Source organism: Streptococcus sp. ELY_90 (assembly GCF_058314475.1).
The window spans coordinates 1-57,671 of the sequence record NZ_JBZFUJ010000001.1 but is presented as its reverse complement, the minus strand read 5'-3'; the positions used below and the strand labels follow the sequence as shown (position 1 = coordinate 57,671).

Here is a 57,671-nt window from a genome sequence, read left to right as displayed (position 1 = left end):
CAGAAAAGCACAGGCCTGTGCAGAACGACCGCCCATTTGACAGATGATATGATAGGGCTTATCTGCCGCCAACTCTTGATAACGGCTGGCTAATTCGCTCAGAGGCAGATTGACGGCACCCGGAACATGGCCTGCTGCAAACTCATCTGTCTCGCGCACGTCAATCAGATTAAAAGCTTTTGCTTCTAAATCTTTTTCAATGGCTTTAATATCAGCAACTTTAATCATGAATTATCTCCTTTGGTCTAACCATATTGTACAGTGAATACGCTCCGTCCAGATTTTGTACTTTGAAACCATTTTGTTTCAAAATCCGCTCTGCAAGGTAAGAACGCAGGCCGCTGTGGCAGCTTACAATATAGGCTTTGTCTTTATCCAGCTCACCTAAGCGCTCCCGCAGCTCATCAAGCGGAATCGTTACGGCATCAGGAAAACGCCCGTTAGCAATTTCAGAAGCTGTCCGAACATCAAGCAGAACTTTCCCTGCGGCTAATGCATCCTTGAGTTCATGCCATTGAACATTGTCGCTCGTCCCTTCAGCCAAATTACTTGCCGCATAGCCAATCATATTGACCGGATCCTTGGCAGAACCAAATGGCGGAGCGTAGGTGAACTCCAACTCGGGCAGATCAAAAACAGTCAAGCCGGCCTTTATAGCTGTTGACAAAATATCAATCCGCTTGTCAACTCCCTTTTGTCCGACAGCCTGTGCCCCATAAATAGCACCCGTTTTGGGATTGAAAACCAATTTTAGGGTAATAGATGTTGCTCCGGGGTAATAACCTGCATGATCGTTGCCGGTTGTATGGACAACTGCCACATCCTCAAAATGCTTATGAGCCATTCGTTCACTCAAGCCGGCAGAAGCTGCTGTCATATCAAAGACACGGACAATAGCAGTTCCGATACTTCCCTTATTTTGACGCGGCAAACCAGCGATACTGTCAGCCACTTGCCGACCCTGACGATTGGCCGGACTGGCTAAGGAAATTAAGGCATCTTCTCCCGTAATCTGCTGTTTCACAACAATAGCATCACCGACGGCATAGATATCCGGCTGATTGGTTTGGTAATGCTCATCTACCAAGATACCTCCGCGCAGGCCTAAAGCAATCCCTGCTGACTTAGCCAAGTCATTTTCGGGCTGTACACCGACAGAAAGAATGGTTACATCAGACTGCAGTTCTGTACCATCTTCTAAGACAATGACCTGACCCTTATCAGAAAAGGCCTGTGCGGATTGATTGGTATAAACAGCAACGCCTTTTTTAAGCAATTCATCTTCTACAAAAGCGGCCATTTCTTCGTCCAATGGCGGTAAAACATGCGGCGCCTTTTCAACGATGGTTACTTTTAAGCCCTTTTTAGCCAGACTTTCGGCCATTTCAAGACCGATAAAGCCAGCCCCAATAACAGTTGCCTTGCGGGCAGCAAGGCCATCCAGACGAGCCATAATTTTATCCAAATCAGGAATATTGCGAAGTACAAAGACATTTTCTGCCTCATCTAAACCTGTCATCGGCGGAACAAAAGGTTTTGCCCCGGGTGACAGGATTAGTTTGTCATAGCTTTCCGTGTATTTTCGGTCATTTGACATTGCTGTCACTTCTTTTTTAACCGGATCAATGGAGAGGACTTCTGTTTCAGGACGCACATCCAATTCGAAACGAGCTTTCAGCTGTTCCGGTGTTTGCACCAGCAAACTTGAGCGCTCTGCTATTTCTCCGGAAACGTGAAAGGGTAAGCCGCAATTGGCAAAGGAGACATAAGGTCCCTTATCAAAAACGATGATTTCTGCATCTTCCATCAAGCGGCGCAAACGGGTTGCCGCTGACATCCCTCCGGCTACTCCGCCAACAATAACGATTTTCATAGATTTAGCCTCCATTTATATGATTTTTCCTTTGTATGACATCATACCGCCTTTGACATTGATGACATCATAACCTTCTTTGCTTAATAAATTTGCTGCCCGCTTGCTTCGCATCCCGGACTGGCAAATAACATAAACCGGTTCAGATTTTTTTCCTCGATAGGTAGGAATAGCCTGCAGCGGAAAGTTTCGCGCTCCCTTGATATGCCCATCCCGGTATTCTTGGGGTTCCCGAACATCTAACAAAGTAATTTTTTTCTCGCTTAAAATACTCTCTAACTCAGCAGCAGTAATACTTTTCCCTGAATAGGAAAATAATTTTTTGAACAATTGAAGCATGACTTCTCCTTTTAAATTTATATACCCCACAGGGTATATTTAGATATTAACATAAGCTCCAAACACTTGTCAACTATTTCACTTCTTGCTTTCATATTTGACAAAAATACCCCCAGTCAGTATAATAAAGCCATGAAAAAAGAGCAAAAAGATATTATCAATCGTCTAAAACGAGCCGAAGGACAGTTACGAGGCATCCAAAAAATGATGGCAGAAGACCAAGAATGCATTGACATTATTACACAACTCTCTGCCGTCCGTTCCAGCATCAACCGCACGATGGGACTGGTCATTGCCAGCAAAATTACCCAGATTATCGAAGAGCCCAGTGATAATCCTGCTTTGCAGGAAAAACGTATTCAAGAGGCTGTCAATCTTATTGTAAAGAAATAGCAAAAACTCTGAAAGCTTTACAGACTTTGGCTTTGCCTCTTTGATCAAGACACAAAAACACTTCTGCCGGCATCTTGTGTACCGGAGCACAGAAGTGTTTTTACTATGGTCAAAAAGCATGCATCATCCACTGCAGTTGACAATGAGCTAATAAAAAAGACCTGCCTTCTGCAAAAAGCAGAAAAACAAGTCTCGTTATGCTTTACTTTTGTCCTACTAACTAAAAAGATAATGCCTTATTTCACCTTGTTAACTCTTGCACACAGTTACTGCAATTTTTGACCATTGACCAATTCATAGTAGCGCGCAATAGCCGAATGGTCGTCTGAACCGTAATCATGAGCTTTGAGCACTTGCAGAATTTCCATAGCCTGTGCGGTAAACGGCGTTGACACATTGTAAGAGTGTGATGCGTCCAGAGCATTTTGCAAGTCCTTGATATGCAAATCAATACGGAAGCCCGGAGCAAAATCGCCGTCAAAGATCTTTTGTGATTTTTGATCCATGACAGTCGAGCCGGCCAAACCGCCGCGAATGGCTTCATAAACGCGGGATGGATCAACTCCGGCTTTCTTAGCCAAAGAGTAGGCTTCTGACACCGCCGCAATATTGACTGCAACAATCATTTGATTGGCTAATTTCGTCAAATTACCAGCACCGACTTCCCCGACGAGCGTTACACTGCTGGCCATAGCCTGTAAAACATCCTTATATTGTTCAAAGACTTTTTCGTCACCGCCGACCATAACAGCAATAGTACCGTCAATAGCCTTAGGTTCACCGCCGGATACCGGAGCATCTAGGAAGGAAACTGACAGTTTTTTTAATTTATCATAAAATTCTTTGCTGGCTACCGGTGAAATAGAGCTCATGTCGATAACAGTCTGACCGGCACTTAAGCCTTCAGCAATCCCGTTTTCATTAAACAGAGCTGCTTTTACATGCGGTGAATTTGGCAGCATGGTGATCACAATATCACCTTTTTGAGCAGCATCTTTACCACTCTCTGCAGCTTGGCCTCCGGCTGCTACCAAGGCATCAATACTGGCTTGATTAAAGTCAAAACCATAGACCTCATGACCAGCCTTTACCAAATTGATAGCCATTGGTTTTCCCATAATACCTAATCCGACAAATCCAATTTTCATTTTTACTTACATCCCTTTCTGAATTCTATACTTTACATTTTAACAGACCCTTATTTCAAGATAAATAGTCTGTATACCATAATTGCTAAGCGACAGCCTTTTTTATTTAGTCAGTGTACTAAATAATGTAATGAGGTTGCGGCTGGCTGATGCCACCAGAGTTTCGGTGTCAGCCATCGCTTCTTCCAAGGTCATCGGACGATTAACGATATCAAAAACACCTGCTATTCCTTGATGGTAGACTTCGTTCAACTCTAAAGAACGGCTGCCTACAATCGCTACTGTAGGAACATCGTATTTTTTAGCAATGGCTGCAATCCCGATAGGGGCTTTGCCGTTGATTGACTGGCCGTCCATGCGTCCTTCGCCGGTAATGACCAAGTCAGCTTTTTTAATATCCTCTTCAATGTGAATCATCTGAAGAATCTTATCAATGCCGCGCTGAGACTGGCCGTTTAAGAAAGCCATCAGACCTGCCCCCAGACCTCCTGCGGCTCCTGCGCCGGGAATATCCTTAATATCTTTGTGCAGAGTCTTCTTAATCACCTGTGCAAAATTAGCAAGCCCTTCATCCAAAACCTTTATCAAGTCCTCACTGGCTCCCTTTTGAGGGCCGTAAATTGCCGTTGCCCCATTGCTGCCGCAAAGCGGATTGGTTACATCAGACAAAATAATCAGCTCCACAGAATCAAAACGGCCTTCTGCAGCAGATGCGTCCAAACTGACTACCTGACTCAAATTCTCACCATTTGCAGTCAGTTCTTTTCCCTGTGCGTCAAAGAACTTCACACCGAGAGCTGCCGCCATTCCCATACCGCCATCATTGGTTGCTGAACCGCCGATACCAATATAGATCCGCTCAACGCCATGCTCTAAAGCACTCTTAATCATTTGGCCGGTACCGTAGGTTGACGCCTTCATGACATCTAAAGCTCCCGGTTCAACTAATGTTATACCGGATGCTGCTGCCATTTCTAAAACAGCTGTTTTCCCACCATCAATAATAGCATAGGAAGCATTGACAGGGGAACCAAGCGGCCCTTGGACACAAACTGTAACTTTCTCACCCTGATTGACATCAAGGATAGCATCAACAGTTCCCTCACCGCCGTCAGCAATGGAAAAAATCTTTGTTTCATAATCAGGATACAAGCTATGGATGCCCTCAGAAATATAGGTCCCAACTTCTTTAGAACTGGCACTGCCTTTAAAAGAATCCGATGCAATGACAATTCTTTTCCCCATACTCATACCTCCTGCTAATTCTTTACTCACCAGATGGAAGAAAACCGCCCTTACGCATTTCTTCTTTCATCTTTTCCAATACCGGTCCGGTCGTTGCTTCCGTCGGCAGAACAGACTTGCCCATGTCCATACCCATCAGATTTGCCATATCCTTGGTTGCTGCCGGGAAGCTTGCTGCATCCTGAGACAGACGAATCGGATTTAGTTTAAACTGAGCTTCCAGCGATTTGTCAAAATCACCGGCAGCATAATAATCATAGATGCTGCTGACCAGCTGCGTGTACATATTGGCTGTAGAGCAGACGCTGCCGACAGCGCCGACACAAAGACCAGGAAATACAACGGTATCTTTACCTGTCATCACTCGAAAATTGACATCCTGAGTCTGACGGACAAGTTCACTGCAAAAGGTGATATCCCCGCTTGATTCCTTGATACCGATAATATTTGGCACATCATGAGCCAAACGGACAATGATGTCCAGCGGAATCGTATAGCCGGAGCGCCCCGGGTTATTATAAAGCAGCATAGCCGTATCAGGGACACTGTCAGCAATAGCTTTAAAATGATGATACAGGGCTTCAGGAGTTGGCTTAATGAACATAGGATTCAGCACTGAAACAGCGGCAATATCCCGTTTGGCAGCTTCCTGAGCGAGCTCAATACATTTGCGAGTGCGAATGGCTCCGATACCGAAATAAATTGGAACACGGCCGGCAGCCTCTTCCAGCATGACATCCAAAGCACGGAACATCTCGTTCGGCTCAAACATATAAAACTCTGAATTGCTGCCAAAGGCTAAGATGCCATGCACCCCGTTTTCAATGACATGATTGACGATTTTCCGCAGTCTGCTATCGTCAATATTTTCATTATCATCAACAGGGGTAATAATCGGAACGACAATTCCTTTTACATTTTCTCTCTTAAACACTGAGTTTCTCCTATCTTACTAAACTTGGCTTTTTATTGTCAAATTTCCAGCCCGGAATCAAATACTGCATAGCAGCCGCATCATCACGCGTACCAAGATCCTTATCAACATAGAGCTGATGTGCTTTTTTGATAGCATCCAAGTCAGGTTTGATGCCTAGACCGACAGAATCTTTGGCAATATGAATGACACCATCTCTGATAATATGAGGATTTTCGGTCAGAGCCTGACCGTCCTGCCAGATATAATGCGTGTCACAGGCATTGATTTCGCCCGGTGCAGCTGCAGCCGCATGAGCCACCATAGCCAGAGAAATATCAAAGTGGTTGTTGGAGTGAACGCCCCAAGTCATACCAAAGTCACGGCACATCTGAGCAACACGAACTGATCCCTGCATGGTCCAGAAATGCGGATCGGCAAGCGGAATAGTCACCGAATGCAGGGCAACCGAATGCTGCATCTGCCGCCAGTCTGTCGCAACCATATTAGTAGCTGTCGGAATGCCAGTCGCCTTGACAAACTCAGCCATAACCTCGCGGCCGCTAAAGCCGTCTTCAGCTCCGCAAGGGTCTTCAATGTAAGCAGCAATGCCTTTTAAATCCTTACCGATTTCAATAGCTTCTTTCAAGGACCAAGCACCGTTTGGATCAAGAGTGATACGGGCATTCGGAAATTCTTTTTTCAAAGCCTTGATGGCCTGAGCTTCTTCCTTGCCTTCTAAAACGCCGCCTTTAAGCTTAAAGTCCTTGAAACCATAGCGCTTGTAGGCAGCCTTGGCCAGTTCAACAACAGCTTCAGGCGTCATGGCTTCCTTGCGGCGCAGACGGCCCCAATCATCAGAGTCATCATCTCCTTGCAAGTAAGGAAGGTCTGTTTTATTAGGATCGGCAACATAGAAGAGATAGCCTAAGAAAGGCACATCCTCGCGAACCTGTCCGTCTCCTAACAAAGCTGCTACCGGTACTTGCAGATGCTGACCTAATAGGTCAAGGAGAGGTGTTTCTACCGCTGTCTGAACATGGACGGTCGTCCGAAGGTCAAAGGTCTGGAGACCGCGGCCGCCTGAGTCAAGCTGACCAAATTGCCGGCCGATTTCTTTAACGATGTTTTTATATTCTCCGATGCTGCGTCCAACAACTAAGTCTTTAGCCTTTTCCAGAGTATCCGTAATTTTTTGGCCGCCCGGAACCTCACCGACACCCAGATTCCCCGAACTGTCTTCTAAAATGACAACATTGCGCGTGAAATAAGGGCCGTGAGCTCCGCTCAGGTTTAATAGCATGGAATCATATCCGGCAACCGGATAAACATCCATTTTAACAACTGTAGGCACTGACATTTTTTATCCTCCCAAATCATTTTTTCATTTATTCTTTATTGAAACAGCTGAGCATCTACTTGTAAATCCGGCAAAACATCCTGATTGAGCGTCAGACCCAGACCCAGACGTGTCGGTACTTTCATCTTGCCGTCGACCAATTCTACCTTTTCCTCAAAGAGACCGACGGTTTCAAACCACTCAAAATGTTCCACCCAGGCATCGCCGCTGTAGCAGGCTGTTAATGGCAAGTGGAGCTCCATGCTGTAGTGCGGCGCCAAGACTAAATGATTTTCTTCAGCCCGCTGGAGCACCTTTTGAAACTGCGTAATTCCGCCAATCCGCGGCGCATCGAGCTGGCAGACATCAAAGGCACGTTTTTCAAAGAAAGGAACCCCTTCTTCATAACTGGTCAGCATTTCTCCTGTTGCAATCGGCGTTCCCAGAGCTTGTGATAAGCGCAGGTGTCCTTCAACATCATGGCAGGTCACAGGTTCTTCAAACCAAACCAAATTGTAGTCGTCAAAATACTTGCCGGCCTTAAGGGCTGTTGAAACATCCCACTGCTGATTGGCATCAATCATAATGGGAACATCGTCCCCCAGAGCCTTTCTCAAAGCGGCGACACGTTTAACATCATCTTTGTAGTCGGGCTGACCGACCTTGATTTTTACACCTCCGACTCCCTGCTCGAGCACAGTCTGCGCATGGGCAATAACCTCTTCAATCGTGTCCTGCAGGAAACCGCCGGTTGTATTGTAGCAAGGAACGTATTCCTTATGCTGACCCAGAAGTTTACTCAAAGGCAAGCCGGCACGTTTAGCTTTGATATCCCACAGGGCAATATCAAAAGGCGTGATTCCCTGTACAGCAACTCCGGTATTACCGATTGAAATACTGGACCACAATAATTTATTCCACAGGCGGCTGATATCGTTAGGATCCTGTCCCAGCAGCAAAGGCGCATATTCTTTTGACAGAGCGTACTGAGCTGGGCCGCCGTTTCGTTTGCAGTAGGTATACCCCATTCCCGTGTAGCCACCTTCTGTCTCAATAATAGCTGCTGTGATCATCACTTCTTTCAGCGGTGTTTGCTTGCCTTGGATAACCTTGGCATCACTGACAGGCTTTTTAAGCGGAACACGAATTAATTTTACTTCAACTTTTGTAATCTTATCTATCATATAACTAGGCTCCCATATTTAGCGGTGGCAAAAGACCGGCCGGTTAGGGTCAAACTGCCAGCCCTCTTCCAGATACTGCATGGCAATGGTATCGTCGCGGTCTTTAAAATCCATTTGATGGTAGAGTTCGTTTTGGTTTCTTAGCTTGTCCAAATCAATATCAACACCTAAGCCGGGTTTATCCGGAAGCTTGATTTTCCCATCAATAAAGCTGAGCGGTTCTTTAAGCAGAGATTCACCGTCCTGCCAGATCCAGTGGGTATCAACCGGAGCAATGTTTCCCGGCGCCGCTGCTGCAACCTGAACAAAGGTCGCAAGCGTAATGTCAAAATGATTATTGGAATGCGATCCCCAAGTCAGACCCCATTCATTTAAGAGATAGGCCATGCGAACACTGCCGTTTAGCGTCCAAAAATGCGGATCGGCTAAAACAATATTGACGCTGCGCAGAGCCGCAGCATGGTGAAATTGACGCCAGTTGGTCGCAATCATATTGGTAGCCACAGGAATTCCTGTGGCATCGCGGTATTCCGCCATGATTTCACGGCTGGAGAAGCCCTGTTCCGGACCGCAGGGATCCTCAATGTAAGTCAGCACATTTTTACGGTCTTGTGTCAGAGCAACCGCTTCTTCCAGCGTCCAGGCTCCGTTAGGATCAATGTTGATGCGAGCATCCGGAAAAGCCGCTTTTAAAGCGTCAACCGCCTTCATTTCTTCTTCGCCAGATAAAACGCCGCCCTTTAGTTTAAAATTGTTAAAACCATATTTGTCTTTGAGCGCGCGCGCTTGTTTGACAATCGCCTCAGGCGTCATCATTTCGGTTCGGCGCAGCGATTTCCAGCTGTCACTGCCATCGCTTTTTTCATAAGGCAGATCAATTTTGGCAGAATCTGCCGAATAAAAGAGATAGCCCAAAAATTCAACCTCTTCACGCTGAATACCGCCTTCGCCCAAAAGAGCAGCAACAGGCAGCTCTAAGAACTTCCCAAGCAGATCCAGCATGGCACATTCAATAGCTGCTTCAGACTGAACCACAAATTTTAAATTGGAAATATTTAACTGCTGCAGGCCTTCACCAGTATCCTGTGCCGCTCTTTCACGGCTCCTGCGAATATTGGTCAGAACCTTGCGGTATTCACTGACACGCTCACCGATGACAAAAGGCTTATAACTTTCAAGCTGTTTGGTGATGTGCTCTCCGCCGTGAATTTCTCCGATACCAAGATTGCCGCTGTCATCTTTTAAAACAACAACATTTCTCGTAAAATAGGGAGCATGACAGCCGCTCAGCGTTAGAAGCGGGCTGTCATGACCAGCTACCGGATAAACAGTCATCTCAATGACTTTTGGTGCTTTACCCATATCTTTCTCCTTTATTTAAGATACTAAGGGCGTGAAGAAATCCGTATAAAAATAGGAAACGGACGCTGTGTCGTCAAGACACAAGGACGTTTATCTTTTTTACTAGGATTTTAGCCCGTGTTCAATTACCAAGATACAAAGAGCGTCAGCGACACACAGCAAAATAGGAAAGCTGACGAAGATGCCTAGCATCTAGGAAGTCTTTATCTTTTTGCACAGTGTCGTAGCCGTGTTCAATTATTACATAAGATACGGCAGAGGATTGTTATCTAAGTGCTTTGCACTTGATAACAAACGAGGCTGGACAAAAACTTGTCCAATATCCTGTTTTGGAATAAGCTCTTGACGCAGTGGTTGGCTGGCTTTCCTTTTGCCACGAGGCCAAAGCGGAAAACCTAGCCAACTGTGCGGGGGTGGGAAGACGAACCAAAATTTTCAATTTTTGGGTTCTTTCCCACTCCCTACCTCTCCCGCTAACTTCGTTTGGTTAGTAAGATCGACTAACCAAACGAAGTGTCGCTAAGGGCGTTAAGAAAGCGAGAAGAAAATAGGAGGCTTGAAGCCATGCGCTGGCGCATAAGACAGGCTATCTTTTTCTCGATGCTTTTAGCCCGTGTTCAATTACCAAGATACAAAGAGCGTCAGCGACACAAAGCAAAATAGGAGGTTCGACGAAGCATCACAGGACGCTAGGAGAAACTATCTTTTTGCACAGTGTCGCAGCCGTGTTCAGTTACATAAGATACGGCAGAGGATTGTTATCGTTTTCTCAACGCTCCTTCAAATGCAATAATTGGCCTTAAACAACACCCATAGATGCAATAATGGCAATAAACACAGAGTTAAGCAGCGGGAAAGCAGCTCCCAGCCAGAATTCGTGGTAGTAGCCTTCTTTGTGTGTCAAATGCGTGTAGTTCAAACGGTTGATAACCGAACCGTTGTGCGGCAGGGAATCCAAACCGTAACAAGAGATATTAACCATACGGTGCAGGACATCTGCACTGATACCTTGTTTTAAGAAACGCGGAGCAAAGACATTGAGTGAGATCGCTTCACCGCCCGAAGCTGAACCGGTAATACCGGCAACCAAGTTAGTCGCAACGGCAAGCTGAATCAGCGGCGGACCAGGGATCTTATCCAAGTTGTCAACCAAGTATTCAAAGCCCGGCGCTGCTGCAACAATGCCGCCGAAACCTACAACAGCCGCAACATTCATAATAGATTTCATGGTTGAATTAACACCATCAGCCATGGTATTTTTGAAATTAGCAAATTTATTATAGTAGAACACAAAGCAAACCAAGCAGCCCATGGTCAAAGAAAGATAAGGAGCTACGTTAAAGACATTCATGGCAACAATCAAAGTGATAGACGGCAAAAGCGCTTTGACAAAGTCCCAGTTAGTCGTTTCTTTATCCATAGCTTTCAGTGCCAACACCTGTGAAGCTGCTTCCATCTTGTGACCGGTCTTTTCAAAACCTTCACCGCGTTTTTCATTGCGTTTGAGCATCCACCAGATATACCAGGCACCAAAAATGATAGATACTCCGGCAGCAATAATACCAAGCATTGGCGCTGCAGTCGGTTTTGTTCCCAGTGTTTCCATCGGAATCAAGTTTTGAATAGCCGGAGAACCCGGTAAAATAGCTGTCCACATCGAACCGCCGTAAACCGCAACAGCAATGATGAAATGCCAAGGAATATCCAATTCCTTAAAAATACGGAAACAGATTGGCGCAATGGTAAAGATAACAACGAAACCGCTTACACCGCCGAACGAAAGAATAGCCGTAATCAGCGAAAGTCCCATCAAAACCCAAAATTTGGCATTTTTATTGCCCATTTTCAGGGACCATTCGGCAATCTTATTGGCAATGTCCTGAGCAGCACCGCAATCCCCCAGCATAGAACCTAGAACGGTTGCCGGCAGGAAAATCAGAAAATTATCCTTAGCAAAGTCAGAAAAAGCCGGCGCATATTGTTCTGTCAGACTTTTTGTCAGCGGCAGGCCAGACAAGAGAATAACGATGATAGAGGCAGCGGGACCTAAAATAAGAATCGGAAACTGCTTATAAGATCCCCAAATCAAGAATCCCAGGGCAAGCAGGATGCCCAGTAAACTAATTAATCCACTGTCCATAATGAACTCCTTTTATAAAAATATAGTAGCATGAGAAAACACCAACTTGAGATGCTGAGCAGTTTGAAAATCAGCTGCCGTCAACTCAATGTTGTTATTAACTCCCATCAATGAGTGCTTGCTAAGAACGAGAAGTCCCGAAAAGCAGACTGACGCTGGCTCCAATCCCGCTTTCGGATCTATCAGAAATTCTTTTTTCTGCCCGTCTTAGTATCGGCTGTTTCATAATAGCATATTCGTATTCTTATGTTCAACGTTTCACAAGCTATAGTTTGAGCCACTTTTAGCCGTCCTTTTATGGTATGTGTAACATATCACTGTATTTTACGGCATTTGTCCCTGCCATAAGATTAAAAGCGTCTGCCGATTCTTGCCTAGACCAATAATCTAAATACCAGAGAAAACTTTCTTATTGCTGAAGCCATCAGTTTCCTGCCTTCTTTAAAATCGGTCTAGTAAAAAACATCTTCTCCGCCCTAAAACAGGCAATTCGGTATTTTAATTTAAAACAAATATTTTTTATTACAAAAACCAAAGGAAAAAATAGTATAATGACTTTAGTGCTTACAGTTTAAGGGGGAAAGCTTTATGATTGAAGCAAGCGTCGTTCAGGACATTCTGACGCGAATGAAAGAAATTATTAATCAGGAATTAAATTTCTTTTCTACAGACGGCATTATCATTGCCAGCACTGATCCCAGCCGAATCGGACAGGTCAATCACGAAGGCGCTCAATTTGTTCTTGAAAATAATCAGCCTATCGTTATCGAATTTGATAATCAGTACGAGGGAGCCAAGCAAGGGATTAATCTGCCGGTTGACATTGACAAGCAGATTGTCGGTGTCATCGGGATTACCGGCAAAAAAGAGGAGGTTTCTCAATACGGCCAAATCATTAAGGAAATGACAAAAATCCTCATTCTTAACAATGCTGCTAAAGAATTGGTTTACAACAGACGTAATTCCCATAAAAACATTCTGGATTATATCCAGAGCGATGACAGTCCCAATGATAATTTTTCAGTTGAAATGCTTTACGGTATCAATCTCTCCTCAAAGGAATACACGGCTATTGTCGGTTTGCCCGAGGATAATCTGACGGAGCAGTATTTTGACGATATATCCAATGTCTACCTTGATTTGGAGCTCTTGTTAGGAGACGGCAAGACCATCTTTGAGGTTCGCGGCAATATGATTTTAGCCCTCCTGCAGGACAAGCGCCCGCAGGCTGTTTCTAAGATTATCCGGCAAATCACCCAAATTATTGAGAAAAAATACAATACAACTCTCTTATTTGGCGTCGGCACCCCGGGACGGGGCAAAGAGGAGCTCAAGCAAAGCATCAATCAGGCAAAGACTGCGCTGAGCTGGAACAAGACCTTCCGCCAAAAAAGAGAACTGCTCTTTACAGACATGGAATACGGTCTGATTCTGCACAATGTCGCCGATATCAACAAAAACTATTTTCTGGATAAAATATTCGACCGCCTTTCCCAAAAAGAAATTGATGAGATGATCCCGCTTTTAGATACCTACGAAGCCTGCAACGGCAGCATCAAAAAATGCGCCGAAGCTCTGTTCATCCACAAAAACACGGTCCAATACAAACTCAATAAAATCACTGAAAAAACCGGACATGATCCAAGAAACCTTTCTGACTTTTTTGTTCTGAAGCTCGCCTCTATCCTTTATAAAATTCAAAAATAATTTTTAGTCTCTATACCATGCCCTTTGCAGAAAGAATGTGCTAGACTTGAGACATACCTATTAAATCGGCCCTAAAGTTTCCCAACATTTAAGCAATCATGCAGAAACTGACGGATAAAACAGCATTTCCCACAGGAAAAATCCTTATGTCTATTGAAGAGAGTGGGACTTTTGTCCCAGACACACTGATTGGAGGAATTCATCATGCCAAACAAATTATTATTGCAGCCAACCTTGGGAGTTGGTACTTGGTTTTTAGGAGAAAACCCTGCTGCTGAAAAAGAAGAGCTGGCAGCTCTGCAGTATGCTCTGGATAAGGGCATAACCATTATTGATACCGCAGAAATGTACGGCCATGGTCTGGCTGAGAAGCTGGTGGGCAAGGCTATCAAACCTTTTGATCGCGAGAAACTCTACCTCATTTCCAAAGTGCTGCCGACAAACGCCAACAAAAAACGAATGGAAGCAAGCCTTGATGCCTCTCTAAAAGCTCTGCAAACAGACTACTTAGACCTCTACCTCTACCACTGGCGCGGCGGTACACCGCTGGCCGAAACGGTTGAAGAATTAGAACGGCTGAAGGCTAAGGGGAAAATTCAAGCCTGGGGAGTGTCTAATTTTGATTTAGAAGACATGGAAGAACTGCTGGCCCTACCGGGCGGAGAAAATTGTCAGGCCAATGAAGTGCTCTATCATTTAGGCTCCCGCGGTATTGAATATTGCCTGAAACCTTTTCAGGATCAGCATAATATTCCCACGATTGCCTACTGCCCTTTAGCTCAGGCCGGAAGCCTGCAAAGAAAACTTCTTGATAACAAGGATCTGGCTGAACTGGCTGACGAACTAGGTATTAACATCTATCAGCTGCTGCTGGTCTTTACACTGGCTCAGCCCAATATGATTTCCATTCCAAGAACAGGACAGTTAAAACACATGAAAGAACTTGTCGCCTGCCGAGACATTCGCCTCAGCACCGAGCAGCTGGAGCGCCTTAATCAGCTGTTTCCGGCACCTAAACACCGAGTTCCTTTGGATATCGAATAAACGACTGATTGGCTTTAACTGCAAAAATGAGACCGGATGCATCCGGTCTCATTTAATAGGTGGGCTATTGCAGAGCTGTTAGGGCTCTGCTTTTTTACATACTCTCGCACAGAAAAAGCAAACAGATTTATCAGAATAAATCACCAAATAATCACGCGCTCAGATTGATCACGCCACATGCCGTCGCCTTCTTTGACATCAAAGGCTGCAAAGAAGTCATCAAAATTAGCCACCTGAACATTGGTTCTTAATTTACCCGGAGCATGGACATCAACTGTTGCCAGCATCTGCATGTATTCCGGACGGGCTTTCATCCGCCAGATGGTCGCAAAATTAACAAAGTAATCACGGGCTGAGAAGTCAGCCTCTTTTTTAGCCGCTTCCAAAGCACAGGCTAAACCGCCCAAGTCAGCAACATTTTCCGATACCGTCAGCTGCCCGTTTACCTTAGCACCATAGGAGTCAAGCCCGTCAAATTGTTCAACCACTTTGTCAGTACGCTCTTTAAAAGCTTTGTAATCTTCATCTGTCCACCAGTTATTAAGGCTGCCGTTTTCATCAAAGGAAGCCCCATTCGTATCAAAGGCATGGGAAATTTCATGAGCAATGACCGCGCCAATACCGCCGTAATTGGCAGATGAAGATTGTTCCAAGGAATAAAACGGTGCCTGTAAAATTGCCGCCGGAAAAACGATTTGATTTTGCTGCGGATCATAATAGGCATTGACCATGTGAGCAGGCATGTGCCATTCTTTGCGGTCCACAGGCTTGTTCCACTTGCTCCAGCTGTAAGCGATGGAAATCTTAGCTAAGTTTTGGGCATTTTCCACCAGGCTCAGCTTATCATCAATAATTTTCTGTGCATAAGTTTTAGGCAGCTCCTCTGGATAGCCAATATGCGGTGTGATGACATTGAGTTTGGTAATTGCCTTGTCACGCGTTTCAGGCGCAAGCCAGTCAGTTTTGCGCAGGCGTTCTTTATAAACGTCAATCATGGTCGCCACTTTTGCTTCCACATCAGCCTTAGCTTCCGGAGAGAATTTCTCACCGGCATACCAAAGCCCCAAGGCTTGATTGTAAGGTCCCTGTGCCAGATAAAAGGCTGCTTTTTTCTTGTCCATAGGCTGAGGCGTTCCCGACAGAGCCCGGCTGTAGCTGCCAGAGAGTATGCGAATATCGTCTGTCAGATAAGCATTCCAAGCTCCGGCTGCGCTGAGAACCAAGTTTGCTTTCAGCAGCTCCCAGTTGCTTTCAGAATAAAATTCTTTAGCAAAATTTGTCCAGAACCGCTCTTCAGGCACGATAACCTTGTCAGGTTTTTGCCCCAAAATCTGTTCAAAAACAGCATCCAAAGGCAATTCCGGAGCTAATTTTGTAAAGTCAGCCCAGTCATAGGGGTGGTAAAGCTTGACATATTCAGAAGACTCTTCGCTTGACAGCACATACTGAGCCAATTTGGCATCCAGCTCAATAACCTTATCTAAAAGGTCCTTGATTTCTGCTGTTTCAAAGCCAAATTTCGGCAAGAGTTCTTCCTGCATCGCCCGCCACTTAGCCAGCAGCTCTTTACCATTTTCATTATCCTTAGCATAATAAGTCGTATCCGGTAAAATCAAACTAGGCGCTTCTGCCCAAAGAACATTTACCTGTGCATTCATAAAATCCGGTGCCACACCAAACGGCAGCAGATTAGGTTTGCCGGCCATCTCATAATCAGCGATTTTAGAGGCAAATTCGGCAAAAGACGACAGATTTTGGTATTCTTCAATGAGCGGCAAAGCAGGCGCCACACCTACTGTTTCACGCTTATCATAATCCGCCACCTGGCGGTGAAACTTAACAAAGTTTTGCAAAATACTGTCTTCAGGCAGATTTTCTCCTGCCAGCCACTGATCCGTAGTCGCAAGCATCAAATCCTCAATCTCATCCGACAAATCCGAAAAGCCGCCGGTGCGCGGTTTATCATCCGGAATAACAGCGGTTTTTTCCCACTCACCATTGACAGCATCATAAAAATCATCTTGTAATCGTACCATAAACACTCTCCATTTCTATACGACTTCTATTGTAACAAAAAAGTCCGATTTAAGCAGAATCGGACCTTAGACTAGCAGACAAGCCAAGAGTTGTTATAGGCACAGCAATGCGATTGCAAACTTCAGCTCCTTTTAAAAAAGGGCTGGGGCTGCAATGGAACTGAACAAGAAAGGAGATACAGCAAGCAAAGCTGTTTTCAAACTACCATTCCTATGATAATTAATAGAAAACATAATGATAATAGAAATAAATGCTGTCAGCTTAAAGACACTTAAAAGATTGGACGTTGGATAAATTAAAAGCAGAAAACAGTCAATCAACAGCATGATAGTTCTAGACAGCAGTATATCAAAAAGAAAGATTTTCCCATCCTCAATAAATAAGATGATAAGAAATTTTGCAAGAAGATACCCAGCCACTGCACTAACAATATTACTAACAATTGAAATGACAAATACCAGCTTTTGAGGAGAAACCGTTATAACACTCTTTAATTCGTTTAATGCTGACAGTCTTTTGTCTAAAACCCCTGTTTTCAGCAATAAATCTACAAATAAAAACAAGATAAAAAGATGGCAAAGAAAGTTCCCCAACGAAAAAATAAGTGTTTTATACTTCACGAACTTTTCCTCCTTCTATATGAAGAGTGCGGCTGTTTTGTTCCAGCAATAGACAGGACAGATTGTGAAAAACATAAATAATTGTGGATGTTTTAGACAGTTTGACTAACTGTTTCGCCACTATTTTTAAGCTATCATTATCAATTGTAGATAAAGTTTCATCAATAAAAATATAATCCCACTCCTTAACCAGCAACAACGATAAACCTAACTTTAATTTGGTACCAACTGAAGCATGCAGGTAATCATCATTATAGGAATCGCCAAAAAAGGCCTCTACATCAGCTTCTAATTCTGGAGTCAGCTTAACCTGATAAGTCTTACACAATAAATAAAAGTTATCCTTAATAGAAAACGGTGCCAGACCAATTGGATTCAAATCAAGAAATAGTATATCTCCTTCAAGCTTTAATCTTTTCTCATTATCAAATGCAGACAGTCCTGATAATAAGCGAATGAGAGTACTCTTTCCACTGCCATTTTTACCTGTCAAACGATACAATCCCTTGTGAATCTGAAAGGAAATATCATCGAAAAGAACTTTATGACGAATTGTCTTTGACACATGTTCTAATTTCATCCTATATACCCTTCTAAAAAAGCTGCACAAATCAATAGAAAATATGATCCAAGATAATATTTCCAAAAAGACAGTTGCTTTTTCAATCCTTTCTTAAAACTTTTTTTCTTGATAGAGTAATACAAAAGATATTGACTTAAGCCTTGATAAAATAAAAAATTGGGCAATTCAATAACACCATGCGGCGTCAGCTTGCTTAGTGTATAACCTACTCCATTTAACTGTATTCCCATACTGATTTGAAAAGTAGTAGTCAAAAGATCAAAAAATTGTAATATGGGAGAAATAGCGAAAAACAAAATATAAACTACAAAATTACCCGTATTATTTATTAAAACAGTAACAAATAACTGGTGACTAACTGGCAGAATACTAGACTTAAAAAGCGAAGATTTAACTGCAAGACTCAGCATTACTCCTATAAAAATAGTACTAAAAATAAAGATAATATAATAACTTTTAAAAATTTTATCAGACACTGTTATCCTCCCAAACTCATACAAATGATGCAAATAAGATATAACAGAAGGAAAGAATATCTTAAAATATGATTCCTTTCTTCATATACCAGATAATCCAGTTTTCTGAAATAGGTAAAGGCAATCAAGAAATTTAAGAATAATAAAATAACCGCTTTAACAGTTACAATAAACGAAGAACTTACAACAAGTGCAGGCAAGGCAGTCAGATGTATAAAATTAGCATAAACTGTCCACAAATACAAACTGCTGACTTTAAATCTGTCATAAAGCGTTAAATGATTATTGAGAATCAGCAAACGATGCCGTGTTGAATCAATGTCTATATCTTGACTTTGATTGCCGACAAGAAGTTCCAGCAATGCCAAATAAATAGAAGTATACAAAAAAGTAAATGGAATTGGCACCGTCTTACTTATCTGATTTAAAAAAATTTGACCAAAGTAGGTTCCTAATAAATTCAGGATGAAGAATAAAAAGAGCAGAAAAAGATTATTTTTAAAAATAGTTAGCTGTAACTTTAACAAAGATGCATCGGAAAACGTACTCCTCTCATACTTGATAAAGCGAAATAAGAAATCGTCAATTCTAAAATGAAAAAGAATATAAGCTATAAGGACAAGCAAGGATGCTAATAAATTTAGAAGCAATAAAGCAGTATTTCCTTGACTCAGACAAAGTAAAGAAATTAAGAATAAAATTTGATTAACAACTGCTAAAACACCAGATAGCAAATGAGATAGAAGATTTATAACAATGATAACACAACTGAAAAAAGCCAACGTCAAACTAACAGAATGATTGCTGATTAAGTAACATAAAGCCGCTATAGTAAGGATAAACTGTACTCTGTAAATATAATAGACGGATAAAAAAATATGCCTTAAAATATAACGACGCTTGATAAAAAAAGTCCCCAACCTTTGCTGATGATAAGGGAAAAGAACACTTGAATGTTTCGTGGTCCCAAATAGACTAATGGATACAAGTAAAATTTGTTCTTGCATCCTCAAATTGATTGAATTATTGTTGGGGATTACTAAAATAACGATTAAGAATAAAAAGGTCATCCCTATTGTATTGAGATGACCTAAAAAATCAGAATCCACATGCAGAAACCTTTTTTTCATAACTACCTCTTAATACAGAGCCGCTGCTGCTTTTCCTTTTTTCTTTAGAATATAGAGAACTGCTGCCGCTACTCCTGAACCAATGGAGCCGACACCCGTTACAAAACCAACATAAAAATAATACCCTTCATTAGTCTTTAAAAAATGAATTTTGAATGCTTCTTTAATTGACCTCATTCCGATTGATAAACAGTTTCAATTAGACTTCTTTTCTTTTTATAAAACTCATAAACGGTATTATCACTGTTAGCAAGCAATCTTAATAATTCATTCGGCAAAGTCGATTGACTAAGATCAATTTCAAGATGATTCTCATCTACTATCCTTTTAGTGAACTTAATGGAAGCATCATTAAATAATTTTTGGCTATCCAAACAGTGAATAATGTAAACTTCTTTTTCTGTAGAGTCTGGATTTATTAAATCCTTAACTGTTCCGCTGTCAATAATTTCACCACTGTCAATAATATAGATATAATCTGATACACGTTCCAATTCGTCTATGTTATGTGATGTGAGTAAAATAGCTGCACCAGTAGTTTTTAAACGCTTTATAATATCCATCATGATTAGTGCAGACGGAACATCCACTCCTGAAGTGGGTTCATCAAAAATATAAGCATCAAAATCCCCAATGGCACATTGGATGAAAGAAAGCTTCTTTTTCATCCCAAAAGAATAACCAGAAATCTTACCTTTTAAGTTTTTGTAAAGACCTAATTCTTTAGACAGATTTATCGCATAGGATACATCTATCTTTTTTAGTCGAGCAATGAATTTCAAAAATTCTAAACCCGTCCAGTCAGAATACATGTTATCAGCATCAGGCATAACAGACACTGCTCCTTTTTTGACCTCTCCAGAATCACACCTGTAGTAGTCCATTATTAATCCAATTAAGGTCGACTTGCCTGCACCATTTCTGCCTATAAGAGATGTAACCTTCCTATTTGATATTTGTAAACTCACTCCTCTTATAACATCATTCTTCCCAAATGATTTGATTAAATTATGACATTGAATCATTCTATATCTCCCTTTTCTCAAATATGAGTTGCCCAGCAAAAACCAATACGGCAGATAAAAAGTATAAAATTATTATTTCCCAAGTCTTGGATAAATAATGATAAGGAAATAACCAGCGAAACGGTTCTAATATTGGCCAACTTTTAAGCAAAGAAGCTGTATAAAGTATTGGGAATAGAATACTGAGCATCAAATTTATCAAATTTGATAAACGTTCACTACCCGCAGATACCGAAACCAACATTACTAAACTCTGAATATAAAGGTAAAATCCCAAAATCGCTAATAAAGAATAAAAAGGAATATTAACGGTACCCTTAGTAATAAATAAGATAAGCAAAGAAATAAAGGTTAATACTAAAAAGTAGCTTGTTGATGCTAGGTATTTAAAAAGATAGATACTACGCCGAGACAGATAAGGTGTTAAAAATCTCATCGTCTGAGATTCAATTTCCCCAGCAAGCAAACCTGAAAATAAAACAGATGAAAAAAGATAACCCAAAAGGGCATAAAGAACGAATAATGAATTAGTCAGTTCACCATCTAATAAAGAGCTCATCGAAGATGAGTATCTGCCTATAAGATAAGAAGATATTAGAAAAAAAGCACTAACAAAAAGAGATTTTTTAGAAAAAATTTCTTTTTTAAGAGTTGTTAAAAATAATACCACTGGTTGCCTCCTAATCGAGTCATTTTATTTGTCACTTTACGACCTTCTCAAAAGTAAATTTCTAAAAAATAAACAGAGAAAATAAACGTAATATGGAAATAACAAGTGTTATGCACGACACCACACTTTTAAGCATATCTTTAAAAGTGATTATTCGCGAATCCTTTCTCTTCTCTATATTAATTGGAATTAAAGAATTAACAACATAAAATGATATTATTACTGTAAGATAATTAATCCCATAAACCAATATCTGATTCGTAATGACTCCTAAAACTACTATCATTGGTAAAAATACTAAAGAAAGTTTTAAGGTCGATTGTATTGCATAATATCTTAGTTCACTTAATGTTTGACTATTATAAAAAAAATGTATTTTTTTCCTTTGATTTTTAAGATATTCAAAATAAGCTAAATACATAAATCCTAATATGGTAAAGATTAAAGTTAATAAATAATCACGCTGATTATCTATTATAAAACTGGACAAAGCTAAAAAGTAAATAATAATCAAGTCATATAAAACACTTGTCCTAAGGATAAATAAAAAAAATCTTCCCTTCATTTCATCTTTCTTTTCTAGGATGCAGAATCCATAAATTAATAACACATAATACCAAATAAATTAACAACAATCCCCAATTACTTATACTGAGAAACAAAGAAAAAATATTAATAGATAGCATTCTACGAATACTGAGGGCAAGTAATCCACAATAAAGAATTTTCATCATTGTATAAATCATCTCTTTTTTACTATTTGACAAATATCTTGTACTCAACGAATTAATTAATGTCAAAAAAGAAAGTAAGTTAATAAAAATCAAGAAATATTTCAACCTATCATTTGTCACTTCTAATGGAACAAGTAGATAAAATATTAATAGAATTGATAATATAAATTTTCGATATCTATAATAACTTCTAGCCTTTTCAATTTCTATAACTGGGAAAAAGCCTCTTAGTAAACCTAATTTTTTAAATATCTTATCTTCTGGAATAGCCACATTACACAGGCCTATCAAGAGTAAAATTAAGGAAACAATAGGAGCTAGTTTAGGATAATTTCCTAGGGAAAAAATCAGGAATTTCCCTCCTATTAATAAAGAGAGAATAACTAATAATAAACTCAAAGTATTAAAGACACCATATATTTGGAATCTTTTTCTAATTAAATCAATTTCTACAAAAAATACTTTACTCAAATAACTCACGCTCTAACAAATCAACTTCGCCGCTGTTTTTAAATCGCTTTTTCACTTTTCCATCTTCTAAATAAATAAATTCATCACAAAGATCACTCAAAGTATCTAAAATATGGGATGAAACAATAATTATAGATTTCTTTTTTAACTCAGAAAGTAATTTCTTAAGTTGATAAATATATTTAATATCTACACTATTAAATGGCTCATCTAAAACAATTAATTTGTAATCATGCAAAAAGACATTAATTAATGACAGTTTTTTTCTCATTCCCTGAGATAACTCGCTAATCAAGACATTTCCCTTTCCTTCAAGATTCAATTTTTTTAGAATATCAAGATTAGTTTGAGAAACTTTTGAATATTTTCTAATAATATCAATAAACTCTATAACTGTCATATAGTCAAAAGGCTCTAGATCTGAAGGAATATACAAGATGCTACTACTATCTAAATCAGATACCTCAAAAGAGACATTAGATTTCTTGAGTCCAGACAGTAAATCCATGAATGTAGTCTTACCAGCACCATTTTCACCTATGAGACCAATAATATTGTTTTTCTTAATATCAAGAGTACTGATATTTAATTTAAAATTTGGATATTCATGAACAATTTTATTAATTTTCAAAGTCATCTAACCTCCTAAATAAGATTTGTGAAATCTAATTAGATTTCACAAACCAACAACTAACTAACCACCCCAAATGGAACGGATATAGTCAAACACAGACTCTCCTAATGAGAGGAGGAACCATTTGTTCTTCCAAGCCCATTGGATTGCTTTTGTACCGTATTTTGCAACAAATGCTAAAATTCTACCCCACATAATAAAGTTCTCCTTCCCATCAATTATTATAAAACTAAATATTAGCTAGCTTAACGCTTTATAAGTAATTGAACAAAATGTATTGTAGATATTTACGCAATGATTATAACATTGATTATTTCAACAATAACTTATTCGCAAATATGAAAATTATTGTTAATATTTTTTCTTATTTGAGAAAAACAGTGTTCTGATAAGTTGACTGTTATAATAAGTATAAAATACAGAAAGAGGTGCTTAATATGTTTGATTGGCTCGTTAAATTATTTACTGGTGGAGGCAGTGGCGGCGGAGGTGCTTTCTAATTTATTAAGATTCATAGGAGGTCTATTTATGTTAAAAAGATTGTTTACATTAGCTCTTATAATTCCATACTTTTTATTGCCACTTTTATAGATAAAAAGCAAAACTTTACACTTTATATAATAAGTCCAAAAAAGGTTATCAGGAAAAACATTGATAGCCTTTTTATTTGTTACTATCAAAATTCAGCAGCAACTGCTCCATATTCGCTCTGAGAAACATAGCCATTGTTGGGTTCCCTAGCTTCTCAACCATGTTAACATAATATTCTAATGCATCTTTATCAGTTATTTCTCCTTGCAGATATGCAATTATTTGTTTCAAAAAATTGAGTGATACTATAACAAACATATCTTGATAAGTTAGAAGTTTTTCTAAATGATTTATAAAATAGTCTGCATAGTAAAACTCCTTTCTCTCAATTAGAATCATAATTAAGTTTAAAAGAGCAATTTGGGCATTTTTCTTATTAGTGGGAATGGAAATATATAGCTTATTACGCTCAACAAAAGCTTTACCCAAGAAGATTAAATCCTCAACTGATAAGATAATCATCGCATTGCCAAAGAGATTGAGCTCATACTCAGTCCACTCTTCAATATTATAGAGATATGTCGCGAGGAACTCTTTATCCTCCTCTGATATTGTATAGCTATGATCCAAGGTATGAATAGCCACGCGGACAACTAATCTATTTAACCGGTTATAAGTGTCAAAACTTTCATAATCTCCATAAGTGTCTAAAATTTTCTTTAAGCCCTCAATATCACGCTTTGACTGAAATTCTACAATCTTATTTCCTATTTTGAAAAAATCATTTTCTTCATAATTATTTAAAGCATGAGCAAACTCAGAAAAATTCATATGAATGCCCTCAATAGCTAAGATCAGCTTGTCCGCTGCCAACATAGTCTGCCCATTTTCAAACTTTGATAATTGCGACACCGACAAATTATCTCGTGCTATATCCTTCAGTTTAAGTCCTCTTGCAATCCTGAGTTCGCGATAGAGTTCTCCCAATTCCATGGATTTTTTTGCTTCCAATATATTCCCTCTTTATCTCTTTTAGGCAGTTATTATAACTGTACTATTTGTCTTTACCTTAACAAAAACATATTACAGTTTTATTAACACATTTCCAATATAGGTATTCGTGTTTATAGACCACAGCACTCAGGCAAGCATAAAGGCAGCCGGCATAAGTACCAGTGCTTGTCGTCTTTGATTTCCTTTTTTCATTTTCAAACTTGATTTATTCCTTAAAAATATCTATCATCTCAAACAAGAGTAAAGTGCGGCGTAGCACCAGCGGCTGCAGATGCCAAACAAGCTCCCATGCCTCTGCCGTCAATTCTACCTTATCCATGATTTCAAATAGCTTAAATGCTTATGTTTTCATAATATTTAATGTTAGCTGCTTGACCAACCGACAATATTAATATAAACTGTGCACGTCTATATCGTGAACGGTCGTTATTTTGTTGTGAATGGTAAAAGGGGAGTTTTTTATAACCTAAATTGTACAAATACCTTAGGAAAATAAGATATATTAAAAGAAATTCTATTAATTTCTACCGTTCAAATAATTCCTCCAAAAAAGAGGACTCAAAAATTGGTCCTCTTAAACATTTTACGGCATTTGAGAATCAATCCAACCCGCATAAACTCCTGCACCCGCTGCACATGCTAATGTCACATACGGAGTAGCTGCCGCACAAGCTGATGCCCCCTCTACAGCACCAGCCATGCCCGCCATAACATGTCTGTACAATCTTTGATTTCCACCTTGGATAACTTCCAAATCTAGCATATCAAGATTATCAAATTTTTTAATACTTCGAAATTCATACATAATAACACCTAATCTTTCTTTATCTTAATGAAACTTAGTATAGCTAATATTGAGAAAAAAACTACTGTAAAATGGATATATAAATAAATTAAAATATCTGAATAACTTCCCTGACAAATATTAATAATGGGAGAGATACTGGTTATCGCGATAACAATCAATGTTTTCCTAGAAAACAAATAGCTAAGAAAATTAAGAGCAAAATCAATCCATCTCATATTTTCAACTTTATCTTTGATAAGAGTTAAAAATAACAGATAAATCATAAACTCGAATATAACACTTCCTATAATTAGAACTAAACTTTTTTCGATCTTAATATCAAGGAACAAGCCATTTAAAAAATTTAAAATCGTTGATATACAAATTACAGTAAGTAACTTAAAGATTTTTTTATTCTGCATAATCTTACTGCGCCAATGCCCAGAGCGTTGCTGCCCCACAATACTGAGCACCTAAAATAGCTCCAGGGAGGAAACCGGCACCACCAGTAGCAAATCCGCCAACAGCTGCACCTTGTATAGCACAGCCACCAATAGCTGTTGCTGCTTGCCCAAATGAAACTTTACTTCCTCCTTCAACAGCAGAAAGCACTTCCTTATCCATTGCTTCAAATTGTTCAAATGCTTGTGTATGCATAATAAATCTCCTTTTATCATATTTATTTTGTCTGGTTGGCCAACTGACGATATTAGTATACCCTAATTTTTAAACTGTGCACGTCTATGTCATAAATGGTCGTTATTTTGTCGTAAACGGTCATTTTTTGTTCCATTTACACAATTTTTAACCAGTCACGACAAAAATAAGTGTCTCATGCTTTGAGCACATCTAGCGGTTATTCCCTGTCACAATATTTCTAATCAGTCCCATGAAAGAAAATAATGTAGAACTAACTAATAATAAAAAGGTGCAGTCGCTGATATCCCCCAGCAGTCGCACCTTTTGTTATAAACTTACCCCATCTCTAAAATTTGCTGGAAGCGACCCGGTCTGGTACTTGTCTTGAGATTGGTATGAGGATAGCTACTCAGTATTTCTCTGACATTAGCCAGTCCCCACCCTCTGTCAAGTCCTTTAGAAGAATTGCCGCGCTCGTAAAGGCCGGACAGATTAATATCTTGATAACACATGCTGTTTTCAATGATGAGAACAGTTTTTCTCTGATGTTTAAAGTAGGACACCTGTAATTCTCTATCGTTGGATTCGACAGCTCCTTCTATGGCATTATCCAATAAAATAGAAAGCAGCCGGATAAAATCAAGGGGAGCTAGATTGGGCCTGCCAACTTCCTCCGGAATCTCTATTTTGACTTGAATAGCAGACTCAGCAGCCTGAGACAGTTTGGCGGAGAATATGCTCTTAATCGCATCATCTCTGATAAGTGAGAGGTTGCCAATTTCAAAATGATCCGACTGTAAGAAATTAGCAGACCCTGCTGTCACTTCTTCAAAGGTTTGACGGACACTGGCCATATCATTGTGCTCAATACCATAGCGAAAACTGGCTAAAACATTAGCATAATCATGCCGAAAAGAGCGGATATCCCTGTACAAGCGCTCTATCTCATGGCTGTAGTTTGTTAAATGCCTCAATTCTTTTTCTTTCTGCTTTAACAGAACCAGCTCCAGGTGACTGGTCATTTTTTGATTTAAAGAAGCTATAAAAACAGGTACCGAAACCATGAAAATTAAGCTAAGATATTTTCGGATATCCATTGCTGAATCTCTTGGAATTAAACTAAGGTAAGTGAGGTTGTAGGACAGCCACTGAATAAAGGAATATAAGCCCAGTGTAATGATTGTCGGTCTGATGATTGAGTGGATAACTGTTTGATCGGTAATCTCAAAAAGACGTTTAAAATCTACTCGCATAATACGCAGAATTAATTCATTGATAAAAATAGCCCCCAGACATTGCAAACAAGTTACCAAGCTTAACAATAATCCATCGTTACTATTAACTATATTAGGATAAAAGATACTAAAAATATTAAAAACTAAAAAACGTGCGGGAAGTTCAAACATAACCTTGGGGTAAAGGGCATAAAACCATCTTAGCCAAGCTCCTTTAGAAAGGTTCCCAAATTTGACTGCCAAAAAATAAAGCAGAGCAATATCCAACAAATAATCTGAGTAAAATAACATTCTTGCAGGAAAGTAAACAACAACCCCTATAGATAAAGCAATAAATCTATATTTGGCAGGTATTTTTATGCGAGTTACTCTTTCAAATATTATTAGGATAGTAACTAAAATGGCTGTACGAGAAATGATATAGCTAAAAAGAGTAGTTAAAGTATTTGCCAGCACTATTTCCCTCCTTCATGCAGAGCTTCAATCGCCCTGATTAATTCTTTTATTTTTGGTCGGGCAACGATGCAAGTCTCACCATTTGGAAAATGGGCTAAACGCTGGCTATAATCTAATTTTGCGACATTAGCCGGATTAACAACATAGGAGCGGTGAACCCTTAAAAAATGCGGATCACCTTCAATTTCAGCCAGAGTTCCATAAAACTCCATATAGTCATACTGACCGTGAAGAATCAGTTTATGAGGAGTGGCCGACACTTCAATATAATAAATATCTTTGTAGGGCATCTGAATGCGAGAATAGTCATTTTCAAGAAGAAAAGTCTTGTCGGCAGCAGGCTGATCCAAGTTAGCGGCCACATAATCCAAGGCCGCCTTTATTCGTTCAGAAAACTTTTCTTCTGAAAAATTTTTATCAATAAAATCAAAGGCAGACACCTGATACTGAAAAGTCAGGGGCATTAGTTCAGAGTGCGTTGTCACAAAAACGATAACCGCCTGATTGTCTTTTTCGCGGATGCGGCGCGCTATTTCCAGTCCTTTCTTTTCCTTATTTTTGATTTCAATATCTAAGAAAAAGATTTGATGGTTGCCCTTTTCTTTAACCTCAGCTAATAACTGGTCAGGCCTCCCATGAAGCGAAATGCTGCTTTTAAAGATATGCTGGTCTTGCAGATAATGAGTGATGATGTTTTCTAAACGTAACTGCTGCTTGAAATCATCTTCTAAAATATAAACCTGTATCACTATTTTACTCCTGTTATTTTAATTGAATTTTTATCAGAGAACATTAGCATCGATAAAAATTTCAGCTCCAATCCAAAGGTGAGCCTCCTGCAGATTTCCAAAAAAATACTAGAGTTTTTTCTCCGATTCTTGCCAATTAAAAAATGCCTGTGTTCTTTCACTGCTCTTGCAATAATTTATTTTTCATTTTAACAAAGGCATGTTACAGCTTTATTAAGAGATGCTTGGAGACAGGCCCAACTATTCAAAACGAAGTCAGCACTTTTATCAAGTGTTTCACAAAGACTATTCGTAATTCATCATAGGCGGCCTTTCGTAATAGCGTTATATAAAATATATGAACGATTGATTTGGTCTGTTCAATTCTTCCAGCGTCGAACATGTGGTTACGGTTTTCCTTTTCAAGATTTACATAAAATTGATAATAACAAGATAGAAACCATACAATGATTAGCTATAATTGAATCAATCTTAATATAATCTTGGGGGAATTTATGAAGTCTAACTCTAAATCAATGAAGCGTTTTGGGATTGCTTTGGCAGCCTCTGCTATTTTATTTGGCGCCTGCGCGAAATCAGGTGCTATCAAGCTAAATACGGATGCTGTCAACAGTCCGGCGGCAGCCAGAAAAACAGCAAATGGAAAAGACGTTGCTATGTATGACACCAAGCGGCCTAAAACAGAAGATTATTCAAAAGTTAATGAAAATCAAGCTAAGTATGTTTTTCTTTTCATTGGCGATGGTATGGGACTTACACCTGTTACAGCTGCTGAAAATTATTTGGGTATCACCAAAACAAACAAGGGCGAAGTCTATCCGGACCGCATGAACTTTACTGATATGCCGGTTATTGGATTAAAAACACAGTATGACTGTCACTCCTTTATCCCGGATTCAGCATCAACAGCCACTGCTTTTGGTACAGGGATTAAGACACAGACAGATACTCTGGGACTTTCGGGAGATTTCTCAAAATCGGCTGACTCCATTGCCGAAAAGGCTAAACGTTCGGGCAAATCAGTCGGAATCCTGTCTTCTGTAACACTGAACCATGCGACGCCGGCTGCTTTTTACGCCAACGAGGAATCCCGCGATTCTTATTATAATATCGGCCGGCAGATGGCTAAAACAAACTTTGACTATTTTGCAGGCGGTTCTTTAAAAGATCGAACAGGAGAAAATGAAGATCAAAAGGATCTCTACAAGGTTTTAAAGGAAAACGGCTATACAATAGCTGATACCAAGCAAAAAGCGAAAAAGATTGATGCAGACTCTAAAAAAGTCTATTTGGTTGCCGAAGACCTCCAGGATGACGGTGCCATGACCTATAAAATTGACCAGAAAAAAGGCGATCAAGATCTAAATGATATGGTCAAAAAGGGGATCGAAGTCATGGAAGACGACCCGGAAGGCTTCTTCATGATGGCCGAATCCGGAAAAATTGACTGGGCTGAGCATGCCAACGATGCTGCGACTACTCTCAATGAAGTCATTGGTTTTCAAGATTCCATTCAGACGGCTATGCGCTTTTACAAGGAACATCCTGATGATACCTTGATTATTGTGACAGCTGACCATGCGACCGGAGGATTTACAATCGGTAATGAATCGACCGGCTATGAAACTTATCTGGATCAACTGACTCACCAAAAAGGATCACAGGTCGAATTTGATAAGATTGTGACGGCAGCTCTTGAGAAGAACCCTGACTTGACATTCGAAGAATTTGCTCCGAAAATCCAAGACTTCTTCGGTTTAAAACTAAAGGCTGACGCTCCTTCCGAAACAATCACCAATGCTCAGGAAGAAGATTATCTGAAGCAGCAGGGCAAAGACCGACTTCTGTGTTCTAAAGAAGAATATGAAAGCCTTAAAAAAGCATTCGAAGAATCTAAAAAAGAATCCGATCAGCAAGATACCAACTATGGCGGCTATGTTCCAGTTTCAATTACTGCAACAAGGATACTAAACAAAAAATCAGGTTTGGCTTGGACGACTACCGACCATTCCGGCGATAAGGTACCTGTTTATGCCATGGGATCCGGAGCTTACATGTTTGACGGTGAATTTGATGACACAGATGTAGCTGTCCGCATCGGCGAAGCAATGGGCTTCAACGGTAAACCTGCCGGACCTAAAGATGAGATGGAAAAGAAAACGAAAAAGCCAACAGGTGTCGGACAAAAGCCGCCTAAGGCAAAAGAATAACGGTCTCTCTATTTTATCTATAAAAAGAAAGGGGTAATAAGTATTGCCCCTTCTTTCATAACTGAACACGGGCTAAAATCCTAGTAAAAAAGATAAACGTCCTTGTGTCTTAACGACACGGAGTCCGTTTCCTATTTTTATACGGATTTCTTCACGCCCTTTGTATCTTAAATAAAGGAGAGAACATGAGAAAATATGCATTGCCTCTAATACTGCTGTCTCTGCTCTTTTTGGTGCCGGGCAGCAAGGCCGAAAGCGAAACGGCTTTGCTAAAGAACGAGCCGTGTCTGCAGAAAAAATTTAAGGCTGATGCTGTCAAAATACCCAAACACAAGTTTAACCGCAGCAAGCTAACCACTTACAGCGAAATCTACAATTATCTGAAAGCAGAATTCGGCAAACCTGTTAAAAGCGAAAATACCCAGACCAGTGACGGTATTCTTTTAAAGGCCGATTATTTCAAGGATAAAATCAGCGGCAATCAGTATTTTGTCGCTAACAATACCATCCCTGGATATTCTCAAAGTCAATTTGTCTATTACGGCATTATCGCTTATTCGCACAAAGCCTTGGACATCGGTCTGAAAACAACAGACTACTATTCTCAGAAAAAGAAGATTTTGCTGAGCAACCGCTATAATCCTTATGTTATGAATGATGTTTCTATTTCTTACCGTGAAATCCCGGTGACTAAAAAACAGAAAGCATATGGCGTTTCTATTTTTAATACTAAGGAATATGATGTATTCCAAGAAGCTGTTTTACGTAAAACTGAATAGAAAGAAGACGATGAAAACATTTAAAAACCTTATCAAAGCTGCTGTTTTTTGCAGAATTGCCGCAGCTTCAGCTGCTTTTCTGCTGTTCTTTCAAACAGAGCAGGCAGCAGCCCATCAAAGTCCTAAACAGGCAGAACCCCTGCCTGCTGTCCACAATAAGCAAAATCCCCATATCCAACTGCTAGAAGAAGATCATGAGCATAACCACCAGGACCATCATGAAGAGCAAACCGAAAGACAAACTGTTTGGAACCTGCAAAAAGCAGAGAATTTAAGGCAGAAAATGATGGTTTACCGCCCATCAGATCAAGGACGTTTCACAGAATACTGGGTAGGGACAGCCGTTAAATGGAAAGGCACTGCCCTGCCAAACCAAGCTATCAGCAATATTAAAAATAAAGAGGCTCTCAAGGTCAGCGTTGACGGGAAAAGCCGTCAGCTGCAGTATTCAAAAACGGGCGAGCAGCCCGGCTGGAATGTTGTTGCTGTCTTTTCAAATCAAAACGATGCCAAAGCCAGTAAAAAGCACACTTACTTTTTTATCATAAAAGATGGGAAAGAAGCACAGATTATTGAGCCTGTTTCACTTAAGCATAAGCACATAACCTTTACAAGTAAATCCAGCCGCAAACTGCTTTCTGTTTTCACCGACATTCTTGCGCATAAATAAAATCAAGAGCAAGGCAAAAGAGAAAGTCCGGCGGATATATGTACTGATATCCTAAATCTGGACTGTTGGAGCAGTTCGCCGCTGCGTCACATCAAGGTTTACTATACCTAGTCAAAGGCCGGAAATACTTTTATCCCAGCCTTTATACCGCTTGATTTTTCACTATTCAGCTGCTTTCTCTTTCTACTAAGACTGAGCTGTAAACCAGGTGCCTGGCGCTTGGTCTTTTTGTTTTTGAACGAATATCCTCAAGATTCATCACTGCAGCTTTTTCGCCCAGCTCTTTAGCCGGAATTTCCATGGCTGTCATTGAGGTTTCAAGCATGGCTCCGATTGCCTGACCGGTCAAACTGATAAGCCTGACTTGTTCCGGGACTTTGACGCCCTTTTCTTTCAAGGCCCGCAAAGCTCCGATTCCCTGCGTATCAACCGCTGCCACAATAGCATCTAACTGGGGGTTGCGCCGCAGCAATTCCATGGTGCAGTCATAGCCGTAAGCCATGGTATTAACAGGATTATCAAACTCAGCAGTCGTCTCAGTCAGCCCCAGTTCTTTTAGCGCCTTTTGATAACCCTGATAACGTTCCTTATAGGGAGCTAATTTCATCGTTCCGTTAATCAGGCCAATCTGCTTGCAGCCCTTGTCAGCAAAATATTTGGTTGCCTCATAGGCACTTGTTTTGTAGCCCACAGTAACGCTGCTGATTTCAGGATCCTGCTTTCGCATAATCTGTGTCACGGCAAGGCCGCTGACCTGAATATCTCTCAGCAGTTTTTTATTGCTCCCGGTACCCGCAATAATAATCCCATCAACAAAACCGTTTCTCAAACGGTTGAGATAGGCTTTTTCAATAGCAGGGTCATCTCCGGTATTGCAAATGAGGGTAGCATAGCCCGCCTTAGTCGCCTCTTCTTCTATGCCCTGTGTAATCTCAGCAAAAGTTGTCATATGCAGATGCGGAATCACAACACCGATGGTATGACGTTTTCCTTCTCTGAGACCCTTGGCCAGCACATTGGGCTGATAGCTGAGCTCTTTTACCGCTTCCATGATGCGGGCCTTTGTTTCAGGGTGAACATAAGCTGAATTGTTCAGAGCTCTGGAAACTGTGCTGACATCAACACAGGCTAATTTTGCAACATCTTTTAAAGTTACCATCTGCTGTCTCCTTCTGCAAACGATTGTATATTTACTCTTATTATAAGCCTGAAAGGCAAAAAACGCAAGCTGCTTTCTCCTTTTTACTTTTTTATATTTTTTCAATAATGATTATAAAAAAGCCTATTTTATACAATTTTTTGCAGAAACAGCGGATACTGTTGACAGCGTTTTCAGTCAATAATATAATGTGTTTTGTAAACAAACGTTTGTACAAAAATCATTTTTAAAGGAGTCTTTCTCATGGCTAAAGTTAAAAACTTCAAAACAATCTTCCCTGCTGTTTCTGTTCCGCTCAACGACGATTATTCCATTAACGAACCAGAATTCCGCGCTTACCTTCGCTGGATTAAAACATTTTACGGCAAAGGGATGGATGGTTTAGTCTGTAACGGCCACACAGGCGAAGTTACCGGCTTGACGCGTGAAGAACGCAAACGTGTCGTTGAAATCTGTGCGGAAGAGTGCGGCGATGTTATGACCGTCGTTTCCGGTGTTAACTGCGAAAACACAGCTGAAAGTATTGAAATGGCCCGCGAAGCTAAAGAAGCCGGCGCTGATGCTATCCTTTTGATGCCGCCGCACATGTGGCTGCGCTTTGGTATGCACCCTGATGCACCATTTGAATATGTTAAAGATGTTGCTGAAGGTGCTGACATTGATATTGTCATTCACCTCTACCCAGCTACCAGCAAAGCATTCTATCCTGTCGAAACTCTGATTAAGATGTGCAATGAAATCGATCACGTCAAATGTATCAAGATGGGCACGCGCGTAACGTCAATCTATGAACACGATGTTCGTTTGCTGCGTCAAAAATGCCCTGATATTTCCTTGATTACCTGCCACGATGAAACGCTCTGTGTCAGCTGGTTCCCAGGCATGGACGGTGCTTTGATTGGATTTGCCGGCTGTGTTCCGGAAATCATCTGTCCTGCACGTGAAGTCTTCGCCGACCCTGATAAACATACCTTGAAAGAAGCTCAAGATTGGTCAGACCGGATTTTCCATATTTCACAAGCTATTTACGGCGGCGGACAGCCTTCCGGCGAAGCTCATGCCCGCTTGAAAGAAGCATTAGTACAGCGCGGTATTTTCAGCTCAGGATTAATGAGAAAACCTGTACTGCCGCTCAATCAAGAAGAAAAAGACTGGATCGCTCTGGGCCTTGAACGCAGCGACCTGCCTGAAGTTGATATGACTCCATTCAAATAATGTGTATCTGCAGAAATGGAGTAGATTATGACTGATAAAGATAATCAAACTGCTGACTTGCCATCTGTCAAAAAACTTGGTTTTCGGGAAATTTTAAAACGAATCGGACCCGGTTTGATTTTAACAGGTGTTGTTATCGGTCCTGGAAATATCACAGCGTCTGCCATGATGGGAGCAAATTACGGTTATCAGCTAATCTGGCTGGTAATCCCCATCATTTTCATGGGGGTTACCTTCATGCTGACGTCTTACCGTATTTCTATGCTAACAGGCATGCCTATTTTACATGCTATTAGGCACTATTACGGCGGAATTGCTTCCGGCTTTGTCGGCTGTGCTCTCTTTTTATCCTGCCTCTTCTTTACTTTAGGAAATATCAGCGGTACCGGAGCCGGAATGAATCTGATTTTTGGCATCGACTGGAAATTAGGGGCTCTCATTATGCTGGCTGTACTGATGTACTGTTATTTCTCCAAAGGCGTTTACTCAAAGGTTGAAAAAGGTATTTTAATCTGTATCATTGGCATGATTCTTGCTTTTTATGCAACCCTAGTCGCTTCCGGCGGACCGGATTGGGCTGCTTTCGGCAAAGGTTTGGTGCTGTGGAAAGTTCCCAAAGGGAGCCTGAGCACCGCACTCGCTTATATCAGTACCAATGCTGCTGTTACTGCCGGTATCTATGGCACTTATCTGGGAGTTGAGAAAAAATGGAAAAAAGAAGATCTCTTCAATGGGGCCATGTTTTGGGATGCCATAGCGCATGTTGTTACCGTTGTACTGATTTCAGGAGCTATTATTCTTGTGGGGGCTATCGTTTTGCACCCGCAGCATATTGCCATCCAAAATCCGTCACAATTAGCTGATTTACTCGTTCCGTTTTTAGGAAAAGCTGCTAGATTTGTCATGGGAATTGCCCTGCTGGGGGCAGGATTCTCATCGCTTCTTGGCAATACGCAGCGCGGTATGGTTCTTTTGGGAGCAGGATTTGACAAAGATGTGGCCCTCGAATCAAAATTTATCCGCTGGGGCTGTCTAATCTGCCTTGTATTTGCCTGCATTGTCTGCTTTTCTTACAATGGTTCTCCTACCCAACTGATTTTTATTGCAAATGTAGCAACTGCTATTGCAACCCCTGTTGCTGGGCTCTTTGTTATGCTGATTCTGTGGAAGCCGGAAATTCACAAGGGCTACAAAATCCCCAGAATTTTACAAATCTCCATGACCGTCAGCTATATTTTCGTTCTGGCAATGACTGTTTCTGCTCTGGGCGTTTATATCCCACAGCTGATTGAGTCTTTAGGAGGCTAAAACCGTAAAAAAGCCACTTGCGCTTTTAAGCATCTTAGAGCTGTATGCTCTTTATGCTTATCAGCCGGTGGCTTTTTCCTTTTTCGAAGAATGTAGTATAATAGAAGTAACTATTTCCTAAAGCACTAGATAAGGAGTATATTATGGACAATGTCAGAAAAATCGGCATTACCGATACCGTCCTGCGGGATGCCCATCAGTCCTTGATGGCCACCAGAATGCCTCTGGCTGATATGGAGCCCGTCATCCCTTTGCTGGACAAAATCGGCTATGCCTCTTTGGAATGCTGGGGAGGAGCAACTTTTGATGCCTGCATCCGCTTTTTAAATGAAGACCCTTGGGAACGCCTGCGCACCATCAAAAGACTGGCTCCCAACACCCCTTTGCAGATGCTGCTGCGCGGGCAAAACTTATTAGGCTACCGGCATTATGCCGATGATGTCGTTGAAAAATTCATCAGTCGGTCTGCTGAAAACGGGATTGATATTTTTCGGATTTTTGATGCTTTAAATGATGTCAGAAATTTAAAGACTGCCCTCAAAGCTGTTAAAAAGACGGGAAAAGAAGCTCAGCTGACTATCTGCTATACCATCAGCGATGTTCACACCGTTCCTTATTATGTCTCGCTGGCTCAGGAAATGCAGGAAATGGGAGCAGATTCCCTGTGTATCAAAGACATGGCCGGTATTTTGACACCGGCTAAAGGAAAAGAATTGGTAAGTGCTCTGGCTGAAGTCATCCGCATTCCTATTGTCGTGCATACCCACTGTACCAGCGGCATTGCACCTTTGACTTATCAAGCGGTCTTAGAGGCTGGGGCTCAGCGCATTGACACAGCTATTTCACCCTTTAGTGAAGGAACCAGCCAGCCGGCTACTGAGTCCATGGCTATTGTGCTGAAAGAGCTGGGATATGAGCATGGACTGAATATGGATTTGCTTAAAGAAGCTGCCGATTATTTCAGGCCTTTAAAGGACCGCTATCTCAAGGAAGGCCTGCTCGATCCGAAAATGCTGACGCCGGATCCGCGCTCGCTTATTTATCAGGTGCCGGGCGGTATGCTGTCAAACATGTACTCACAGTTAAAACAGGCCAATGCTGTTGACAAATACGAAGAAGTCCTGAAAGAAATTCCACGGGTCCGCAAGAATCTGGGCTACCCGCCGCTTGTAACCCCGCTCAGTCAGATGGTGGGAACACAGGCAACCATGAATGTTGTATCCGGAAGTGCCTACAAAATGGTACCCAGCGAAATCAAAGCTTATCTGATGGGTCAATACGGACGTTCTCCCGTTCCTATCGATGATGATTTCCGCAGGCAGCTGATTGAGGATGAAGAGGTCATCACAGACCGGCCGGCCGACCATCTGGATCCTGAATTTGACAGCTTAGCTGAACAGGTTTCAGGTCTTGCACAGTCCGATGAAGATATTCTCATTTACGCCCTCTTTCCAAAGGTTGGAAAAGAATTTTTGAAAACAAAATACACTCCGGCAGACACTAAAGAAGACCTTATCAGAGTGTCCGGCAGGTTCTAAAAGAAGGGGGAATCATGGAATTAACCGATATGTTTATTATAACCTTGGCATCCATGGGCTTGGTCTTTCTCATTTTGACCGGCTTAATGTATGTCATTCAGCTGACGGCTGCTCTTGCCAATGCTTCTGACAAAAAGAGCGAACCTGCGCCTTTATCAGCGCAGGCGCCAAAAATTTTGACAGGCCAGAACTTAGTTGACAAAGACAAGCACGCCAAAATAGCCGTCATCACAGCGCTGGCCATTGCCAGTAAAGAAGAAGATAAACAATTTAAAATCGAAAAAGTTGAAAAAGTAGGGAGTCAAAAATGAAAACATATGAAGTGAACGTTAATGGAGATATCTATATTGTCAGCCTGAGAGAGCTCGATGCAGCAGAGGAGACTGCTCCGCCTAAGCAAGCTAAGCAAGCACCTGCGCCTGCAGCAGCTGATCCTTCAGATGGCTATGATATTCAGGCACCGATGGCAGGAAAAATTCTGCAAATTCATAAGACTGTCGGAGATGCGGTCAAAGCAGGCGATACACTATTTACCTTGGAAGCTATGAAAATGGAAACTCCTATTCAGGCACCAAAAGACGGGACTGTTGCTGCTGTTGCTGTTTCAGTCAATCAAACTGTCAATGCCGATGATCTGTTGATGACCATCTGACAAGGAGGATTGCTATGCAAATCATTCATCAATTAATAGAAACATCCGGTTTTTATAATTTAACCTATCAAAATATCATCATGATTGTGATAGCCTGCATCTTCCTCTACCTGGGCATTAAAAAGGGATATGAACCCTACCTTATGATTCCGATTTCTTTCGGGATGCTTTTAGTCAACCTTCCTCTGGCCAATCTGATGGCTGAACCGACAAAGGCTGAAGCTGGCGGGCTCCTCTATTATCTCTACCAAGGAACTCATTTAGGCATTTACCCGCCCTTGATTTTCCTTTGTCTGGGAGCATCAACAGACTTTGAACCGTTGCTGGCCAATCCCAAAACAATTTTACTGGGAGGAGCTGCCCAATTCGGTATCTTTGCAGCCTTCTTTCTGGCTGCCAGCTGGGGGATGTCTCCTCAGGAAGCCGCTTCTGTGGGGATTATCGGTGGTGCTGATGGTCCGACAGCCCTCTTTTTAACATCGAAACTGGCTCCCCATCTGCTCTCTGCCATTGCCCTGGCAGCCTACTCTTATATGGCGCTTATCCCCATTATCCAGCCGCCTATCATAAAACTGCTGACCACTCAAAAAGAGCGTCGCATTGTTATGACAGTCGGCAGAAAAGTCAGCCAGCGCGAAAAAATCATTTTCCCTATTGTTGTTACTATTTTTGTAAGTCTCTTGGTTCCTAGTGCCACAACCCTCATCAGCTGCTTGATGCTGGGCAATTTGGTCAAGGAATCCGGTGTTGTTCCAAACATCACGACTGTCCTGCAAAATGCTTTAATGTACGGTATAACAATCATTTTAGGCTTGACTGTAGGAGCCAAGGCTGACGGAGCTTTATTCTTGTCTGTCACAACCTTAAAGATTACGCTTCTTGGCCTTATTGCCTTTGCAGTGGGTACTGCTTCAGGCGTGCTAATGGGCAAGCTCATGTGTTACCTGTCCAAAGGAAAGATCAATCCAATGATTGGTGCGGCGGGTGTATCAGCAGTGCCAATGGCTGCGCGTGTGGTCCATAAAGAAGGGCAAAAAGAAGATCCTGAGAACTTCTTACTGATGCATGCCATGGGGCCAAATGTTGCCGGCGTTATCGGCTCTGCTATCGCTGCCGGAATTTTGCTGGCCTTCTTCTCATAAAACCAACTTTACTATTAATAAAACAGAGCGAGACCAAAATCAGAATCCTTGAGGAATTGATTTTGGTCTCGCTCTTTAAATGTTAACTTAAAAAATTGACTGTTTAATCGTCCTGCTGTAAAATCGCCAGCGTTTGATAGGGTTTTAAAGTAATTTTAGCAGCAAGCTCGGCATGATCATAATTGCTGATTAAAACCTGCCCTGTCTGATAATTGTCTGCCAAATCAAGCTCTGCTTCAGCTGCTGAAAAATTATTGAGAACCAACAGTTTTTGGCCTTTATAGTTTCGCTCAAAAGCGTAGACTTGAGAACTGTCTTTGTAGGCCGCTTTATAATCCCCTTCTGCTATAATCGGCAGGGTCTTACGCAGGCGGATGAGTTCTTGATAAAATGGAAAAATTTTTCCGCTTTTTTCTTTAGCAACATTAATCTGTTCATAAGTCCGGCCAACTTTCAGCCAGGGCTCAGCCGATGAAAAACCTGCATTGGGGCTTGCATCCCACTGCATGGGCGTGCGCGAATTATCCCGCGATTTAGCCTTAATAATATGAAAAGCTTCTTCAGGAGATTTTCCCTGATCTAACATTTCTTGATAAGCATTAAGACACTCAACGTCCACATAATCATCCATGCTGTCATAATCCGGATCAAGCATACCGATTTCTTCCCCCATATAGATATAGGGCGTTCCGCGTGACAGATGAATGCTGGATGCAAGCATGGTCGCTCCTTCATTGCGGAAATGCTCAACATCAATAAAACGATTGAGTGCGCGCGGCTGATCGTGATTATTCCAAAAAAGAGCGCTCCAGCCGTTTCCGTCACTCATGCCTTCTCCCCAAGTATGAAACAGCGTTTTTAATTCTTCAAAATCAAAGGGCTTGCGTGTCCATTTTTGACCGTTTTCATAGTCAACCTTCAGATGATGAAAATTAAAGACCATAGACAATTCATGGCTGTCTGGATTGCTGTACTGAACACAGTTAGGAATGTCTGTAAAACTCATTTCACCGACTGTCATACCGTCACTGTCATTGCCAAAAGTAGCTTTGTTCAAGAGCTTCAGATAGTCATGATTAATGGGGCGGTCAGTGTATTCCGGCTTGCCGTCAAAGTCAGGATTGTCCTTTAATTCCTCATCTTTGCCAATCAGATTGATGACATCAAAGCGAAAACCTTTGACGCCTTTATTGCGCCAAAAATTAACAACCTTAAACAGTTCATCGCGTACGTGAGGATTGCGCCAATTAAGGTCAGCCTGTGTCTTATCAAAAAGGTGGAGGTAGTATTTACCGCTATCGCCAAAAGGAGCCCAGGCACTGCCGCCGAATTTGGAAACCCAGTCTGTCGGCTGATCTCGTAAAATAAAGAAATCTTGATAATAACGATCACCGGCCAGAGCCTTTTGAAACCACTCATGATCGGTCGAGCAGTGATTGAGCACCATATCCAGCATAATCTCAATGCCGTGCTCCTTAGCTTTGCGGGATAATTCTTCAAAATCTTCCATCGTGCCAAACAAGGGGTTTACAGCTGTATAATCAGAAACATCATAGCCATTGTCCCGCTGCGGACTCGGATAGAAAGGATTGAGCCAGATGACTCCCACGCCTAATTCTTCCAGATAAGGAAGCTTTTCAATAATCCCTTTTAAATCGCCAATCCCATTGCCGGTTGTATCCTTATAAGACTTTGGATAAATTTGATAGACAACCTTTCTCTTGTCTAATGTCATACTATGCTCCTCACTAATAATAAGAGAGCAGGATAAAGACCTCCTTTTCACGTCTGATATCCTACTCTGTTATCTACTATATCAAATTTTTCTAAATTTTACTTGCTGTCAGCAGTTCATCTCCCTGATGAACATCATGCGGCAGTGCTCCGACAGCATCCGGCTGATAGTCGTTTTGGTTTGTTACAATAACCGGTGTTTCAGTGACATAACCTGCTTTTTGAATGGCATCCATATCAAAACCAATCAGTTTATCACCTGTTTTAACGCGGTCTCCCTGCTCAACAAAGGTTTCAAAACCTTTGCCTTCAAGGTTAACGGTATCCATACCAATATGCATGAGCAGCTCAAGCCCTTGGTCAGTAACCAGACCGACAGCGTGGTGGGTCGGGAAAAGTACAGAGACCACACCGTCAACAGGTGCCGCAAGCAGACCTTCGCTTGGTTCAATCAAGACGCCTTGTCCCATCACTCCCTGAGCAAAGACAGGATCTGTCGCTTCAGACAAAGGTTTCACCAAACCGGTTAATGGGCTTTTAATATCAATTTTTGTTCCGACAGCTATTTCTGAGCTTTGTTTAGCCTTCGCCACGGCTTCAGCCTGCGGTGCCGGACTTTCTTCTTCGGTCTTGTTCAAAATACCGGTTTTATTGAAGAAAACAGTCAAGGCAAATGGTACTGCAATGGCAACTGCCATACAGATAAAGAAAGGGACCATATATTTGGCATTGATGGACATGAAACCTGGCAGTCCTCCAACACCGATAGCATTGGCTTGAACGTTGAAGGTTGTTGACAGCAGACCAGCTATACCTGAACCAATCATTCCTGCTACAAATGGGTAAACGTATTTAAGGTTGACCCCAAAGAGGGCCGGTTCTGTTACACCCAGATAAGCCGAAATGGTTGCCGGCAGAGCAATCTGTGCTTCACGCTCATCATGGCGATGCATCCAGTAGTAAGCAAATACGCCGGAACCTTGTGCGATATTAGACAGGGCAATCATGGGCCAAAGGCCTGTTGTCCTGCTGGCAGTATCTGCGATCAGCTGCGTGTCAATAGCATTGGTCATATGGTGCAGACCAGTGATAACCAGCGGTGCATACAGAGCTCCAAAGATTGCGCCAAAGAGCCATTTCACAGGACCTGTCAAACCAGCAAGCACAACAAATGAGATTCCCTTACCAATGGTCCAGCCGATTGGCCCAAGAACGGTGTGTGCCAAAATCAAAGCCGGTATCAAAGACAGGAACGGTACAAAAATCATCGACACAACTTCCGGAATGACCTTGCGCCAGAAGCGTTCAAGATAAGCCAGTGATAATCCTGATAGAAGTGCCGGAATGACTTGAGCCTGATAACCGATGCGGTTAACGGTAAAGAAGCCAAAGTCCCAGACCCAATCTTTAGCGATTTCAGCCTGTGATGTGCTGGCAACATTGTAGGCATTGAGCAGCTGCGGTGATACCAAGCAGATACCGAGTACGATTCCCAAAATTTGACTGGTTCCCATTTTACGAGAGACTGACCAGACAATTCCTACAGGCAGGAAGTGGAAAATGGCTTCACCGGGCAGCCATAAGAATGAGTTGACACCGTTCCAGAACTGAGAAACTTCTACAATTGTCTTGCCTCCCAGATTGGCAAACTCGACACCTTCCAGAATATTGCGGAAACCTAAAATAAGACCCCCAACGATAATGGCCGGAATAATCGGCGTAAAGATTTCAGCCAGCATGGTCATCACGCGCTGAATTGGATTTTGGTTGCCTTTAGCTGCTGATTTTGCTGCTTCTTTAGAAACACCCTCAATACCGGAAACAGCCGTAAAATCATTATAGAAAATCGGTACATCGTTTCCGATAATGACTTGGAACTGCCCTGCATTGGTAAAGGTTCCTTTGACAGCAGGAATTGCTTCGATCGCCTTGACATCTGCTTTCTTGTCGTCATTTAAAACGAAACGCATGCGCGTTGCACAGTGCGTAACAGCAGAAACATTTTCTTTGCCGCCGATAGCATCCAGCAATACCTGGGCATCTTTTTCAAATTTTCCCATAGCTTTTTTCTAGGTCGCCCTAGACCTCCTTATTATTATAAAACAAATATGCTTACGGTTTTATTGTAAACGGTAACAAATTTGTTGGCAAGTTGTTTGTGGAAAAAAGGGGGTATTTTTGCTAAAATAAGAGAAGTTGTATGTCTTTTTTTAGACAAGTGAGGAGAAAAAACAAGTTTATGAAAAAATATGAAGTGATTTTCCGAGAACTGCAAAAAGCCATCGCTGACGGAAAGTACCAGATTGGCGACTTCCTGCCTACGGAAACGCAGCTCTGCCAAAACTATAGCTGCAGCCGCGACACGGTCAGAAAAGCTTTGCAGCAGCTGACAAAAGCAGGCCTTATCAAGACACAGCAAGGACGCGGCTCTCAAGTCATCAAGCATGAGCAGATTGATTTTCCTGTCTCTCAGCTGACTAGCTACCAGGAATTGGTACAGCAGCTCCATATGAATTCTAAAACCAATGTTATTGCTATTGATAAGCTGATCGTTGATGACAAATTGGCCAAGCTGACCGGTTTTGCCCCGCACAGCCTTCTCTGGCGTATCACCAGACAGCGCGTGGTGGATGGTGTGGCTTCTGTCCTTGACACCGATTATCTGGATAAGTCTTTGGTCCCCCATATGACCAGAGAAATTGCCGAATATTCTATTTACAGCTATCTCGAAAACGACTTAAAACTAGATATTGCCTACGCCAAAAAAGAAATCACGATTGACCAGCTGACTGAAAAAGATAAAATTTTACTGGATATTGACTCAGAAAGCCATGTTGTTTCAATCAAATCTAAGGTTTATCTCAGCAACGAGCGGCAGCTGCAGTTTACCGAAAGCCGGCATAAGCTTGAAAAATTCAAGTTTGTGGATTTTGCCAGACGCAAAAAAGTGACAGACAGCTATGTAGCCATCTATCCTGCAGACGTTTTGCCGTAAATGCGAGAGCCTGCTTTATCAGCACTTTCAAGGCTCAGCTCTTGCTTTCATTTTTGCAGACATTAGCATCTCATCATAAACAGGTCAATCATTTTCCCTTCGTCTATAAACAAAAATCCGGCAAAACGATGCATTTGCCGGATTTTTATAGTAATCTGCCTTAATTGGCCTAGTATAAAGACAAGCTGACAGCTCTTCTTATTCCAATTCCTTTTTGGTATCTAAGATAATAGTCACTGGTCCGTCATTTACTAAGGATACCTGCATATCAGCCCCGAATGCCCCCGTTTCTACCGGAACATGCTGAGCCAGCTGCCTGTTAAAACGCTCATAAAAATCATTTGCCATATCCGGCGGAGCGGCTTTGGTAAAAGCAGGCCTGTTACCTTTTTTCGTATCAGCAAAAAGGGTAAACTGCGAAACCGAAAGGATAGAGCCCTTGATATCTTGGACGGATAAATTCATCTTCCCGTCTGCATCGGAAAAAATCCGCATATTAACTATCTTTCGGACAGCATAGTCCAGATCTTTTTGGGTATCAGCAGGGCCAATTCCAACCAGCAGCAGCAAGCCCGGACCAATAGCAGCTTTTGTTTGGCCATTGATGGTTACATCAGCTTTCAAAACACGCTGAAGCACAATTCTCACGGTGAACTCCTTTGTCAATAGTTTTTCATATCAAACAGCCTCCTGCAGATACAGGCTGATTTTTGCTGTATGCCAAGTACACCTGTGACAGGACACCTTGCAGCAGGTGCGCACGCTCTCAAATTATCCATTGGTTCGCTTAACAGAATAGACATCCGGAATAATCTTGATTTTATCCACAACAGCTGTTAAAAGCGCTAAATTAGGAATGCCAAAGGTTACATGAATATTAGCAAACTTCATATCCTTGGTCGGCTGCGCATTGACAGTTGAAATATTTTTGGTCTGATTAGACAGAATCTGCAGGACATCATTGAGCAGACCTGAACGGTTGAGACCGTAAATATCAATCTCAGCCATGTATTCCTTGGTGGAATGCTCATCATCCCATTCGACCTCAATCAAGCGCTCTTCATAGCCTTCCTGACTTTTGATGTTGTGACAGTCCGCACGGTGGATAGCCACCCCGCGTCCTTTAGTGACATAGCCTTCAATCGGATCTCCCGGCACAGGATTGCAGCACTTGGCAATACGCATGAGAAGATCAGACGACCCCTGAATGATAACGCCGCCTTCGCTTTTAACCTTCAGCACTTCTTTTTTGCTGTCGTGCTTGATTTCGCCGCCCTTCATGAGCTCTTCAGCCTCTGCTTTGGCTCTGGCACGCTCTTCTTCGCGGCGTTCTTTTTCGGTTAATTTATTGAAAACATTGGCTGGCGAGATTTCACCAAAACCAACCGCAGCATACAGCGCCTCTTCATTGCGGTAATTGAGGCGGCTCAAAACAGCTTCAAGGTGCTTTTTATCCAGGTATTTATTGGCGACATAGCCGTGTTCCTGGAAATAATCAATCAGCAGGTCGCGTCCCTTGGTAATGGATAGTTCCTTATCCTGATTTTTGAAGAACTGGCGGATTTTATTGCGAGCCTTATTGGTCTTGACAATATTGATCCAATCGCGGCTGGGGCCAAAGGAATTGGAATTGGTGATGATTTCTACCACATCACCTGTTTTGAGCTTAGCAGTCAAAGGAACCATGCGGCCGTTAACCTTAGCGCCGGTCGCTTTTTCTCCGACCTGGGTGTGAATGGCATAGGCAAAATCAATAGGGCCGGAATCCTTAGGCAATTCCTGAACAGCACCGTTGGGTGTAAAGACATAAATGCGCTCAGCAAAGATATCTTCTTTAACAGAATCCACAAAATCAACAGCATTGCCGTTAGAAGCAGCCTGCAGTTCAACCAGTTCTTTGATCCAGTTCATACCGAGAGCCGACTCTTGGCTATTAACTTTACCCTTAATGCCCTTTTTGTAAGCCCAATGAGCTGCAACCCCGTATTCAGCAACTTGGTGCATTTCATATGTGCGAATCTGTACTTCAATCGGCCCTTTGGGGCCATAGACAGTTGTGTGGATAGACTGATAGCCGTTAGCCTTAGGGTTGGCAATATAATCTTTAAAACGGCCGGGCATGGGGCGCCAGAGTTCATGAATGTAGCCCAGCATAGCGTAGACATCGCTTTGTGTGTCTAAAATACAGCGAATAGCAATCAAATCATAGATTTGATCAAAACGCTTTTTCTTATCGCGCATCTTGCGATAGATAGAATAAATATGCTTAGGACGGCCGTAAATTTCCCCGTGCAGCCCCTGCTCTTCCATATATTTTTTGATTTTATCGACAATGTCATTGACCAGGGCTTCACGTTCACGGCGTTTTTCATTCATCAAATGAGAAATCTTGTAAAACTCAACCTCATTCAGATAGCGAAAGGCTAAGTCCTCCAGTTCCCATTTGATGCGGCTGATCCCTAAGCGGTGGGCCAAGGGAGCATAAATTTCCATCGTTTCCCGGGAAATACGCTCCTGCTTGTCTTTGCGCAGATGTCTTAAAGTCCGCATATTATGCAGGCGGTCAGCCAGTTTAACCAGAATAACGCGGATATCTTTGGACATGGCCATGAGCATTTTCCGATGGTTTTCAGCCAGCTGCTCTTCGTGGGATTTGTACTCGACCTTGCCCAGCTTTGTCACACCGTCAACAATATTTTTGACATCGCTGCCAAATTTATTTTCTAAATTCTCTAAGGTAGCTTCGGTATCTTCAATGACATCATGCAAAAAGCCGCAGGAAACCGTAATAGCGTCCAAATGCAAGTCCGCTAGAATCCCTGCAACCTGAATCGGATGGATAATGTAGGGCTCTCCTGACTTACGAAATTGGCCGTTATGGCATTCTACTGCGTAGTCTAAAGCTTTTTGAACAAGAGCAATATCTGCCTCATTCATATAAGCAGAGCATATCTCAATAACTTCTTGACCTGTTAAATTTGCATCTTTTGCCATATTGTTCCTCTCTACAAATATCTTATTCTTATTCTAACACTTTAAGACCAAAAGAAAAAGAAGATTGTCGATTTCAGGCACAGTCTTCCTTTTCTAAGTACAGCAGCTCTTAGGCCTGCTTTTTATCTGTTATTCTTTTTTGCTAAGATGCAAGGAAAAATAGCTTATTCTTCTCGATCCGTCTCGTTCAGATAGGCCTCACAGGCCAGACCGCAGTGGTCACTGATGTAAGGATATTTAGTCCCATCAAAAATGACTTCTGATTTTTGAATGCGCCATTCCTGACTCAAAAAAACATGGTCAACTTTAAGGGCTTCCTGATTGCCCTGCCAGCCGTCAATTTCCTTTTGAATAGTCGCCGAACCATAAACAGCCTCTGCTGTTTTATGGCTGTCTTTAAGGTGCAGCCTGCTGTTTAAAATCAGGCGATAGCCGGCTTGATCCGTCGGATTATTAAAGTCTCCCATCAGCAGCAAAGGGCAGTCTAAGGCTGATAGGGCAGTCTCCAGCTTATTCCATTCCTCTTCAAAACCCTTCTTCCACCAAGACAGATGAACGCTTGCAACAGCAAAGTTGCTGCCGGACTTGGTTCTTGCCAGCAGAACCCGTCTGGTATGATAATCTCTGTCATCATCTGTCTCTGATACTAAAATCGTTTCACTCTGCAGCGGACATTTCGACAAAATGGCAACACCTTCCTGAAAACGCCCGTAACCAATATGGTTATAAGCCCAAGACCAATAGTAGGGCTGCCCGTGTTCTGATAACAGCCTAACCAGCTCAAGAGCATAATTATCTTCATGAATAGCAGGTGTTCCGGGTGCCTGACAATAGTTAAACAAAGCTTGTGAGGGCTTTGAAGTCACCAGCTGATTGACCTCTTGCAGGCAGATAACATCATAGTGCTCTTTAAGAATCGTTTGAGCCAAAATGTTTAATTTTTCTCGCGGATTTTCTTCCATCCAGCTGTGGGTATTGATGGTTAATAATTTCAATGAAATTCTCCTTTGTCACATAAGAAAGGGTGAAAACAGCAGCACTGCTCTCTTTGCTGTTGTTGTATTTTTAGTTAACCATAAAAAATAGAAAGAGGCAAGAGGAGCCTGTAAGCATTAGCCCCTCTTCCTCTTTCAAAACTTAAAGTTCTACCTTGGCAACCACTGTTTTGGCAGCCTGATGTCCTGTTTTGTCAAGACTGATGGCTTTTACTTCTGCTGTGTTGGTAAAGGCAACAATAACGGTTGTTTCCCGGTCAGCAGATTTGATGGCTTCTAAATCAGAAACCAAGAGCAAGTCGCCGGCTTCGACACGCTGACCGTCTTTTACCTTAGCTGAGAATGGCGCGCCGTTTAAGGCAACCGTATCTAAGCCCACGTGGATAAGAACTTCCAGACCTTGATCCGTTAAAAGTCCCAGAGCGTGTTTTGTTGGAAAGACACTGGTAACTAAGCCCGATACAGGAGCATAGATATTGCCGTTTTCCGGTTCAACTGCAAAGCCATCTCCCATCATCTTTTGTGAAAAGACCGGATCATGAACTTCTGTGATCGGCATAACATCCCCGTCAGCAACTGTCGCTACTTCTTCTGTAACACCTTTAAAGGTTACTTCTCTTGATGGTTCTTCTTTCAGGGCTGAAACATCGGTTTTAGGAATTTCTGCACCGGAATCCAGCAAATCTTGAATGTCAGATTTCAAAACATCGGCCTTAGGACCATAGACAGCCTGAACACCATTGCCTTTAACAATCAAGCCCATGGCACCGGCTTTCTTCCAGCTGGCTTCATCACCCACTTTAGCCACGTCTGCTACCGTAATCCGCAGGCGGGTCATGCAGGCATCCACATCAGCAATATTTTCTTTACCGCCTAAAAGGTTAATGATTTTGACAATCTGTGAATTAACATTGGCAGTTCCTGCTGTACTGCTGCTGCTTTCGGCTGCTTCATCACTGTCATCGTAGTTGCCGTTGCGGCCTGACGTGGCAAGATTAAATTTCTTAATCATGAAATTGGCAATAAAGTACATGGCACAGCCAAAGACAACCGATACCCAGACAAAGTTGATTAAATCAATAGCCAGACCTGCTTTGACGGCCATCGGTGTTCTGGTCAAGAGCTCAATATTACCAAATGAATGAACCCGCAAAGGAACCAAGTCAGCCATAGCAAAAGCAAGACCTTGCATCACAGCATAGACAAGGTAAAGAGGCAGTGCTGCAAACATGAACATGTATTCAAGCGGCTCTGTAACCCCGGTTAAGAAGACTGCCACAGCAGCAGAGATGAACATCCCTTTGTATTTTTCTTTTTTATCCGGATCAACATTGCGGTACATAGCAAGCGTCAGACCCATGAGGATACCGCTGGCACCAATCATTTGCCCCACCTTGAAACGAGCCGGCGTCACCGTTGAAAGCAAATGACGGTATTGTTCCATATGACCGGCACCCTTAAGGTTAATCAGGTCAGTCACCCAAGCCAGCCAGAGCGGATCCTGACCAAATACCTGAGCTCCCTTGCTGGCACCTGTCAAAATAACATAAGTGCCTCCAAGTGATGTATAGTTCATTGGGATGGTCAGCATGTGGTGCAAACCAAACGGCAAAAGGAGACGCTCCAAGGTACCGTAAAGGAAAGGAGCCAAAAATGGTGCTGAATCTTGCGAAGATGCAATCCACATACCAAAGCCGTTAATTCCGGACTGGATAACCGGCCAAACAACAGATAAGATAAGTGCTACAATTGTTGAGCGAACAATGACAACGAAAGGTACAAAGCGTTTGCCGTTGAAGAAGGATAAAACATCAGGCAATTTGCGGAAATTGTAGTATTTATTATAGGCCGTCGCACCGACAAAACCGGAAATAATACCGACAAAAACACCCATGTTCAGGGCAGGCTGACCGAGAACATTGATAAAGTAGTCGGACACATGCATTTTCCCGCCGAAGATATTGTGAACATAGCTGGATTTATCAGCGATCATATCTAAGGAAACACCGTAAAAGTTCCCTGTGATAAGATTGATCAGGATAAAGGCGATCGCTGCAGCAAATGCACCGCCGGCACGTTCTTTAGCCCAGCTGCCTCCGATAGCCAGCGCAAACAAGATATGAAGGTTATTGATAACACCCCAGCCGATTTGGGCAATGATATTGGCAACTGTCACCAGAACAGTTGATTTCGGATCAATCAAAGCCAATGAATTGCCAATTGAAACCATTAAACCTGCAGCAGGCATAACGGCAATAACAACCATTAAACATTTTCCGAACTTTTGCCAAAATTCAAAAGTGAAAAGCTGTTTATAATTTTTCATTTTTACCTCCTGTGCAAACGTTTTACGCAAACGTTTGCAATTTCTACTATTATTATAACATGAAATCTTTTTTTGTAAAGACCTTTTTCAAAAATTAACAAAAAGAAGGTCTGCTTAGCTTCCCTCACGATTTTCCCAGGGCTAAACAGACGTCTTAGTTCAATGATTTATCAACTGAAAAATTACTTGGACTGTTTATTGTTTGCGATTTGGCCAGGTCGAATCCCGTTCAATAATCTGATGGGGAATGGTCAAAGAATTTTCACCTGCTGCCTTACCCAAAATCAGTTCAGCCGCCTTACTTCCCAGCTCATAAGGGAAGATATCGACAGATGTCAGGGCAGGTGTCGCCAGTTCACTGACGATGGAGTTGTTAAAGCTGATCATGGCAAAGTTATCACTGGGAAGATCCAGCTTTTTAAAAAGCCGCTGCAGACGGATCGCCATGATGTCATCACAGGCCACAAAAGCTTCCAGACGGGGATTCTTTTTAAAAAAAGCCTTTAAGACAGTAAGATTGGCGCTGTCGTCAATTCTTGACAGCTGCAGCCGCTTAGTTTTGTATCCCTCTTCCTTCATAACATTGGTATAGCCTATGTAGCGGCTGGCCTGCACCAGTTCATCCATGTCCGTATAGGCATAAGCGATTTCATGCCAGCCTTTGTCAACAAGAAACCGAGCAGCATCTCGGCCTGCCAAAGTATTGTCATTATCCACAAATTGGATGCCTTTTTGAGCAGCATTGTAAGATTCCCCCACAACCACACAGGATACTTCCGCCTGTTGGACAAACTGAAAAACTTTGTCATTGGCTTTTGAATACAAAAAGATAAACTTGTCAATATTACCGCTGCGAATCAAGGTCTCAATATTGGCAATTAATTCCTCTTCTGTTCGTCCTGTTGCTAGGCTGACCATGTAGTGGTTATCTGTGCAGACTCCTGATATGCCTTGAATAATCTGCATGAAAAATGGATTGTTGCCCAGCGATTCCTGGCTTTCACGAACAGGCAAGACAACCCCGATAGTATTGGAGCGCCTTTTAACCAAATTTTGGGCTGAATAATTAGGAGAATAATTCAGCTCTTTCATGGCCTTGCGCACACGCTCTTTCGTCGCCTGACTGATCATGGAACTGTCATGCATAGCTCTGGACGCTGTCGACGTTGATACCCCAGCCAGCTTTGCTACATCTTTTATTGTTGCCATAGGTTTTCCTTCTCGTTTTTGTTAGTTCATCAATTCCAAAGCATAGCTCACAGCACTCAGTGCGTAAAGCGGAGCCGTTTCTGTTCGCATGATGCGAGGACCGAGTCCGACTTTGACAGCACCGCTCTTTTCAAAAACTTCGATTTCATCCGGTGAAATACCGCCTTCAGGGCCAAAGATAAAAAGAACGTTTTGCCCTGCACTCAAGTCTGCCAATTCACGCGCTAAGACCGATTGCTCGCCTTCTTTAGCCGATTCTTCATAGGCAATAAAAATGTTATCAAAATCAGACAGCCGGACTAAAAAGTCAGCCTTTTTATCAAACAATCTGATTTCCGGCACACGGTTGCGCTTGCTTTGTTCGGCCGCACCGCGAGCAATTTTCGCTAATTTTTCTTCTTTTTTAGCTAATTTCTTCTTATCCCATTTGACTACTGACCAGTCTGCCGGAAAGCTCCAGATAGCACCAGCACCAAGCTCTGTCGCTTTTTGCGTGACCAGGTCCAGCTTGTCTGCCTTAGGAAAGCCGGAAGCGATGGTCACTTGCACAGGCATTTCGGCATTGTCGGTCAGTTCTTCAATAAGTTCAAACTGATGGGCTGCGCTGTCTGTGACCACAGCTAAGCGCTTGATGCCATCATCAAAAACCAAAACCACCTCATCGCCTGCTGCCAAACGCATAACCTGAAACATGTGCTTGACTGTCTCTTTATCTGTAATAGTAACAGGATTTATTGCTTGTCCTTTTACAAAATACTGTTGCATCTAGCCTCCCGTTATCCCTGCAATATCATCTGTTTTCTTCAGCACCAAGGCATTCCATTCTCCTTGAGTCATGTGGGTTTCAAGGAAAAAGCCTGCGCTGTAAGCCGCTTCCAACACCAGGTCCAATTTCTCGCTGATGATACCGGACATGATCAGATAGCCGTCATCCTTCAGCAAACGATAAGCATCATCGGTCAGATTGACTAAGATGTCCGCCAGAATATTAGCCACGATGACCTCTGCCCGAGTCCTGACACCCCGCAGTAGATCGCCTGCTGCCACATGGATATTGTCTGTGCCTTGGTTGAGATCAATATTTTCCTGTGCTACGCGCACAGCAACATCATCCAAATCATAGGCAAAAATTTCCTTGGCCCCAAGAAGAGAGCTGGCAATGGAAAGTACGCCTGAGCCTGTTCCCACATCAAGCACTGTCTCACCGCCGCGCAAGACCTGCTCCAGTGCAAAGAGGCTCATCTTGGTTGTTGGGTGTGTTCCCGTACCAAAAGCCATACCGGGATCCAAGCGGATAATTTTTTCGCCGCTTGCCGCCTCATAGTCGGTCCAGCTGGGAACAATGGTCAAGTCATGAGTGATACGGGCCGGCTCATAATATTTCTTCCAGTTTTCCGCCCAGTCTTCTTCAGCTAATTCTTGGGTCTCAAGCTCTATTTGACCTGTCGTTAAGCCAAAATCCGCAAGCTCTGCCAAACGCTCTTGAACTTCTTTTTGGATGGCTTCCATATCAAGCGTTTCAGGATAATAGGCGGTAATTGTCACAGTTTCAACCTGCTCAACTTCCGGGAAAAGCTCGCCGTACTTACCGACCCCACCAAGATAATCCGCGCTGTCATCAATCGCAACGCCTTGGCTGCCGGACTCTATCAAAATATTAGACGCCGCTTCTTCTGCTTCACGATTCACTGTGATCGTTAATTCTTGCCAGTTGTTCATGTTTCAGATACTAAGAGCGATTAGAAAAGCGTATGAAAATAGGGACGAGACAGAAAATCCTGATTTTCTAGTCGCGGCATCTTTTTCACTAGCTTTTCCGCTCGTGTTCAATGACGAGCACTCTCTTTTCCTTTCTTTTATTTTCCCTTGTCTAGTACCTCGGATAAGGGTAAAACGCTGTCTCTTCCAACTCTGCTCTGCCATTTTCAAAAGCCTCGGCATCCCACGAAACAGCAAACTCTTCTGCCGTTTCATCTGTCAGAAAATCCATCAAATCACTCAGACCTTCTGTGGCAGCAGCATTTAAAAACTGAGCAAAGTAGGCTAAAAATTCACGCGACAAGCCTTTTTTAGGCTCATAGGGAATCGCCGCTAAGTAGTCTTCAGCATCAAACTGTGATTTTTCAGGGTTGTAAAAGAGGACATAGTCCTCAAAGAAAATATCCTCATCTGAAGTCTCTCCACGATCATCAACCGTCTCAACGCCCGTTTGATTCTGCGCCTCCAAAATAAAAGTGACTTCTACCGCATGGTTTTTCTTTTGCCAATCCATAGCAAAGTCAAAATCAAAATGCTTTTCTAATTCTTCTTCCAGTACTGACAAAAAGCCGTATGTCGCCATCAGATTCTCCATTTAATATCGTTTTCTTCCATTATAACATTTTCATGAGTGCTCTAGGAAGAAACTTTTCAGCCAGTCAAATACTTAAAACGCCGTTTACCAGTCATTGCCGAAAAACTGTTTGCAAGCTGGGCATCCCAGGCCTGCTTACACTGTCAGAAAGCAGCCTCATCATTTTTTAGTAAAATGTGTTACAATAGTGCTAAAAAGCTGAGGAATTCTGATGATAATTAAACCCATGGAATTAACGGAACTTGATCAGGTCATTGCACTGGAAAATGCGGTTTGGTCAAGCCACAATACCCCTTTTCCTTTGCCTCTTGCCAGCAAAGACAAGATTGTCAACAGTTTTGAAAACGGCAGGCATTTTTTGGTCGCTAAAGAAAAAGACCGCATTCTGGCGGTCCTTGATTACGGTCCGCTTTATCCTTTTCCCAGTGGCAGCCATGTGGTGACCTTTGGTATTGCTGTTGCCGATAAAGAGCGCGGCAAGGGAATTGGTAAAAAATTAGTCCGGCAATTTTTAGAGGACGTCAAAAATGATTACCGAAAAGTCCTTATCCATGTGCTCTCCACTAATCTAAAAGCTATTGCTTTTTATGAAAATCTGGGGTTTTGCTTAGAAGCCCGTTTAAAACAGCAGTTCTTTCTCAATGGTCAGTATGTTGATGATCTGATCTTTAGCTTTGATCTAAAGAAATACCTCAGTGCTTAACTGCTAAAGAAAAAATCCAAGAAAGGAAACGTATGATTAATAATCTCGCTTTGCGCATGCGCCCGCGTGATATTTCAGAAGTCATCGGCCAGCAGCATCTGGTCGGTGAGGGGAAAATTATTGCACGCATGGTCGCTGCCAATCGCCTGTCATCAATGATTCTCTACGGACCGCCCGGAATCGGCAAGACATCAATCGCTGCTGCCATTGCCGGAACCACAAAATACGCTTTTCGCACTTTTAATGCGACAACAGATACTAAAAAACGCCTGCAGGAAATTGCCGAAGAGGCTAAATTTTCAGGCGGTTTGGTGCTGCTTTTAGATGAAATCCACCGCTTAGACAAAACTAAACAGGATTTCTTGCTGCCGCTGCTGGAAAACGGCCAAATTATCATGATTGGCGCAACAACAGAAAATCCTTTTTTCTCTGTCACTCCTGCCATTCGCTCCCGGGTACAGATTTTCGAGCTCGAACCTCTCTCCAATGAGGACATCAAGCAGGCTATCCAGCTTGCAATCACTGACAAGGAAAGAGGATTTGATTTTGACATCGAACTCAATGACGATGCGTTAGACTTTATCGCAACAGCTACTAATGGCGATTTGCGGTCGGCTTATAATTCACTCGATTTAGCCGTCATGTCTACTCAGCCAGATGACAAGGGTGTGCGCCGCATCACTTTAGATATTGTCGAAAATAGCCTGCAGCGCAGCTACATTACCATGGATAAAGACGGAGACGGGCATTATGACATCCTGTCCGCCCTGCAAAAATCCATTCGCGGATCCGATGTTAACGCCAGTCTCCATTATGCTGCCAGACTGATTGAAGCAGGAGACCTGCCCAGTTTGGCCAGACGGCTGACGGTTATCGCTTACGAAGACATCGGCCTTGCCAATCCTGATGCTCAGATACATACCGTAACAGCCCTTGAAGCTGCCAAGCAGATCGGTTTTCCCGAGGCACGGATTTTAATCGCCAATGCTGTTATTGACCTGGCTTTGTCTCCCAAATCCAATTCCGCCTATGAGGCTATTGATGCCGCCATAGCTGACCTGCACCAAAACGGAAATCTCCCCATTCCGCGCCACCTGCGGGACGGGCATTACGCCGGCAGCAAGGAACTGGGCAATGCCCAGCATTATAAATACCCGCATGCCTATCCTGAAAAGTGGGTTAAACAGCAATATTTGCCGGATAAAATCAAAAAAGCTAATTATTTTATGGCCAACCAAACCGGAAAATATGAACGGGCTCTTGGAGCCAATAAGGACAAAATTGATGAGCTGCTAAAGTAAAGCAGACGTAAAAAAAGTAAATTTTTAACTTGAAATTTTTTAACATTATGGTATCATAAATAAAGAAGATTGCTGTGGCATACGAATTCACATCCAAGTGTTGACCGACTATTTTTTTGTATTATCGGGAAACAGAAGTCATTCTCCAGTATGCAGGCCGTTTCACGCGGAAGCAACTAAAGGAGAAGCGAGTTGCCCACCTGCTTAAGTGTGCGGGTTCAATACAAAACGTGAATCATCGGTGCCAATACAGCATTTGCCTCCTTAGCTCAGTTGGTAGAGCAGTGGACTCTTAATCCATGGGTCACAGGTTCGAGCCCTGTAGGGGGCATAACTTACCTACCCTAAACCTCAGTATTGAGGCTTTTTTTATTTGGTTTGGTCAACTTTTGGTCAACTTTCATGTTTTTAGTTTAAATGCTGTAAAAGACTTCTCACTTTATTATTTTCTTTTAATAAATGGATATAAGTTTCTCATAAGGAGTCGTATCCTTAAAAAGTTCTACCAAAAAATAAACAAAAATTGACAAAACCAAAATAAAAAGATACAATAACAGTGCGAATAAAGAAATCGTGCCTTAACATTTGGCAACGGAAAAGCCCTAGCTTGGCAGAGCTAAGGCTTTTTTTACACAGTTGCGAATACTGTGTCCGGGCTAGCGGCACTTAATCGTCATCTTTCCTATCCAGCCATTCAGAAAATAGTGCATGCACTACCCCGACCGTAATCGGTGCGACGATATATATAAAGAAATCATGCCACATATGGCAACTCACCCCCTCTCTAAGGCGGTGTAATTTGTGCCGCTAGTATTATATCATATTCTTCATATACAATAAAACAGCTATATACACTTTCTAGTCGTTTTCAAATTCCTTATCTATCTCCTGAGAAACAAAATCTTCATGCTTCATTTTTTTAGCTTTTTTAAACTTTTCAGCTGATTTTTTCACATAAATAGAATCACCAAATCTTAATACATTATTCTTAAATGTGTATGAATACTCATAACCATCATCTTTAGTAATAGTTTTATTTTCAGTATCTACCTTATAACAATACCATCCGAATCATTAATTTTATCCAAGTTCCTATATAATGCTGTTTTTTCTCCAGTAATTTTCAAAAGATCACTATCTGTAATCACAATATTATCAGAATCTTCATATTTATAATACGTACCATTTAAACTATTACCTAAGCCAGATACCCCCCATTAACATTAATAACAACCAAATAAATTACCAAACCAATCACTGCAGTAATACCTAAAAGTATATAGATAAACTTTCTATTAAATATCTACTCCCCTCTTATCCTTTCTTATTATTCAATGCCACTGTTGCAAAAAGCAGCTATAACTGCTAATTAGGAACTTTTAGTATTATTTTTTTTGCTAGCTGTTTCCAGTAACTGGAAATGTTCTCTATAAGCCAGAAATCAAATTTACTATTATAAAATCACTATTAAAATTTTAACTATTTTTGACTGTAAGAGGCATAGATATATATGATGAAAAAGCCTGTCATAGCAGGCTTTCAGACTGAAGACAAAGCTCTTAGAATTGAATTTCTAAGAGCTTTTTGCTCTGTTTAGGAGTATACTAAAAGAAAACGGTTTGTGAGGTAAGGCCATGTTTCACAAAGAAAAACCAGATTATAACCGTCATCAGTACGGGTTCTATACGCTTGATCAGCTTGTTCCTGAGGATCACTTTCTGCGTAAAATCGAGGCCGTGATTGATTTTGACTTCATCTATGACTTAGTTGAAGAAACTTATAGCAGTGATAATGGGCGTCCGAGTTTAGACCCTGTGATGCTCATCAAAATCCCTCTCATTCAATGTTTCTATGGCATTCGCTCCATGCGTCAGACCATCAAGGAAATTGAAGTCAATACTGCTTACCGT

General features: G+C 41.8%; 53 protein-coding genes, 1 tRNA gene, 1 other RNA gene and 1 pseudogene (1 of these 56 running past the window's edge). 18 read left to right on the top strand and 38 right to left on the bottom strand.

The features are described from left to right. The 3 genes in view from AC4HAF_RS00280 to AC4HAF_RS00270 are tightly spaced (at most 15 nt apart) and all read right to left on the bottom strand, a layout consistent with a single transcriptional unit that may run on beyond the window. Positions 1 to 228, bottom strand: the 5' portion of a protein-coding gene (locus AC4HAF_RS00280) for a rhodanese-like domain-containing protein (RefSeq protein WP_491096205.1). The gene continues 72 nt to the left of window position 1, outside the view; the window shows 228 of its 300 coding nt (coding positions 1-228); its start codon is at positions 226 to 228; its stop codon lies off the left edge, out of view. Beyond that, complete coding sequence (locus AC4HAF_RS00275) at positions 221 to 1,873, bottom strand: FAD-dependent oxidoreductase (RefSeq protein WP_491096204.1); 1,653 nt, start codon at positions 1,871 to 1,873, stop codon at positions 221 to 223. The genes AC4HAF_RS00280 and AC4HAF_RS00275 overlap by 8 nt, the downstream gene beginning before the upstream one ends. 15 nt (positions 1,874 to 1,888) lie before the next feature. Beyond that, positions 1,889 to 2,212, bottom strand: coding sequence for a rhodanese-like domain-containing protein (locus AC4HAF_RS00270; protein ID WP_491096203.1), 324 nt, complete (start codon positions 2,210 to 2,212; stop codon positions 1,889 to 1,891). Between the two features lie 132 nt (positions 2,213 to 2,344). On the opposite strand from AC4HAF_RS00270, the gene AC4HAF_RS00265 reads away from it, so the two are divergent. Then, complete coding sequence (locus AC4HAF_RS00265; RefSeq protein ID WP_491096202.1) at positions 2,345 to 2,605, top strand: metal-sensitive transcriptional regulator; 261 nt, start codon at positions 2,345 to 2,347, stop codon at positions 2,603 to 2,605. 266 nt (positions 2,606 to 2,871) lie between these two features. On the opposite strand, the gene garR is transcribed toward AC4HAF_RS00265, so the two are convergent. The 7 genes from garR to AC4HAF_RS00230 all read right to left on the bottom strand — a co-directional run bounded on the left by garR (position 2,872) and on the right by AC4HAF_RS00230 (position 11,936). Beyond that, the gene (gene garR, locus AC4HAF_RS00260; RefSeq protein WP_491096201.1) at positions 2,872 to 3,753 is read right to left on the bottom strand and encodes a 2-hydroxy-3-oxopropionate reductase; all 882 of its coding nucleotides are present in this window, start codon (positions 3,751 to 3,753) and stop codon (positions 2,872 to 2,874) included. Positions 3,754 to 3,855: 102 nt separating this feature from the next. Beyond that, on the bottom strand, positions 3,856 to 4,998 hold the full coding sequence (locus AC4HAF_RS00255; RefSeq protein WP_491096200.1) for a glycerate kinase: 1,143 nt from the start codon (positions 4,996 to 4,998) through the stop codon (positions 3,856 to 3,858). A gap of 22 nt (positions 4,999 to 5,020) precedes the next feature. Next, a complete protein-coding gene (locus AC4HAF_RS00250; RefSeq protein ID WP_491096199.1) occupies positions 5,021 to 5,932 on the bottom strand; it encodes a dihydrodipicolinate synthase family protein in 912 nt (303 codons plus the stop codon). 10 nt (positions 5,933 to 5,942) lie between these two features. Continuing rightward, positions 5,943 to 7,271 (bottom strand): enolase C-terminal domain-like protein, encoded by a 1,329-nt coding sequence (locus tag AC4HAF_RS00245; protein WP_491096198.1) that lies wholly within the window; start codon positions 7,269 to 7,271, stop codon positions 5,943 to 5,945. 35 nt (positions 7,272 to 7,306) lie between these two features. Next, positions 7,307 to 8,434 (bottom strand): L-talarate/galactarate dehydratase, encoded by a 1,128-nt coding sequence (locus tag AC4HAF_RS00240; protein WP_491096197.1) that lies wholly within the window; start codon positions 8,432 to 8,434, stop codon positions 7,307 to 7,309. 18 nt (positions 8,435 to 8,452) lie between these two features. Next, positions 8,453 to 9,796, bottom strand: a complete 1,344-nt coding sequence (locus AC4HAF_RS00235) for an enolase C-terminal domain-like protein (protein WP_491096196.1) — start codon at positions 9,794 to 9,796, stop codon at positions 8,453 to 8,455. 799 nt (positions 9,797 to 10,595) lie between these two features. After that, positions 10,596 to 11,936, bottom strand: coding sequence for a GntP family permease (locus tag AC4HAF_RS00230; RefSeq protein WP_491091608.1), 1,341 nt, complete (start codon positions 11,934 to 11,936; stop codon positions 10,596 to 10,598). Between the two features lie 588 nt (positions 11,937 to 12,524). On the opposite strand from AC4HAF_RS00230, the gene AC4HAF_RS00225 reads away from it, so the two are divergent. Both AC4HAF_RS00225 and AC4HAF_RS00220 read left to right on the top strand, forming a co-directional pair. Beyond that, positions 12,525 to 13,643 (top strand): CdaR family transcriptional regulator, encoded by a 1,119-nt coding sequence (locus tag AC4HAF_RS00225; protein WP_491091607.1) that lies wholly within the window; start codon positions 12,525 to 12,527, stop codon positions 13,641 to 13,643. Between the two features lie 204 nt (positions 13,644 to 13,847). Then, positions 13,848 to 14,687 carry an aldo/keto reductase gene (locus AC4HAF_RS00220; RefSeq protein ID WP_491091606.1) on the top strand — a complete coding sequence of 280 codons (840 nt, stop codon included), beginning with the start codon at positions 13,848 to 13,850 and terminating at the stop codon, positions 14,685 to 14,687. Positions 14,688 to 14,827: 140 nt separating this feature from the next. Here AC4HAF_RS00220 and AC4HAF_RS00215 read toward each other — a convergent pair whose 3' ends face one another. From AC4HAF_RS00215 to AC4HAF_RS00140, 16 genes and pseudogenes are all read right to left on the bottom strand, one after another. Then, positions 14,828 to 16,723, bottom strand: a complete 1,896-nt coding sequence (locus AC4HAF_RS00215) for a M13 family metallopeptidase (protein ID WP_491096195.1) — start codon at positions 16,721 to 16,723, stop codon at positions 14,828 to 14,830. Between the two features lie 132 nt (positions 16,724 to 16,855). Beyond that, positions 16,856 to 17,344 (bottom strand): hypothetical protein, encoded by a 489-nt coding sequence (locus AC4HAF_RS00210; protein ID WP_491096194.1) that lies wholly within the window; start codon positions 17,342 to 17,344, stop codon positions 16,856 to 16,858. Beyond that, positions 17,334 to 17,924: an ATP-binding cassette domain-containing protein gene (locus tag AC4HAF_RS00205; protein WP_491096193.1), complete on the bottom strand. Its 591-nt coding sequence runs from the start codon at positions 17,922 to 17,924 to the stop codon at positions 17,334 to 17,336. The genes AC4HAF_RS00210 and AC4HAF_RS00205 overlap by 11 nt, the downstream gene beginning before the upstream one ends. Continuing rightward, a complete protein-coding gene (locus tag AC4HAF_RS00200; protein WP_491096192.1) occupies positions 17,921 to 18,403 on the bottom strand; it encodes a stage II sporulation protein M in 483 nt (160 codons plus the stop codon). The genes AC4HAF_RS00205 and AC4HAF_RS00200 overlap by 4 nt, the downstream gene beginning before the upstream one ends. 2 nt (positions 18,404 to 18,405) lie before the next feature. Continuing rightward, a complete protein-coding gene (locus AC4HAF_RS00195; protein WP_491096191.1) occupies positions 18,406 to 19,533 on the bottom strand; it encodes a hypothetical protein in 1,128 nt (375 codons plus the stop codon). Positions 19,534 to 19,542: 9 nt separating this feature from the next. Further along, positions 19,543 to 19,644 (bottom strand): annotated as a pseudogene (locus tag AC4HAF_RS00190) (uberolysin/carnocyclin family circular bacteriocin); the annotation flags it as partial. Between the two features lie 62 nt (positions 19,645 to 19,706). After that, positions 19,707 to 20,558: an ABC transporter ATP-binding protein gene (locus AC4HAF_RS00185; protein ID WP_491096190.1), complete on the bottom strand. Its 852-nt coding sequence runs from the start codon at positions 20,556 to 20,558 to the stop codon at positions 19,707 to 19,709. Between the two features lies 1 nt (position 20,559). After that, positions 20,560 to 21,228 carry a hypothetical protein gene (locus AC4HAF_RS00180; RefSeq protein ID WP_491096189.1) on the bottom strand — a complete coding sequence of 223 codons (669 nt, stop codon included), beginning with the start codon at positions 21,226 to 21,228 and terminating at the stop codon, positions 20,560 to 20,562. 566 nt (positions 21,229 to 21,794) lie between these two features. Beyond that, complete coding sequence (locus AC4HAF_RS00175) at positions 21,795 to 22,442, bottom strand: hypothetical protein (protein WP_491096188.1); 648 nt, start codon at positions 22,440 to 22,442, stop codon at positions 21,795 to 21,797. Then, a complete protein-coding gene (locus tag AC4HAF_RS00170; protein ID WP_491096187.1) occupies positions 22,426 to 23,070 on the bottom strand; it encodes an ATP-binding cassette domain-containing protein in 645 nt (214 codons plus the stop codon). Before AC4HAF_RS00170 ends, AC4HAF_RS00175 begins: the two co-directional genes overlap by 17 nt. A 57-nt stretch (positions 23,071 to 23,127) precedes the next feature. Next, positions 23,128 to 23,262 (bottom strand): aureocin A53 family class IId bacteriocin, encoded by a 135-nt coding sequence (locus AC4HAF_RS00165; RefSeq protein ID WP_491091594.1) that lies wholly within the window; start codon positions 23,260 to 23,262, stop codon positions 23,128 to 23,130. A 468-nt stretch (positions 23,263 to 23,730) separates the two neighbouring features. Beyond that, positions 23,731 to 24,609, bottom strand: coding sequence for an Rgg/GadR/MutR family transcriptional regulator (locus AC4HAF_RS00160; RefSeq protein ID WP_491096186.1), 879 nt, complete (start codon positions 24,607 to 24,609; stop codon positions 23,731 to 23,733). Between the two features lie 586 nt (positions 24,610 to 25,195). Continuing rightward, on the bottom strand, positions 25,196 to 25,417 hold the full coding sequence (locus AC4HAF_RS00155; protein WP_491096185.1) for a bacteriocin: 222 nt from the start codon (positions 25,415 to 25,417) through the stop codon (positions 25,196 to 25,198). A gap of 408 nt (positions 25,418 to 25,825) precedes the next feature. Beyond that, on the bottom strand, positions 25,826 to 26,056 hold the full coding sequence (locus AC4HAF_RS00150) for a Blp family class II bacteriocin (RefSeq protein WP_491096184.1): 231 nt from the start codon (positions 26,054 to 26,056) through the stop codon (positions 25,826 to 25,828). A 317-nt stretch (positions 26,057 to 26,373) separates the two neighbouring features. After that, positions 26,374 to 27,564, bottom strand: coding sequence for a sensor histidine kinase (locus AC4HAF_RS00145; protein ID WP_491096183.1), 1,191 nt, complete (start codon positions 27,562 to 27,564; stop codon positions 26,374 to 26,376). Between the two features lie 164 nt (positions 27,565 to 27,728). Beyond that, positions 27,729 to 28,478 (bottom strand): response regulator transcription factor, encoded by a 750-nt coding sequence (locus tag AC4HAF_RS00140; protein ID WP_491096182.1) that lies wholly within the window; start codon positions 28,476 to 28,478, stop codon positions 27,729 to 27,731. A gap of 494 nt (positions 28,479 to 28,972) precedes the next feature. Here AC4HAF_RS00140 and AC4HAF_RS00135 point away from each other — a divergent pair, with 494 nt between their 5' ends. The 3 genes from AC4HAF_RS00135 to AC4HAF_RS00125 all read left to right on the top strand — a co-directional run bounded on the left by AC4HAF_RS00135 (position 28,973) and on the right by AC4HAF_RS00125 (position 32,137). Next, positions 28,973 to 30,688 carry an alkaline phosphatase gene (locus AC4HAF_RS00135; RefSeq protein ID WP_491096181.1) on the top strand — a complete coding sequence of 572 codons (1,716 nt, stop codon included), beginning with the start codon at positions 28,973 to 28,975 and terminating at the stop codon, positions 30,686 to 30,688. A 185-nt stretch (positions 30,689 to 30,873) separates the two neighbouring features. Continuing rightward, positions 30,874 to 31,467, top strand: coding sequence for a hypothetical protein (locus tag AC4HAF_RS00130; RefSeq protein ID WP_491096180.1), 594 nt, complete (start codon positions 30,874 to 30,876; stop codon positions 31,465 to 31,467). A gap of 10 nt (positions 31,468 to 31,477) precedes the next feature. After that, entirely contained in the window at positions 31,478 to 32,137 is a 660-nt protein-coding gene (locus AC4HAF_RS00125; RefSeq protein WP_491096179.1) for a DUF4767 domain-containing protein, read from the top strand. A gap of 166 nt (positions 32,138 to 32,303) precedes the next feature. Here the strand turns inward: AC4HAF_RS00125 and AC4HAF_RS00120 are convergent, their stop codons facing one another. Further along, positions 32,304 to 33,296 carry a LacI family DNA-binding transcriptional regulator gene (locus AC4HAF_RS00120; protein ID WP_491096178.1) on the bottom strand — a complete coding sequence of 331 codons (993 nt, stop codon included), beginning with the start codon at positions 33,294 to 33,296 and terminating at the stop codon, positions 32,304 to 32,306. A 243-nt stretch (positions 33,297 to 33,539) separates the two neighbouring features. On the opposite strand from AC4HAF_RS00120, the gene AC4HAF_RS00115 reads away from it, so the two are divergent. From AC4HAF_RS00115 to AC4HAF_RS00090, 6 genes are all read left to right on the top strand, one after another. Further along, positions 33,540 to 34,511: a dihydrodipicolinate synthase family protein gene (locus AC4HAF_RS00115; protein ID WP_491096177.1), complete on the top strand. Its 972-nt coding sequence runs from the start codon at positions 33,540 to 33,542 to the stop codon at positions 34,509 to 34,511. Positions 34,512 to 34,538: 27 nt separating this feature from the next. Next, positions 34,539 to 35,819 carry an Nramp family divalent metal transporter gene (locus AC4HAF_RS00110; protein WP_491096176.1) on the top strand — a complete coding sequence of 427 codons (1,281 nt, stop codon included), beginning with the start codon at positions 34,539 to 34,541 and terminating at the stop codon, positions 35,817 to 35,819. 143 nt (positions 35,820 to 35,962) lie between these two features. After that, positions 35,963 to 37,357 carry an oxaloacetate decarboxylase subunit alpha gene (locus AC4HAF_RS00105; protein WP_491096175.1) on the top strand — a complete coding sequence of 465 codons (1,395 nt, stop codon included), beginning with the start codon at positions 35,963 to 35,965 and terminating at the stop codon, positions 37,355 to 37,357. A gap of 14 nt (positions 37,358 to 37,371) precedes the next feature. Then, positions 37,372 to 37,668 (top strand): OadG family protein, encoded by a 297-nt coding sequence (locus tag AC4HAF_RS00100; RefSeq protein ID WP_491091826.1) that lies wholly within the window; start codon positions 37,372 to 37,374, stop codon positions 37,666 to 37,668. Next, entirely contained in the window at positions 37,665 to 38,009 is a 345-nt protein-coding gene (locus AC4HAF_RS00095; protein ID WP_491091827.1) for a biotin/lipoyl-containing protein, read from the top strand. Before AC4HAF_RS00100 ends, AC4HAF_RS00095 begins: the two co-directional genes overlap by 4 nt. Before the next feature lie 14 nt (positions 38,010 to 38,023). After that, positions 38,024 to 39,151, top strand: coding sequence for a sodium ion-translocating decarboxylase subunit beta (locus AC4HAF_RS00090; protein ID WP_491091828.1), 1,128 nt, complete (start codon positions 38,024 to 38,026; stop codon positions 39,149 to 39,151). 103 nt (positions 39,152 to 39,254) lie between these two features. Here the strand turns inward: AC4HAF_RS00090 and treC are convergent, their stop codons facing one another. Further along, entirely contained in the window at positions 39,255 to 40,886 is a 1,632-nt protein-coding gene (treC, locus tag AC4HAF_RS00085; RefSeq protein WP_491091829.1) for an alpha,alpha-phosphotrehalase, read from the bottom strand. Between the two features lie 91 nt (positions 40,887 to 40,977). Then, on the bottom strand, positions 40,978 to 42,945 hold the full coding sequence (gene treP / locus AC4HAF_RS00080) for a PTS system trehalose-specific EIIBC component (protein WP_491091830.1): 1,968 nt from the start codon (positions 42,943 to 42,945) through the stop codon (positions 40,978 to 40,980). 179 nt (positions 42,946 to 43,124) lie between these two features. Between treP and treR the strand changes: the two genes are divergently transcribed. Beyond that, positions 43,125 to 43,880, top strand: coding sequence for a trehalose operon repressor (gene treR, locus AC4HAF_RS00075; RefSeq protein WP_491091831.1), 756 nt, complete (start codon positions 43,125 to 43,127; stop codon positions 43,878 to 43,880). A gap of 198 nt (positions 43,881 to 44,078) precedes the next feature. Here the strand turns inward: treR and dtd are convergent, their stop codons facing one another. The 8 genes from dtd to AC4HAF_RS00035 all read right to left on the bottom strand — a co-directional run bounded on the left by dtd (position 44,079) and on the right by AC4HAF_RS00035 (position 53,745). Continuing rightward, positions 44,079 to 44,528 (bottom strand): D-aminoacyl-tRNA deacylase, encoded by a 450-nt coding sequence (gene dtd / locus AC4HAF_RS00070; protein WP_491096174.1) that lies wholly within the window; start codon positions 44,526 to 44,528, stop codon positions 44,079 to 44,081. A 123-nt stretch (positions 44,529 to 44,651) separates the two neighbouring features. Further along, entirely contained in the window at positions 44,652 to 46,874 is a 2,223-nt protein-coding gene (locus tag AC4HAF_RS00065) for a RelA/SpoT family protein (RefSeq protein ID WP_491096173.1), read from the bottom strand. Between the two features lie 164 nt (positions 46,875 to 47,038). Continuing rightward, entirely contained in the window at positions 47,039 to 47,836 is a 798-nt protein-coding gene (locus AC4HAF_RS00060; protein ID WP_491096394.1) for an endonuclease/exonuclease/phosphatase family protein, read from the bottom strand. Between the two features lie 175 nt (positions 47,837 to 48,011). Further along, the gene (locus AC4HAF_RS00055) at positions 48,012 to 50,195 is read right to left on the bottom strand and encodes a PTS transporter subunit IIBC (protein WP_491096172.1); all 2,184 of its coding nucleotides are present in this window, start codon (positions 50,193 to 50,195) and stop codon (positions 48,012 to 48,014) included. A gap of 195 nt (positions 50,196 to 50,390) precedes the next feature. Beyond that, positions 50,391 to 51,404: a LacI family DNA-binding transcriptional regulator gene (locus tag AC4HAF_RS00050; RefSeq protein ID WP_491096171.1), complete on the bottom strand. Its 1,014-nt coding sequence runs from the start codon at positions 51,402 to 51,404 to the stop codon at positions 50,391 to 50,393. A 21-nt stretch (positions 51,405 to 51,425) separates the two neighbouring features. Further along, the gene (locus AC4HAF_RS00045; RefSeq protein ID WP_491096170.1) at positions 51,426 to 52,169 is read right to left on the bottom strand and encodes a 16S rRNA (uracil(1498)-N(3))-methyltransferase; all 744 of its coding nucleotides are present in this window, start codon (positions 52,167 to 52,169) and stop codon (positions 51,426 to 51,428) included. Beyond that, positions 52,170 to 53,123 carry a 50S ribosomal protein L11 methyltransferase gene (gene prmA / locus AC4HAF_RS00040; protein ID WP_491096169.1) on the bottom strand — a complete coding sequence of 318 codons (954 nt, stop codon included), beginning with the start codon at positions 53,121 to 53,123 and terminating at the stop codon, positions 52,170 to 52,172. 151 nt (positions 53,124 to 53,274) lie between these two features. Beyond that, positions 53,275 to 53,745 (bottom strand): DUF3013 family protein, encoded by a 471-nt coding sequence (locus tag AC4HAF_RS00035; protein WP_491096168.1) that lies wholly within the window; start codon positions 53,743 to 53,745, stop codon positions 53,275 to 53,277. 223 nt (positions 53,746 to 53,968) lie between these two features. Between AC4HAF_RS00035 and AC4HAF_RS00030 the strand changes: the two genes are divergently transcribed. From AC4HAF_RS00030 to AC4HAF_RS00015, 4 genes are all read left to right on the top strand, one after another. After that, complete coding sequence (locus AC4HAF_RS00030; protein WP_491091839.1) at positions 53,969 to 54,460, top strand: GNAT family N-acetyltransferase; 492 nt, start codon at positions 53,969 to 53,971, stop codon at positions 54,458 to 54,460. A gap of 32 nt (positions 54,461 to 54,492) precedes the next feature. Next, positions 54,493 to 55,761: a replication-associated recombination protein A gene (locus AC4HAF_RS00025; protein ID WP_491096167.1), complete on the top strand. Its 1,269-nt coding sequence runs from the start codon at positions 54,493 to 54,495 to the stop codon at positions 55,759 to 55,761. Between the two features lie 66 nt (positions 55,762 to 55,827). Next, a non-coding RNA gene (gene ssrS, locus AC4HAF_RS00020) (6S RNA) lies at positions 55,828 to 56,021 on the top strand. Further along, positions 56,020 to 56,092 (top strand) — tRNA-Lys (locus AC4HAF_RS00015). Before ssrS ends, AC4HAF_RS00015 begins: the two co-directional genes overlap by 2 nt. A 335-nt stretch (positions 56,093 to 56,427) precedes the next feature. Here AC4HAF_RS00015 and AC4HAF_RS00010 read toward each other — a convergent pair. Beyond that, positions 56,428 to 56,526, bottom strand: coding sequence for a type I toxin-antitoxin system Fst family toxin (locus tag AC4HAF_RS00010; RefSeq protein WP_491091948.1), 99 nt, complete (start codon positions 56,524 to 56,526; stop codon positions 56,428 to 56,430). Between the two features lie 869 nt (positions 56,527 to 57,395). Here AC4HAF_RS00010 and AC4HAF_RS00005 point away from each other — a divergent pair. After that, on the top strand, positions 57,396 to 57,671 hold a 276-nt coding region (locus tag AC4HAF_RS00005; protein WP_491096166.1), incomplete at its 3' end, for a transposase.

Bases quoted from the DNA above. Each gene is read 5' to 3' on its own strand.
- garR (WP_491096201.1), bottom strand. From the start codon at position 3,753: ATGAAAATTGGATTTGTCGGATTAGGTATTATGGGAAAACCAATGGCT.
- prmA (WP_491096169.1), bottom strand. From the start codon at position 53,123: ATGAACAACTGGCAAGAATTAACGATCACAGTGAATCGTGAAGCAGAA.
- AC4HAF_RS00155 (WP_491096185.1), bottom strand. From the start codon at position 25,417: ATGTATGAATTTCGAAGTATTAAAAAATTTGATAATCTTGATATGCTA.
- AC4HAF_RS00100 (WP_491091826.1), top strand. From the start codon at position 37,372: ATGGAATTAACCGATATGTTTATTATAACCTTGGCATCCATGGGCTTG.
- AC4HAF_RS00215 (WP_491096195.1), bottom strand. From the start codon at position 16,723: ATGGTACGATTACAAGATGATTTTTATGATGCTGTCAATGGTGAGTGG.
- AC4HAF_RS00025 (WP_491096167.1), top strand. From the start codon at position 54,493: ATGATTAATAATCTCGCTTTGCGCATGCGCCCGCGTGATATTTCAGAA.
- AC4HAF_RS00110 (WP_491096176.1), top strand. From the start codon at position 34,539: ATGACTGATAAAGATAATCAAACTGCTGACTTGCCATCTGTCAAAAAA.
- treP (WP_491091830.1), bottom strand. From the start codon at position 42,945: ATGGGAAAATTTGAAAAAGATGCCCAGGTATTGCTGGATGCTATCGGC.
- AC4HAF_RS00105 (WP_491096175.1), top strand. From the start codon at position 35,963: ATGGACAATGTCAGAAAAATCGGCATTACCGATACCGTCCTGCGGGAT.
- AC4HAF_RS00165 (WP_491091594.1), bottom strand. From the start codon at position 23,262: ATGTGGGGTAGAATTTTAGCATTTGTTGCAAAATACGGTACAAAAGCA.
- AC4HAF_RS00135 (WP_491096181.1), top strand. From the start codon at position 28,973: ATGAAGTCTAACTCTAAATCAATGAAGCGTTTTGGGATTGCTTTGGCA.
- AC4HAF_RS00225 (WP_491091607.1), top strand. From the start codon at position 12,525: ATGATTGAAGCAAGCGTCGTTCAGGACATTCTGACGCGAATGAAAGAA.
- treR (WP_491091831.1), top strand. From the start codon at position 43,125: ATGAAAAAATATGAAGTGATTTTCCGAGAACTGCAAAAAGCCATCGCT.
- AC4HAF_RS00065 (WP_491096173.1), bottom strand. From the start codon at position 46,874: ATGGCAAAAGATGCAAATTTAACAGGTCAAGAAGTTATTGAGATATGC.
- AC4HAF_RS00120 (WP_491096178.1), bottom strand. From the start codon at position 33,296: ATGGTAACTTTAAAAGATGTTGCAAAATTAGCCTGTGTTGATGTCAGC.
- AC4HAF_RS00255 (WP_491096200.1), bottom strand. From the start codon at position 4,998: ATGGGGAAAAGAATTGTCATTGCATCGGATTCTTTTAAAGGCAGTGCC.
- treC (WP_491091829.1), bottom strand. From the start codon at position 40,886: ATGACATTAGACAAGAGAAAGGTTGTCTATCAAATTTATCCAAAGTCT.
- AC4HAF_RS00130 (WP_491096180.1), top strand. From the start codon at position 30,874: ATGAGAAAATATGCATTGCCTCTAATACTGCTGTCTCTGCTCTTTTTG.
- AC4HAF_RS00035 (WP_491096168.1), bottom strand. From the start codon at position 53,745: ATGGCGACATACGGCTTTTTGTCAGTACTGGAAGAAGAATTAGAAAAG.
- AC4HAF_RS00245 (WP_491096198.1), bottom strand. From the start codon at position 7,271: ATGTCAGTGCCTACAGTTGTTAAAATGGATGTTTATCCGGTTGCCGGA.
- AC4HAF_RS00055 (WP_491096172.1), bottom strand. From the start codon at position 50,195: ATGAAAAATTATAAACAGCTTTTCACTTTTGAATTTTGGCAAAAGTTC.
- AC4HAF_RS00030 (WP_491091839.1), top strand. From the start codon at position 53,969: ATGATAATTAAACCCATGGAATTAACGGAACTTGATCAGGTCATTGCA.
- AC4HAF_RS00095 (WP_491091827.1), top strand. From the start codon at position 37,665: ATGAAAACATATGAAGTGAACGTTAATGGAGATATCTATATTGTCAGC.
- AC4HAF_RS00115 (WP_491096177.1), top strand. From the start codon at position 33,540: ATGGCTAAAGTTAAAAACTTCAAAACAATCTTCCCTGCTGTTTCTGTT.
- AC4HAF_RS00090 (WP_491091828.1), top strand. From the start codon at position 38,024: ATGCAAATCATTCATCAATTAATAGAAACATCCGGTTTTTATAATTTA.
- AC4HAF_RS00060 (WP_491096394.1), bottom strand. From the start codon at position 47,836: ATGGAAGAAAATCCGCGAGAAAAATTAAACATTTTGGCTCAAACGATT.
- AC4HAF_RS00275 (WP_491096204.1), bottom strand. From the start codon at position 1,873: ATGAAAATCGTTATTGTTGGCGGAGTAGCCGGAGGGATGTCAGCGGCA.
- AC4HAF_RS00125 (WP_491096179.1), top strand. From the start codon at position 31,478: ATGAAAACATTTAAAAACCTTATCAAAGCTGCTGTTTTTTGCAGAATT.
- AC4HAF_RS00170 (WP_491096187.1), bottom strand. From the start codon at position 23,070: ATGACTTTGAAAATTAATAAAATTGTTCATGAATATCCAAATTTTAAA.
- AC4HAF_RS00185 (WP_491096190.1), bottom strand. From the start codon at position 20,558: ATGATTCAATGTCATAATTTAATCAAATCATTTGGGAAGAATGATGTT.
- AC4HAF_RS00270 (WP_491096203.1), bottom strand. From the start codon at position 2,212: ATGCTTCAATTGTTCAAAAAATTATTTTCCTATTCAGGGAAAAGTATT.
- AC4HAF_RS00045 (WP_491096170.1), bottom strand. From the start codon at position 52,169: ATGCAACAGTATTTTGTAAAAGGACAAGCAATAAATCCTGTTACTATT.
- AC4HAF_RS00205 (WP_491096193.1), bottom strand. From the start codon at position 17,924: ATGAAATTAGAACATGTGTCAAAGACAATTCGTCATAAAGTTCTTTTC.
- AC4HAF_RS00235 (WP_491096196.1), bottom strand. From the start codon at position 9,796: ATGGGTAAAGCACCAAAAGTCATTGAGATGACTGTTTATCCGGTAGCT.
- AC4HAF_RS00150 (WP_491096184.1), bottom strand. From the start codon at position 26,056: ATGCATACACAAGCATTTGAACAATTTGAAGCAATGGATAAGGAAGTG.
- AC4HAF_RS00010 (WP_491091948.1), bottom strand. From the start codon at position 56,526: ATGTGGCATGATTTCTTTATATATATCGTCGCACCGATTACGGTCGGG.
- AC4HAF_RS00195 (WP_491096191.1), bottom strand. From the start codon at position 19,533: ATGAAAAAAAGGTTTCTGCATGTGGATTCTGATTTTTTAGGTCATCTC.
- AC4HAF_RS00230 (WP_491091608.1), bottom strand. From the start codon at position 11,936: ATGGACAGTGGATTAATTAGTTTACTGGGCATCCTGCTTGCCCTGGGA.
- AC4HAF_RS00240 (WP_491096197.1), bottom strand. From the start codon at position 8,434: ATGATAGATAAGATTACAAAAGTTGAAGTAAAATTAATTCGTGTTCCG.
- AC4HAF_RS00050 (WP_491096171.1), bottom strand. From the start codon at position 51,404: ATGGCAACAATAAAAGATGTAGCAAAGCTGGCTGGGGTATCAACGTCG.
- AC4HAF_RS00145 (WP_491096183.1), bottom strand. From the start codon at position 27,564: ATGTTATTTTACTCAGATTATTTGTTGGATATTGCTCTGCTTTATTTT.
- AC4HAF_RS00220 (WP_491091606.1), top strand. From the start codon at position 13,848: ATGCCAAACAAATTATTATTGCAGCCAACCTTGGGAGTTGGTACTTGG.
- AC4HAF_RS00265 (WP_491096202.1), top strand. From the start codon at position 2,345: ATGAAAAAAGAGCAAAAAGATATTATCAATCGTCTAAAACGAGCCGAA.